The sequence below is a fragment of the Stenotrophomonas sp. STEN083 genome (genome assembly GCF_056759195.1).
Map to the genome: position 1 here is coordinate 1 of NZ_JBRRCU010000019.1, position 57,671 is coordinate 57,671.

Here is a 57,671-nt window from a genome sequence, read left to right on the forward strand (position 1 = left end):
CCCCCGGCGCCCTCCCCAACCGCCCGCCCGTTCGTGGGGGGGCTGGTCTACCGCCGTGCACAGCCCCGTGGGTGGGCCGCCGCGCCCCTGGGGGTACGCTCCCCTCGCCCCGCGCCCCCCCACGTCACTGCATCACTTGAAATCGAGCGTCTGTTCGAACGACTTCAGCTCGTGACGTGCCAGCGCCAGGTTGGCGCGTGAACGGTCCAGCACCACGTACAGGAACAGGTCCGCATTGCTTTCCAGCGGACGGATCAGGTGGTATTGCTTGGTCAGGGTGATCAGGATGTCTTCGATCGCGTCGGTGATGCCGAGCGAGGCGGCAACGCGGCGCTTGGCGCGCACTACTTCGGTGTTGCCTGCGGCGGCAACTTCCAGATTGATCGGACCACCACCCAGCATGCCCAAGGCCATGCCGCTGTCGCTGTCGACCAGTGCAGCACCGACGAAACCAGCGATTTCATTCAGCTTGTCCAGCTTGACGTTTCCAGCCATGTGATTCTCCATTCCTGATCGATTGTTGTCTAAGTGTTGAATGCGACCAGGCCGCTGTGCAGCACCGGCATCGCATCAGTTTTCGTACTCAAACCCGTTCACCCGCGCCGCCTCCCTGGCATGCCAGGCAAGCTGCAGCACCGATGATTTACAACAAGAGAGTTACAGCAACACCTTGATCCGCGCCGCAGCATCGCGAGCGGCGTACAGCAGGATGGCAAGGGAGGTATCGGCATGGCCGAGCGCGGCCAGCGTATAGGGCCGGTCCGCAGCAACGCGTACCAGCACCATGCTGCCCTGTGAGGTGGACATGGTCACGTAGTCGGCCGCTGTCAGGCCGAGCTCGCGCGACAAGGTTTCCCCAAGCGTCAAGAAGGAATTGCTCATCGCCGACAAGCGCCGTGGATCGAGCTTGTTCAACGAACGGTGAGCGATCGCACGGCCATCGGCCGTGGAGACCAGCAGCATGGAAATGCCAACGTTGCGTTCAATGACGGTATCGAGTGCTGTTTCCAAGGCACGGCTGTCCACCGTGACCGAGGGCGTGCCTACATCACTCATCTTCGCCCTCACTTTTTCCAACGTTGCTGTTTCCACCGCCACTTCCCCCTGTTTGCCGTCGCCGGATGCAGACTCTCGATTGCATCAAACCGCGACTTCCATCACGAACGAGATGGTAAATATGAATACGTGGACGCCGCGTGAACACAGAAATCAGTCTTACTGATTACGGGGCTCCCCTATTCCCCGATGCCTGAAAAGTGGTTGTAGCCCTGCCTTGATGCCACCAGCACAGCACCCTCCTGGTTGATCACCTGTACCCCTGTCCCGGCTCGAATATAGCCAATACGGGTAAGCGGAACTGCTACGGATGCCATGGTTTCGCGCAACGCCTGCCGCTGCCCCGGCGGCGCGGTGAAGCACAACTCATAGTCGTCCCCGGCACTGGCACGCAACGCCATGAACGCCTCGGACAAGCCCGCCAGCGCAGCCGCCGACGAGGCCGGCAATGCGTGTTCAAGCACATCGGCGGCAACCCCGCTGCGTGCGCAGATGTGGCCCAGATCCGCGAGCAGACCATCGGATATATCAACCGCAGCACTCGCTACACCCCGCAAAGCACGGCCCAGTTCAACCCGTGGCGTTGGCCGCGCCAGGCGCTGGCGTAGGTGCTCCAGCGCTGCATCGCCCGCAATCCGGCCTACATCCAAAGTCTGCTGCTGCCACAACGCCAAGGCAAGGCCAGCCTCACCCGGCACACCACTGACCCATATGTCATCGCCGGGCTGGGCACCATCGCGGCGCAACGCCTGCCCCGCTGCTGCCTGGCCCATCGCGGTGATCGAGATCGACAGCGGGCCACGTGTGGTATCGCCACCGATCAGGGCGATGCCGTGCAGATCGGCCAGCTGGAAGAAGCCTTCAGCGAATTGATCGACCCAGTCCGGATCGGCATCGGGCAGTGACAGCGACAGGCTGCACCAGGCTGGCTGCGCGCCCATTGCGGCCAGATCGGACAGATTCACCGCCAGTGCTTTCCAGCCGATATCGGCAGGCGGGGTTTCCGCCGGAAAGTGCACGCCTACGTTGAGCGTATCGGTGGTCACCACCAGTTGCTGGCCGGGCGCCGGCTGCAGCAAGGCCGCATCGTCACCAATGCCGAGCACGATGTCAGCGCGCGCGGCAGTACGACTACGGATCCGCTCGATCAGTCCAAACTCGTCAAGGCTCATGATCGCGCTCCCTTAAAAACAACAACGCCGGTGCCGATGATGCCGGCCCGGCGCTGTAGCAAACCCCATCGGTGGCGAAACCGCCGCCGTCGGTTATTGGTTGGATTCAGTCTTGCGCCACTCTAGCGCGGCACGGTCGAGCACGCCATTGACGTAGGTATGGCCGTGCTCGGAACCAAAACGCTTGGCGGTTTCGATGGCCTCATTGATCACCACGCGGTACGGCACGTCCTGGCGGTAACGCAGCTCATAGGCGGCCACGCGCAGCACGGCACGTTCGATGGCGTCCACTTCTTCAACCGCGCGGTCGACGAACGGCGCCAGCGCCTCGTCCAGGTCGCGGCGGTTGTCCAGCACGCCGCGCAGCAGGCTTTCGAAATACACCAGGTCGGCAATTTCGTGGGCCTGTTCGTGGGCGAACTGGGCCAGCAGCGACTCGGCGTTGCCGCCGGAGATCTGCCAGGCGTAGATGGCCTGTAGGGCACGGCGGCGCGCGCGCGAGCGCAGCACCGGATCGATGCCGTCACGACGGACCGGCTTTCCGGCAGGCTTGCCGTTGTTCTTGTTGTTCATGGCAGCTGTTCCAGAAGATTGACCATTTCCAATGCCGACAATGCGGCTTCCTCACCCTTGTTGCCGTGGCTGCCGCCTGCGCGGGCCTCGGCATCTTCCACCCGCTCCACCGCCAGCACACCATTGAGCACCGGCACGCCGAAATCGAGCTGGGCGCGCATCAGGCCTTCGGCACAACGGTCGGCAACGTGCTCGTAATGGCGGGTATCGCCACGGATCACGCAGCCGAGGGTGATGATTGCAGCGTGGTGCCCGGCCGCAGCCAAGCGCGCTGCAACCAGCGGAATTTCCCAAGCCCCGGGTACACGCACCACGTCGATGGCGTCTTCGCCAACGCCATTACCGGCCAGGCTCTGCCGCGCACCGGTCACCAAGGCGTCGGTGATGCGGGCATTCCAGCGGCTGGCGATGATGGCAAAACGGGCCGAACCGGCCGGGCGGAGGTCGCCTTCGTAGTGGCTCATGGGGGCGTGGGGTTCCAAAAGGTGGGTAAGTCTAACGTGCGGGGGCTTAACCCGCGACGCGGAAAGCGGCTGCAAGCCCGGTCCAGCCGGGCTTCCAGGTCAGGCCGATGGCTCAGGGCTGCACGGTTTCGACGATTTCCAGCCCGTAACCGGCCAGCCCGATCTGCCGGCGCGGGGTACCGAGCACACGCAGCTTGCCCAGGCCCAGGTCCGACAGGATCTGTGCGCCGGCACCGTTGCGGCGCCATTGGCCCACATCCTTGTCCTTGCCCGGGATGACCGGCGCCGGCTGCTGACGCAGGCGGGCCAACAGCGAATTGGTGTCACGCGGTGCCGACAGCACCACCATCACGCCGGTACCGGCGGCGTCGATGGCGCGCAGCGCATCGGTATTGGCCACGCCGAAGTCATCCCGGCGCCAATGCAGCAGGTCGGCCAGTGGGTTCTCCACCTGCACCCGCACCAGGGTCGGCGTGCCCTTGTCCGGGTTACCGCGGACCAGGGCGAAATGCAGGTCATTGGCGATGCGGTCGCGGTAGGTGACCAGCTTGAAGGCACCGAACTCGGTATCGATCTCGCGCTCATCCACGCGCTCGACGGTGTGCTCGGTAGCCAGGCGATAGGCGATCAGGTCAGCAATGGAGCCCATCTTCAAACCGTGCTCGCGAGCGAACACCTCAAGCTCCGGGCGGCGCGCCATGCTGCCATCGGGGTTGAGGATCTCCACCAGCACGCCAGCCGGTTCCAGCCCGGCCAACATGGCCAAGTCGACACCGGCTTCGGTGTGGCCGGCACGGGTCAGCACGCCACCCGGCTGGGCGATCAGCGGGAAGATATGGCCCGGCTGGTGCAGGTCGGACGGCTTGGCATTGGCCTTCACCGCGGTGCGGATGGTGTGGGCCCGGTCATGCGCGGAGATGCCGGTGGTCACACCTTCGGCGGCTTCGATGCTGACCGTGAAGTTGGTCTGGAACTGGGCGGTATTGGCCTGCACCATCGGCGCCAGGCCGAGGTCGGCCGCGCGGGTACGGGTCAGCGGCAGGCAGACCAGGCCGCGGCCGTGGGTGACCATGAAGTTGATGTCCGACGCCTTGACCAGCTCGGCAGCCATGATCAGGTCGCCTTCGTTCTCGCGGTCCTCGTCATCGACGATGACCACCATGCGACCGGCGCGGATCTCTTCCAGCAGTTCGGGAACGGGGGCGAAATTCATTGTGCGGCTCCTTGGCCCAGCAGGCGCTCGACATAGCGGGCGACCAGATCGATTTCCAGATTCACCGCGCTGCCCACGCCAGTGGCGGAGAAAGCGGTGTTGGCGACGGTGTGCGGGATCAGCGCGACTTCAAAGCCTTCGTCGTCGGCTTCGTTGACGGTGAGGCTGACGCCGTCCACGCAGATCGAGCCCTTCTTGGCGATGTACTTGAGCAGCGGCTTGGGCGCGGCGAAGCGCCAGCGCAAGGCCCGTGCATCCTCGTGGATGGACAGCACCTTGCCGAGGCCATCGACATGGCCGCTGACCAGATGGCCGCCGAGGCGGTCGGTCGGGCGCATCGCGCGCTCAAGATTGATCACGGCACCTTCGGCCAGGCCACCAAGCGTGGTCAGGTCCAGGGTTTCGGTTGAGGCATCGGCCTTGAAGCTGCTGCCGTCGAAGTCGATGACGGTCAGGCAGACGCCGTTGACGGCGATGCTTTCTCCCATCTGCACCTGCTCGAACGGCAGGCTGCCGACGGCGAAGGTAAAGCGGACATCGCCGCCGATGGGTTCGCGTGCGGCCAGACGGCCGACGCCTTCGATGATTCCAGTGAACACTAACGTTCTCCGCAAATAATAGATGAGCGAAAAACGCCGCAAGGCAAACAGGCGCACGGACCCCGCAAGGGGCCCGAAACACCGTCTTCTTTCATCCGGACTATGACCGTCGGCTCCGGCATCTGACCGGATCTGCTGACCTCCAACCGGGCGAGCGCACTGCTGTGCGGGCCTTGCCGGAGCGCTCGCGGGCTTGTGCAGCGCCCTTTTTGGGGCATTGCACCTACCGCCGGTGGGGAATTGCACCCCGCCCTGAAGACGTTTGTGAGTGCCGGCGAACCGGCCCGGGGATTGTACCAGCGCCACTCCGGGGAAGGCCTTGGCCGGGCTGAACAAGTGCTTCCCATCGGTGGAACAGGTATCTGGAGCCGCTGCCCCCATGGAAAGCCGCGTGCAGCTACTGCCGCTTACGCCCGAAGAAAGTGCCAACGTTGACCAGGGCAAACAGGCAGCTCAGCCCGTTGATCAGCTGATCGCGCCATTGCGCCATTGCCGCTGCTGCAAACCAGAGAACCGCCACACAGAGGAACAAACAGCTTTCAAGCTTCAAGATGATTACTACCTCTGAGTGCCATTGCTCATCGCGGAGCGCGCACAAATTAGGTGGTAATCGGCTTCGCGATAATAGGATTGTTCTGGAAATCGAGCCCTGCGAGAGCGCTCCCGGACCGCGGCCGTGGGGGCATACAAGGGCCCATCGTCTCCCAATGCCAGCAAATCAGCACCCATCTTCGCCATAAACCGGATCAACGCTCGCCCTTCGCGACTGCAACTTCGGCCACCAGCCCGGCTGTTTGAGTGTAAATATTTCGTTAGACTCCGCCCGCCGCTACATGACGTACGGTCCCGGCCCGCGACGGGCCGGTCGACACGGATATCGCACCGAAGAGGATTTCATGCGCAAGACCCTGATTCTGGCCGCCGCCGCCATGCTGGCCGCCGCACCTGTTGCCGCCTCTGCCGACGAGCTGAGCTACACCTACGCCGAAGCTGGCTGGACCCAGGTCCAGATCAACGACAACTTCCTGAACGACCCGAATCTGGACGGCGCCTACCTGCGCGGCTCGTTCGACATCGCCGACAAGGTCAACCTGTTCGCCGGTTACTCGCGCATCTCCAAGACCTACAAAGTGGGCGGCGTGCGCCTCAAGCACGAACTGGGCCTGCCGGAACTTGGCGCCGGTTACCACATGAACATGAGCGATCGCGTCGACTTCACCGCCGACATCGCGTGGCTGCGCCTGAACAACGAAGTAGAGGTCCGCGACGATGGCCAGTACAGCGATACCTACAAGGACCACACCAACGCAGGTCGTGTGACCTTGGGCCTGCGCGGCAAGCCGTCGGCACGCACTGAAGCCTGGATCAAGGGTGGCGCCATCGATGGCAGCGACATGGACACCGAGTTCGTCGGCGTACTGGGCGGCCAGATCAAGTTCAACAAGACCTGGGGCGTGGTTGCGGAAGCCCAGTGGCTGGGCGACTTCGCCCAGTACTCGGCAGGCTTGCGCGCCAGCTTCTGATTTGGCAATACCGGGTTTAATGCAGCGGGGGCCGAAAGGCCCCCGTTTTTATTGTCTCGATTACGCCGACCAGCGCAACCGGGCTGCGGCAGCTGTGGGAGCCACAGCTGTTTGTAGGAGCGGCATCAGCCGCGAAGCTGGCATTGATGAGATACCAGCTGCCCATGCATCTGATGATGTACGTGCTTCGCGGCTTACGCCGCTCCTACAAGATCAGTGCGGCCGAGGTTTGTGGGAGCGGCATCAGCCGCGAAGCTGGCATTGATGAGATACCAGCTACCCATGCCATCTGATGATGTACATGCTTCGCGGCTGACGCCGCTCCCACATGATGACGGTCAGGCAGGCCGCAGCAGCAGCCGCAGATCCTGGCCCAACATCCGCGTTTCCAGCAGCTGCAGGTTCTGCACCTGCGCCATGGCCTCTATGCCCAGGCCCGCCAACAACGGGCGCGCACTGTCGCCCATCAGCAGCGGCGCCATGTACAGCAGCAGTTCGTCAACCAGTTCCGCCTTGAACAAAGCGCCGCACAAGGTGGGCCCGGCTTCCACGTGCACTTCGTTGATACCGCGTGCAGCCAGCACCGCCATCACTTCAGCCAGATCAAGCCCACCGTCCTCCTGCGTCTGAATACCGGCAAATTCAGCACCGTCCAATTCCGGCGCCGGCACCGCCGGATCATGTAGATACAAGGTAGGCGCATCGCCGTGGCGCACACGCTTGCACGCCAGGCTGCGCAGCCGTGCATCCAGCACCACCCGCAACGGCGGCAGAAACTCGCCCGCGTCCGGCCGTGCAGTCAACAAGGGATCATCCGCCACTACCGTGGCCGCGCCGGTCAGGATCGCACCAGCGCGCGCGCGCCATTGCTGCACATCGGCGCGCGCCGCTTCACCGGTGATCCACTTGGATTCGCCGTTTGCCATTGCCGTGCGCCCGTCCAGACTGCCGGCCAGCTTCACCCGCACGAACGGGCGGCCGCGTTCGATCCGCGACAGAAACCCACGATTGAGCTCACGCGCCTGTGCGGCCATCAGGCCCACCTCGACGGTGATACCGGCCTGCCGCAACAGCGCGAAGCCGCCGCCATCCACGTCCGGAAAAGGATCGGCCATCGCTGCCACCACCCGGCTCACACCGGCATCGATCAAGGCCAGCGCGCACGGCGGCGTGCGCCCATAATGCGCGCAGGGCTCCAATGTCACATAGGCGGTAGCACCACGCGCCTGCTCGCCAGCTTGGCGCAGTGCGAACACCTCGGCATGCGGGCCGCCAGCACGTTGATGCCAACCCTCGCCCACCACTTCATCGCCGTGGGCAATGACGCAGCCGACCATCGGATTAGGGCGGGTGGTCCAGGCGGCACGCTCGGCCAGGCGCAGCGCGCGGGCCATCAGCAGGTGATCGGTGGCGGTGAACTGACTCATCGTTGGAACCTCATTGCGAATGCGGCGCACTGCTCAGTGCGGCAGCGTCCGTACGCAAGTGTATGCGCAGCGATGCCTGCATTGGCGCCTCAGTGCATCTCAGGCATGTCCGGTATCCACCGCCATCACCGTGATCGCCAACGGCCCCAGTTGCAGCTCGGCATGCACGCGCCAGCCCAGACTGCGGTACCACGCCACCATCGGTGCTTCGCAGTACAGATACAGCAGGGCCACGCCCAATGCCCGGGCCTGCACCACGCAGTGCGCCACCAACGCCGCGCCGACGCCTTTACCGCGCGCGGCCTGGTCTACATACAGCGATGCCAACCAGGGTGACCAGCCACGGATCTGCTCGTGATCGTCATGCAACAGGCTGACCGAGCCCAGCCAGCCGCTGCCATCTTCGGCCAGCCACGTACAGGGAATGTCATCGCGCTGCTGCGCGTGCAGTTCGGCTTCGGCCTGGGCCAGCGTCCAGTCCGGCAACAGCGTGCCGAAGGCCTGCACATGGGCAAGCGCGACTACCGGCAACAGTTCGCGCCGGTCCTGCAGGTTGATGATCTTCATCGGATTCAACTCAAACGGCCACACTCGCTGGCCCGTACATTCAAAGAACTAGTCGTTCACACGCTGGAACACGCCAATGCCCAAGCCATCGAAGCGCACGCCGCCATCGCCGCGCTCCAGCAGCAACCCCATCGTTGCCGATTCGCACATGCCCACCGCGCAGGCATCGAACAGCACCTGGTAGCTGGGCCGCAGCGGTGTTTGCAGGGGCAAACGCAGCGACGCCCCAATGCCAGCGAAGTGCAAACGCAGGCCAGTCACTACCTGCCCTGGCGCCGGTGACGGAAAACGATAGGTATTTTCCCCCGGTAGCTTGCCTTCAGCGGCCAGTTCACCCTGGGCCAGCTCCAACACCACCTGCACGCCGTCGCTGGCCACACCGCTCATTGGGTCGTGCAGATTCACGTACAGCGGCCTGCCTGCCACGTGCGTGTCTGCCAGTTGCGCCTGCAGCTCATCGAGCTCGACATGGCCTCTGCGATCCGCTGGGTCCGGGTGCGCCTGTTGCAGGTCGGCAAGCACCTGCTGCATCTGCGCACGCTCTGCCGACCCGGCTTCATACGACACCAACTGCACGCTGTCGGCGAGCTCATCGCGCGGATGCAGCAACAGCATGCCGTCCTCCAGCGACCATTGCCCCTTCGAGCTGCGCGGCATGGGAGGCATCGCCAACTGCAATGCATAGTTCCCGTCATCGCCCAGCTCCAGAACCGAGCCAACAAATCCCGCGTCGACGATGCGATAACGCCCCGCCAACGCCTGCGGCGTGCAAGCCTGGCCCGCACAGGAAGACGGCCCGCGCCGAGCTTGATCCGGCGTGGAAGCGCCGTCGAAGGCCTCCTGCGCAGCCTGCTGGGCGCGCTCAGCCACATCCAACAGCTTGGACAACTCCTGCCCTTGGTCCTGTGCCCGCGCAGTCAATGCCACACACAACACAGCCACAACCAGTCCACTGCGTGAAAGCTGCTGACCAATTGATCGCATCACCGCATCGGCCTCCATACCGAGTCAACACACCGCTCAGCGCTTGCTGCCCTTGCCTGCCCGTGCCGCTTCCGCCCGCGCCTGCGCCAACAACGGCAACTGATCCTCGTCACTGGAATGATCGCGCTCGAGCTTTTCGATCTCGTCGCGGAAATCGGCCACATCCTCGAAGCTGCGGTAGACCGAGGCGAAGCGCACATAGCCGACATGATCGAGCTTGCGCAGTTCGTCCATCACAAAGCCGCCAACCTTGATCGACGGCACCTCGCGCTCGCCACACATGCGCAGCTGGTGCACCACCGCACGGACCGCGGTCTCGATACGCTCTTCCGATACCGGCCGCTTCTGCAGCGCGCGGTCGAAGCCTACCCGCAGCTTGCGCGCATCGAAGGCCTCGCGGCCGCCATCACTCTTGACGATGACCGGCAGCTTGAGCTCGATGGTTTCCAGCGTGCTGAAACGTTCGCCACAGGCTTCGCAGCCACGGCGGCGGCGGATGGTGGCGCCATCTTCGGAAACGCGTGAATCGATCACGCGGGTGTCGGTGTGCTGGCAGAACGGGCAATGCATGTTTCAAGCCTTGGACATCAGGCGCCGCGCATGCGACGTGGAAAACCTGTAACGCAGATACAACAAACCCCGGGCCGGGGCAAGCGCCCAACCCGGGGTAATGCGGTCAGCTCAGGGCGGAACGGGCGTCAAATACCGCTGACACCTGGCGCCGATCAGCCATAAACCGGGTACTTGCGGCACTGCTCGCTGACCGCATCACGCACGCGGGCGATGACGGCTTCATCGGCCGGTGCGTCCAGTACGTCGGCGATCCAGTTGGCCAGCGCAACGCAGTCGGCTTCCACGTAACCGCGGGTGGTGATGGCCGGGGTGCCCAGGCGCAGGCCCGAGGTCACGAACGGCGAACGCGGGTCATTCGGCACCGAGTTCTTGTTGACGGTGATGTGCGCCTTGCCAAGTGCCGCTTCCGCATCCTTGCCGGACACGTCCTTGCCGATCATGTCGACCAGCATCAGGTGGTTCTGGGTGCCGCCGGAAACGATCTTGTAGCCGCGCGCGATCAGCGTGGTGGCCATCGCCTGGGCGTTCTTCACCACCTGCTGCTGGTAAGCCTTGAATTCCGGCTCCAGCGCTTCCTTGAAGGCCACGGCCTTGGCGGCGATGACGTGCATCAGCGGACCGCCCTGGATACCCGGGAACACGATCGACTGCAGCTTCTTCTCGATCTCTTCGCCAGCGCCCTTGGCGATGATGATGCCGCCACGCGGGCCGCGCAGGGTCTTGTGGGTGGTCGAGGTGACCACGTGCGCGTGATCGATCGGGCTCGGGTACACGCCAGCAGCGACCAGACCGGCGACGTGCGCCATGTCCACGAACAGGTAGGCACCGACCTTGTCGGCGATGGCGCGGAAGCGCGCCCAGTCGATGACCTGCGAATAGGCGGAGAAACCAGCCACCACCATCTTCGGCTTGTGCTCCAGCGCCAAGCGCTCGACTTCGTCATAGTCGATCAGGCCGGCTTCGTTCACGCCGTACTGGATCGCATTGAAGATCTTGCCCGAGGCATTGACTTTGGCGCCGTGGGTCAAGTGACCACCGTGGGCCAGGCTCATGCCGAGGATGGTGTCGCCCGGCTGCAGCAGCGCGAAGTACACGGCCTGATTAGCCTGCGAGCCGCTGTGCGGCTGCACGTTGGCGTAATCGGCGCCGAACAGCTGCTTGAGGCGGTCCAGCGCCAGCTTCTCGGCGATGTCCACGTACTCGCAGCCACCGTAGTAGCGCTTGCCCGGGTAACCCTCGGCGTACTTGTTGGTCAGCTGGCTGCCCTGCGCTTCCATCACCATCGGGCTGGCGTAGTTCTCGCTGGCAATCAGCTCGACATGGTCTTCCTGACGCTGGCACTCATCGGCAATGGCCTTGGCCAACTCGGGATCGTAGGACTCGATACGGGCTTCACGCGGGAACATCACAGCTCCTGGTACGGGGGCGAGGGAGCTGTCGATTGTAGCGCTTCCTTGGCCCCCCGGCCCGGCAGCGGTCGGTGCCATCTGCAACCAACATCACCGCCCGCAGACGAAGAAGGCGCCCCACAGGGCGCCTTCCAGGGAGCCGGCTGCAGCTTGGCTCAATGATTGAACACGATGTCGGCGATGATGCCGGTGGCAATGGCCACCATCAGCATGTTGCCGCGGTCATCGCGGATCCAGCGGTGGCCGTAGGGCGGGCGGCGCACGTGGTAACGGTTGTAGTCGTTGACCACATAGACCGGGCCGCCGTAGTAGTTGCTGTAGCGGTGGCCACGCTCAAATCCATAGGGGCGGTAGGCCACGCGCGGCGGCGCGTAGTAGCGTCGGTCATTGTACCGACGGTCGTTGTAGCGGGCGTCGCGGTAACCCTCACGGTAGCCATTGGCGTAGTGGCGACGGTCGTCCCGCCGCTCATGGCGATCATGGCCACGGCCGCGATCATGGCCCCTGCCGCGGTCATCCCAGCCGTGGCGGCCACGGTCGTGGTCATCACGGTCACCCGCCGCAAAGGCCGGGGCGGTGGCACCTAACGCCAATACGGTGGTCATCGCAGCGACAACAAAGCGGTTCATTTTCATGGGTGGCCCTCACTGGGTTGGTTGACGGTTTCCATAATGCTCACTTCATCTGAACAGTTTCCGGCTGGAAACGGTTACGGACTTTCCCATTCATAAATCAGCAAGCGCCCTCACCCGCTCCGGCCGCCATGCAGGGGTTCCGGTTATAATGGGGGATTCCCTTTTGCCTTGGGCCTTGTCCTTATCTGGACCGGGCGCAGGCGTGCGCTACGGAGACGTCATGTCCTCGCAATACATCTACACCATGAACCGCGTCAGCAAGGTGGTCCCGCCCAAGCGGCAGATCATCAAGGACATCTCGCTGTCGTTCTTCCCCGGTGCCAAGATCGGCCTGCTGGGCCTGAACGGCGCCGGCAAGTCCACCGTGCTGAAGATCATGGCCGGCGTGGACACCGATTTCGACGGCGAGGCCCGCCCGCAGGCTGGCATCAAGGTCGGCTACCTGGAGCAGGAACCGCGCCTGGACCCGGCCCAGACCGTGCGTGAAGCGGTCGAGGAAGGCGTGGGCGAAGTGCTGCAGGCCCAGGCCGCGCTGGACAAGATCTACGACGCCTATGCCGAGGAAGGCGCCGACTTCGATGCACTGGCAAAGGAACAGGAACGGTTGGAAGCCATCCTGGCCGCTGGCGATGCCCACACCCTGGAGAACCAGCTGGACGTGGCCGCCGACGCACTGCGCCTGCCGCCGTGGGACGCCGTGATCGGCAACCTGTCCGGCGGTGAAAAGCGCCGCGTGGCACTGTGCCGCCTGCTGCTGCAGAAGCCGGACATGCTGCTGCTCGACGAACCGACCAACCACCTGGACGCCGAGTCGGTTGAATGGCTGGAGCAGTTCCTTGCACGCTACACCGGCACCGTGGTGGCCGTCACCCATGATCGCTACTTCCTGGACAACGCCGCCGAGTGGATCCTGGAACTGGACCGCGGTCGCGGCATTCCGTGGAAGGGCAACTACACCGAATGGTTGATGCAGAAGGACGAGCGCCTGAAGCAGGAAGACAATCAGGAAAAGGCCCGCCAGAAGGCGATCCAGAAGGAACTGGAGTGGTCGCGCCAGAACGCCAAGGGTGGCCGCACCAAGGGCAAGGCCCGTCTGGCCCGCCTGGAAGAACTGCAGAGCGTTGACTACCAGAAGCGCAACGAGACCAATGAAATCTTCATCCCGCCGGGCGAGCGCCTGGGCAACTCGGTGATGGAGTTCAAGAACGTCTCCAAGAAGTTCGGCGAGCGCCTGCTGTTCGACAACCTGTCGATGATCATCCCGCCGGGTGCCATCGTCGGCATCATCGGCCCGAACGGTGCTGGTAAGTCGACCCTGTTCAAGATGATCACCGGTCAGGAAAAGCCGGATTCGGGCGAGATCGTGGTCGGCCCGACCGTCAAGCTGTCCTACGTTGACCAGAGCCGCGACGCGCTGACCGGCAACCACAACGTGTTCCAGGAAATTGCTGGCGGCCTGGACATCCTCAACATCAACGGTGTCGAGATCCAGTCGCGTGCCTACATCGGCCGCTTCAACTTCAAGGGCCAGGACCAGCAGAAGATGGTCGGCTCGCTGTCCGGTGGTGAGCGTGGCCGCCTGCACATGGCCAAGACCCTGCTGCAGGGTGGCAACGTGCTGCTGCTCGACGAACCGTCCAACGACCTGGACATCGAAACCCTGCGTGCACTGGAAGATGCGTTGCTGGAGTTCCCGGGCAACACCTTCGTCATTTCGCATGACCGTTGGTTCCTGGATCGTATCGCCACGCACATCATTGCCTTCGAAGGCGATTCGCACGTCGAATTCTTCCAGGGCAACTACCGCGAATACGAGGACGACAAGAAGCGTCGCCTCGGCGACGATGCCGGTCCCAAGCGCCTGCGTTTCAAGGCGCTGAAGTAATACCCGACAGACGGCCGCCCAGTGCGGCCGTCTGCTTTTTGACGGTGCCCGCAGATCGCGCAACCGCCGTTTGAGCTCCTCTCCCGCCTGCGGGAGAGGGGTTGGGGTGAGGGCAAGCTCTATGCAGGAAATTAGCATCGCTTGCTTTAGTCAAAAAAAGCTTGAAGAGCTGGAAAACGGATGAAGCTCCCCCTCATCCGCCCCTTCGGGGCACCTTCTCCCGCATGCGGGAGAAGGAACAGCCAGCTCCTCCTGTTCGTCGGAATTCCCCCATGTCCCTGCTCGACCGAATCTTCAAACTGCAACAGCACGGCACCAGCGTCCGTACCGAGGTACTGGCCGGTATCACCACCTTCCTGACGATGTCCTACATCGTCTTCGTCAATCCAGAAATCCTCGGCACCACCGGCATGGATCCGGGCGCTGTGTTCGTGGCCACCTGTCTGGCAGCGGCTATCGGCTCGGCAGTGATGGCGCTGGCCGCCAACTACCCGGTCGGCATGGCCCCGGGCATGGGCTTGAATGCGTTCTTCGCCTTCACCGTGGTCGGTGCAGCTGGCCTGCCTTGGCAGCAGGCGCTGGCGGCGGTATTCATTTCCGGCATCGTGTTCTGGGTGTTGTCGCTCACTGGCATCCGCGCCTGGCTGGTGGCCGGTATTCCCGCCTCGTTGCGTTCGGCGATCGTCGCCGGCATTGGTCTGTTCCTGGCCATCATCGCGTTGCAGAAGTCGAACGTGATCGTTGCCAATGAAGACACCATGCTCACGCTCGGGCCCCTCAATACCGCTCCTCCGCTGCTGGCCCTGGCCGGCTTCCTGCTGATCGCCATTCTCGAAGCACGCAAGGTGCGCGGCGCCATCCTGATCGGCATCCTCGCCGTCACCGGCATTGGCTGGGCAATCGGCTCGGTGCAGTACCAAGGCATCGTGTCGTTGCCGCCGAGTCTGGCCCCGACCTTCCTGCAGCTGGACCTGCCCGGTCTGCTGCACCATGACGGCGGCGCGCCGCTGGCGGTGCTGCTGCAGGTGGTGCTGGTGTTCGTGCTGGTGGAAGTATTCGATGCCACCGGCACGCTGTACGGCGTGCTCGGCCGCGCTGGTCTGCTGAAGCTGGAAGACGGCAAGAAGCGCTTCAGCCGCGCATTGCTGGCCGACAGCAGCGCAATTGTCGCCGGCTCGCTGCTGGGCACCAGCTCCACCACCGCCTTTGCCGAAAGCGCCTCCGGCGTGCAGGTTGGCGGCCGCACCGGCCTGACCGCGTTGGTGGTTGCCGCGCTGTTCCTGGCTGCGCTGCTGTTCTCGCCGCTGGCGGCGATGGTGCCCTCCTATGCCACCGCACCGGCACTGCTGTTCGTCGCCGGGCTGATGCTGCGCGAGCTGGTCGAAGTTAAGTGGGACGACCTGACCGAATCGGTGCCCGCCGCGTTGTGCGCGCTGGCGATGCCGTTCACCTACTCCATCGCCAATGGCCTGGCGTTCGGCTTCATTGCCTATGCGGCGCTCAAGGCTGGTACCGGTCGCTGGCGCGAAGTGCACCCGGCGGTGTGGCTGGTGGCGGGGCTGTTTGTGCTGAGGTATGCGCTGGAGTGATTGCGTCCCCTGCTCAACGCTGGCGTGAGCGGGTCATCCAACCCGCATCACGACCAACGCAGCAGCCATGACCGCAGCCGAACTGATCAACGAGAACGCCGCCAACGACACAGCGGTTCTCCATAGCGTCGACCACACCGGTCGATTCCGGAAGAACTGCACCAACGAAACGGCGTTGTAAGCCATACCCAGCAGCGCTGCCATGACCTGTGAGTGCGGCAACCACCGATGCAGCAACACAAGAACCGACCAGATCACGAACACCTGTACGGTCAGCAGGGTGATCATCACCAGCCATTCGGGATAGTTCAACTGGCTGTAGCGACGGAACACCTGCCAGAACACCAGCGCTTCAATTGGCAACAACATCAATGTGAACGCGGCAAAATGGGAATCGACCCAAGTCGCCACTGAGTGCGATGCCGCCATCAACCGCAGCACCTCCGCCGGCACAGCCTGCCCGGCAGCCAACGCCTCAGAAACGCCAGTGTCCATCATAGTGCCGCCGGCAATCAGGCGATTCAACAACACCACGGCCGCCGCCATCATCGTGATCAGCAACAGCGGCTTGACCTGGTTCCCACGCCGCCCTTCGATGTAGTCACGCAGCAGCTTGCCCGGCTGCAGCATCAACTGCTTGAGCGAATACAGGATGCCCCGGTCCATATGCAGCACGCTGTGCTCCAGTTCATGGCCCAGGAAATGCCAGTCAATACGATGCACCGGCGTTGGCTGCCCACAGTTCGGGCAATACTTCTGCTCAGGACCGCCGGCTACGCGATCGCAATTGATACAGCTGGTGTCGACGTGCATCCCCATGCATCGCCCCCTTGATGGCAAGCCAGCATTCTAGAACGAGGCGGAGAATCTTCGCCATCGCCACTGGAAGCCCCCAACGCACAAAACACACCAACAGCGGCTTCGCCGCCCGCAAAGGCCCGCCAACGAGCATTCGCACCAAAGGCTGCGGGCGGAAATCCGCGGCAGCCGGCGCCAGCGCGATGTCGTCCTAGTTGTATTGAATGGTGAACGTCGCCGTGCCGTTGGCCTTACCGGGCGTCACCCTGCCCGCCCGGGTCTGGATGTAGCGCGCGCGCAACGGCAGGCTCATGGTGCTGGCACCGGCCACGCTGGCGCCAAGATCAATGTTCTCGGCAAACCGCACCGCTTTCTCGGCACTGCCATTGCGCTGCACCAGCTCGATCGCGATGCCACCAGCCGCACCTGCAGCAACAGTCAGCGGCAATACGCCCGGCAGGTTGGAACTGTCCTGGAGCGCGTCCAGCCGGATCCCAATCCGGCTTTGATACTGCGCGACATTGCTGCCCTGGCAATCCAGGCGGATATCAAAGTCGCGGTTGATCGCGCGCGTACCCACGCCGGTAAAGGTGCTGGCAGGTACCGATCCGAACTCGACCACGATATTGCGGCTGCCTGCCTGCACCGAACAGGTTGGGTTGACTACGGTAGTTCCAGAACCTTTGAAGGTCGAAATCAACACAGGGTTGCTGGCGCCGTCACCGTCATAGTAATAGGTGGTGAATCTGCCGCTGGGTGCGATCAAGCCTGACCCGGTGATCGCCGCGGTCTTGATCAACTCCACGCGGAATCGCCCTCCTGCCAGATCCACGGTACTGCTGCCGTTGAGCACCAGCGTATGCGGATAGTACGTCTGGATCTGCCCAGAGTCGCGATAGACGCGAATACCTATGCCGGCAACATCCGTCGCGTAGACATCCTTGAAGCCGGGCACCGGCATCTGCTGCCTTGCATTGTTGTAAATCCCAATGGCACTGCCACCATTCGTACACCGGGCCACACTGTTGCGCTGATCAATGCCGACCACCAACTCCTTGATAAGCCCACCTATCGGCAGACTAGGCAGGATCACCACCTGCCCCATGTCCATCTGCACATCCTGGGGCAGGAAAGCTGGCGAGGTAAGCGCACACCTGGCGTACGCGGGTGGCGCCATCCATGAACCCACGATCGCGCAGGCAGCAAAAAGGGGCTTGCGCCACAAGAAACCGATCAACGACATGTTGCCTCCATCTTGATGAACCCCACCGACGACGCATCGGTCACTGCAGGCAACTGATAGTCGATACCACATTGCTGATCTTCCGCCTCACCCCAGGCAAGCTGCAGATGGCCGTGCTCCAGCTCGCTGCGCATATACAGACGACCGGCCTGTCCAACCATGCCAACCAGCTGGCCGCCTGCATCCTTGGCTTGCGCGCCGAACGGCAGCACCGAGCCATCTGCGCCACGCACCTGGATCAACACCGCCCAGCCTTTGCGGGTATCAAAGCGGAGGAAGCTGATCGCACCAGCATACGGCGCCACCGATTGACTGCTGCTCTCCAGCTCCACCTCACGCGACATGTCCTGCGGGTCCAGCGTTACCGTGGTGAGCCGGTAAGGCGCTGCATACGGCACAACCGCGAAACCACGACCATCGATGCGTACGCCACTGGTGTTGGTCAAGCGCGCATCACGCGCACCATCGGCCTGCACCACCACCAAGGTGTCGCCGCGCTGAGGAGTCAGCGTCACCCCTCCAGCGTGGGCAACCAGGCTGCCGGTCGCGCCGGCGGAGAACTGACGGAAGTCGTTGGAGTGACCGTAGGAGGCATTCAACGCTGCATAGCGCCCCTGATAGCTGGCATTGGCCGCGGCACTACTACCGCCATCGCGGCTGTCCGATAACGTCACGCCGTAGCTGAAGCTGTTGTCCACGCCCGCACTGCCAGTGATGCCAAGGCGACTGCTGTCATAGCCACCTTGATCCCGCATGCCCAGGTCGGCGCTGACGGACAACGGCCCCGCCTTGCGCCCCAGCGGCATGCTGACGCTCAACAGATATTGCGTGTCCTTGTTGCCGAACAGCCCATCCTCGGTACGCAACGCCGAGAAACCGAAATTGAGTGACCGCCAGGCGTTGTTGTACCCCAACTGGTACTGCGTGCTGGCACCTGGAAGATCATAGAAATCACGCACCGCGCCAGTCAGATACAACGCTCCCCAGCGCTGCCCCAGTGGCTGGTTCAATGTCAGCTGGAACTGACTGCGCTGGCGTCCAGTTGGCAACGTTGCATAGCCCCGATCGATGGCGTCGCGTGCATACAAGGCGTCCTGCAACCCGTAGAAACCGCGCGTCGAGTACCGATAAGCAGCCAAGGTCAGATTGGTGCCGGTATCGCCGAACAAGGTGCTATAGCTCAACCGCAGGCTTGTGCCTTGGCGATTGCCGGCCCTTTGCAGCTGGGTACGTGCATGGGTGACATCGGCTGCGAACGCTCCCAGCGCCGTTGCCACACCCGCGCCGTACAACACCGACGTATAGCCTTCGCTCAGTGCGCTACCGGCATATAGCGTCAGCTGATTGCCCACACCCCGCTGATACGTCGCCTGCAACAACCACGGCTCGTCGAGCAGACGCTCGTTACGTACCTGCCCTGCAGTCAGCGCATAGCGCGACACACCTGGACGCAGCATCTGCGGCACCGAGCCGAATGGCACCTTGAACGCCCGCTGCCGTCCATCGGCCTCGATCACCGTGACCTCCAGATCACCGCCATAGCCAGTCGGGTAGAGATCCTCGATGACGAAATTGCCAGGCGATACGGTGGCCGAGTAGATCAACTGCTGGTTCTGGCGGATCTCCACCCGCGCATTGGTCTCAGCAATGCCACGTACCACCGGCGCGTAGCCGCGTAGCGAATCTGGCAGCATGCGGTCATCGCTGGCCAGACTGACACCGCGATAGCCGATCGAGTCGAACAACTCGCCGTTGCTGAAAGCCTCGCCGATGGTCAGCAGCCCGCGCACCTGCGGGAAGCCGCGTTGAGCGTAGGTTGCGATGCGCTGCCAATGGCTGCCATCGCCATCCGCCTCACTCCAGGTCAGATTTGCATCCTGCCGCAGCTGCCAACCTGCAACATTCAACCCCATGTTCAAACCAAGATAGGCATTGCGATTGCGGCTGCCACCAGGCAGGCGGATATCGCTATCCATCGCGTTGAAACTGTAGCCGATGAAAGCTGCATTGATGCCACGGTCCCATAACGATGGACTGACGTAGCCACGCGCCTCCCGACGCATGAAGGCCTGCGGGATACTCAAGTCGTAGCGCAGAGCGGCGCTGTCATAGCTGCCAAATGCGTTGACAATGCGCCGCTGTACCTGCACGCAATCAGCCGCATCGGCACCAGCGATCGCCTGCGGCCCGGCCTGCAGCAGCCCGATATCCACACCTAGTTCCTCCAACAGGGCGATGCCAAGACAGGCACCAACCACGCCTTCCGAATCGGCCTTGAACTGCAGATCGCGGCGCCCCTGCCAACTGCCGTTTACATAGATATCCACCCGGTAGGCGCCGGCCACCATCGGATTGCCACTGGTAAATGCCGATAGATCAATTCTCTGGCCTTGCCCGGACAGGAAATCGGAGTCGAACTGGGCCTGCGCGGGCGCGGCCGCCTTGCCAGCTGCACTTTGTGCCAGCAACACCTGCTCGCCGAGATTCGCCGTTGCAGCTGGCGTCGCAATCACCGTAAGTGGGCATAGCGTGCCGACCAACAGGCACAAACACGGCACAAGCGTCATCGGCCTGCGCACAGGAATAGTTTGGACTGGTGTTCCCCCTCTGCTCTCAATCACACTGATATTCCTTCAGGACGATTGCGCACGACTGCTTGTCAACGGCCACCTTGGCACCCGTGCCTCTGGTTCAACCGCCCGCGTCGACGCTGGCGGTATGTTCGGCCCGCCCGCCGTAATCATTGATGCTGACGAAGCGCACGCGTTCGACCTTGCCGCTGACGTCGAACTGCAGATCCTGCTGTGGGCCGATCATTTTCCCTTGCCGTTCCAGCACACGTTCCGCAGTGGTATCCAACGCATACACTTCTGCCAGGGTCACGTGATAAGGCGTCAGGTTGCTTACCCGCAGCTGCCCTTCCTGGTAGCGCCAGTGCAACGCCTGCGGCGCGTCGTTGGCGCTGCCCTTCAAGCCGCGCGGCCTGTAGAACAGCTTTATCCGCGAGCGAAATGCCACCTGCAGGTAGTTCTGTTCTTCTCCACCAGCCTGCGGCGAGGGCGGTACATCCAGCACATTGAGCCAGAACACCGATTCGCGGTCAGCAGGCAGCTCTGCCCCGGTAAACACCAGACGCAGCGCCTGGCTACGGCCTGGCTCGACACGGCTGATCGGTGGCGTCAGCATGAACGGAGCATCGCTGCTCTCGGCGGTCTGCGTCTGATCGCCACCATCCACCCAAGCCTGCACCAGTGATGGCGCGTCGCCAACGTTGTCCACCTGCACAGTCACCTCACGCGCCTGCGCCGGATAGATGACCCGTGTGCCGTTGACCACTACACCGGCCAGCAACGGCGTGGAAAACAGCAAACCGACGTAGAGCAGCGTTCTCGAAAGAATCCTGGTCACAGAGTGAACACCCGTAGGAAACACCGGCGGCCGACTCGGCAGCCAGCCGGTGATGCAAGCGTCGAGAGTCAGTTGTAGATGATCGTGTACTTCACGCTGCTGGTCACTTCACCCGGCGTCGAAGCACCGGTAGCGTAGTACTCAACGAAGTAGTTCAGATCCGCAGTACCGCCTGCGTTGACCGTCACCCACTGCGAGTTGGCCTGGGTGCTGCCGGCACCGGCAGTTACCACCGGTAGAAACAGATTATTGCTACCCAGCAGCTGCAGCTGCACCTGCGTGGCGGGGCTGGCAGCAGCAACATTGTTCAAGCGCCCGCTACCAAGATCGACAGTGGCGCCTGGCTCGAAGTAAGTAGCAACATTGCCGGGATTGCATTGCGAAAGATTGATTGAAAACGGCGTGCGGCCCGCCACCTGACCCGCTGCGGCGAGCGTACTGCTCGATACGGTTGGCAGGGTTACGGTGAAATCTTTGCCTTGCGGAGTGACGATGGTGCAGGTCTTGTCGGTCACCTCGCCATTGAAGGTGATTGTTCCATCGACGGCATTGGCAGCGAACGACGCAGCCGCCAACGCGAGAACTGAAAGAATTTTGATAGTACGCATTGCTTGTACCCAGCCCTGTAAAATTGAGATGCGGCGGAGGAAGCAAGGAAAATTGCGGACTCAAGCCCATCCTTGCGTTGCATCCGTGTAAAAGTCAGTCGCATTCGCACTGACCTTGATGCGCAAGTTAGCGACACAAAGCGTGACTTGCTCCACAAAATTTGTGATTTGGAACGCCCGCACTGAAGAGACAGTGACATCGTTCAGTCAGCGCATGTGTCGATGACAAATCGGGGTACAGATAACGCTGCGCAAAAGTAGCTTCTCAATCCACGCTGGATAAGCACTTTTATCCAGGTCGATAAGCATTGAATGCGAATGCAATATCAAGATTGATGCGGGTCACTATCAACGCGTGATGCGTCCGGGCAGAACGGTTATTTGCCCCTTATCGTCGACCGATGATTGGTGCTTACTGAAGTCCCTCAACGCGGAGAACCGCCATGACCCGATATTTCCTGCTGGGTGTGGCATTGCTTTCGCTCACCACACTGGCACACGCCAGTACCGGAACCGTCCGCTTCAGTGGTCGCATCGTTGATCCCGGCTGCAACACCATCCTTGCCGTAGCCCAGCAACAACTGCGTTTGGAACGCTGCCCGTTGGCAGCGCAGGGTGCAGAGGTAAGTGTGTCCGCCATGGAAATGGACAGTTCGGCTCACGGCAACAGTGTTCTAGCCACACATGCACTGACCAAGTCTGCAGCACATCCCGACGCACGGGTGTTCTCGCAGCAGTACCAAGTGGAAACACAGCGCCAGCCAACAACGGCGAGCAGCTACCTGATCGTCATCAACTACCCGTAATTCAATGAAGATCGCGGCTCGTCCCTGATTCAAACCAGGTCGCAGCGGCCGACAGTGATGCTCTCAACCAAGGGCATCACTGCTCCAGTTCAAACACCTGGCGCAGATACGAGAGATAGCCCGGATCGTCACACATGCTTTTGCCCGGCGAGTCACTGAGTTTGGCCACCGGCTGACCATTGCAGCGCACCATCTTGATGACGATGTTCAGCGGCGTCGGGCCCAGATCATTGGTCAGATGGGTGCCAACACCGAAGGCAACCTGGCAGCGGCCACGGAAGTGGTCATAGAGCTGCATCACTTTTTCGATGTTCAAGCCATCGCTGAAAACCAGCACCTTGCTGGTTGGGTCGACACGATTAGCCTTGAAGTGGGCGAGCATGCGGTCGCCCCACGCAACCGGGTCGCCGGAGTCGTGGCGCACACCATCGAACAGCTTGCAGAAATACATGTCGAAGTCGCGCAGGAAAGCCTCCAGCCCGACCACATCGGACAAGGCGATGCCAAGGTCGCCGCGGTACTCGCGCGCCCAGGACTCCAACGCCGCCACCTGCGAATCGCGCAGACGCGGCCCCAGCGCCTGGAAGGCCTGCAGATATTCATGGGCCATGGTGCCATGCGGGGTCATGCCGTACATGCGCGCGAAGTACACGTTACTGGTACCAACAAACTGCGGGCCCAGCGCATCACGCAGCATCGGCAACATGGTGCCGTGCCACTGCCGCGAATAGCGACGACGGCTGCCGTAATCGGCGATGCGGCAGTTCTCGAACCCGGCAGTGTCACGCAGCAACGCGGTCTTGGCCTGCAGGCGGCGCTCGCCCTCGGCGAAGTCAGCGATGGTGGTATTACGGAACCAGACCTCGTTGATGATCGCCAGCAGCGGCACTTCGAACATGATGGTGTGCAGCCACGGGCCGGTGATATCCAGCTCGATTTCGCCTGGCACTGTTTCCGATGCACGCAGGCTGATGTACTTGCGGTCCAGATGGAACAGGCCGAGGAAGTCGGCGAAGTCCGGTTTCACGAAGCGCAGCCCACGCATGTATTCCAGCTCGTCGGCGGTGAAGCGCAGGCTGCACAGATGATCGATCTCTGTGCTGATCTCGTCCATGTACGCAGCCAGATCAATCCCCGGCGTGCGGCATTTGAACCGGTACTGGACGATGGCGCCCGGGTACTGGTGCAGTACCGCCTGCATCATCGTGAATTTGTAGAGGTCGGTGTCGAGCAGGGATTGGATGATCATGCCCCGCATTATGCGCTGGCCGGCGGCTCGGATTCAGGCTGGCGCGGAGGCTTGTTCATGGTCTGTGGCGGGCGCAGGGATTGGGGCATGGCGTTTGCTCGAAGAGCACACCCCTGCCCAGCCCTCCCCTTGGCTGCACCAAAGGGAGGGTTGGTGAGGGGTGCTTTGAATGCCCCAACACCCCAAGATCCAAACTTATTTCAGTAACAACCGCGGCACCTGCAACGCGGCATGCGCCCAGATCGCACACCACACCCCTGCCCGCACCGGCAAGCTGCGCTGGCTGGCTTCGAACTTGCGAAAGTAACGCCAGAGCCCGCGATGCTTATGCCATTCCACGAAGAACGGCCGTGCGCGGCTGGACACGCCACGCACATGCAGTACCTTCAAGTCATTGGCAATCGCCACCACAGCACCGGCCTGGCGCGCGCGGCGGCACAAATCCAGATCCTCTGCATGCAGGCGGTAGCCCGCATCCCAGCCCTGCAGCCGGTCGAACAAACCACGCGGCATCAGCAACAGCGCGCCCGACAAGGCCTGCACCTGCTGCAACGCTGCGGAATGGTCCACCTGCACCGCCAGCCGCGAGCCCGCACCGGGGTTACGCAGCATCGCGGCGAAATCCGGGTCGCGGCGGCGTACCGCTGGATCGGCGACGCCGTGCTCGTCCACCTGCTCCACGCCGAGTAGGCAATCACCCAGTGGCCGGCCAAGGTCGCGCAACTGGGCCAGGGTCTGCGGTTCGACCATCAGATCCGGATTGACGAAGGCCAGCCACGGCGAATGGCACGCGTGCGCGCCCTGGTTATTGGCAGTTGCGAAGCCGGTATTGTCCGGGTTCGCAATGAAACGCACCCGCGCATCAGCCAGTGCATGGCGTTGTGCGATGGCCACCGAGCCGTCACGTGAGTCGTTGTCCACCACCCGGATCTCGGCCACATCCTCGGCCGCACGCAGCCGCTGCAGGCACTCGTCCAAGGTGCTCGCACTCTCGTAACTGACCACCACTACTGCAATTGAATCGCTCACACCGGCTCCGCGCCTGGAAGGAAACCACAGGCATCGAACAGATCGGGCTGGGCTTGCGTCATTATCGCCTGCTCGCAGAGCTGCTGCAGTTGCTGGCGATGCGCATGAAGCGGGTCGTTCATCAGGAACGCGGCCAGCCGCGCGGTCCACACCGGCCAGCGATTGGCCAGCACTTCCATGTCGCCTTCAGCCGGCCAGCCCTCGCTCTGGCGGCCGACGAAGGCGTTGTCGCACAGCACGTTGCGCCAGCCCAGCCCGCTCATGCGCAGGCTCAGGTCTACCAGCGCGGCATACCACGAGCCGTAGCTGTGGATATCCAGACCGCCAGCACGGCGGCGCGCACTGCCGCGTATCAGCACCGCGTGGGTAACCGCCGAGGGCAGCTCCGGCTGCAGCAGGGGCATTGCCGCCAAGGCCTGCGCCAATCGCGCCGGATCGGCCGGCACGGGATTGAGTTCACCGGCACGCGGCCACGACACCGCTTCGCCGGCATTGCTCCACGGCGTGGCGGTGGCGATGGAGGCATCGCGTGCCAGGCAGTCGCTGAGCTGCTGCAACCAACCCGCCATTGGCAAGGCATCGGGCGCCAGCACGGCCACGTCAGCATCGCCGCAGGCCTTCAGCATCTCATCCAGATGCGCTGCCTCGCCAATCGGGCGCGGACGGCGTGTGTATTCGGCTTGCAGATGGGTGCTGGCAAGCCAATGTTCGATCACCACCTGTCCGCGCGGACCACTCTGGCCATCATCGGCCAGCCACACCGGCGTTCCTGCCGGTGTGTGTTTTTCCAATGCAGCCAGACAGGCATCAAGCGCTGCGTCATCCACGCCAACCGGTAGCAGAATGACCGGCAGCGGCATGCTCAGCGCCCCTTAGGTGCGTTGATCGGATCCAGCGCACGGAACTTGCTGCCGTACTCGTCAGTGAGATTGCGCGCTTCCTGCGGGTTGCGGACGATGGTCGGGGTCAGCAGCACGATCACTTCGCTGCGGCGGCTGCTTTGCGTCTTGCGGCCGAACAGGCCACCGATCACCGGCAGTCGGCTCAACCCGGGCAGACCGGATGAGCCCTTGGTGGCGCTGTCTTCAATCAAGCCGGCCAGCATCACCGTGTCACCGGCATTGACCGCCGCCTCGGTCTTCATGCGGCGGGTATTGATGCGTACGTTGCCGTTGTCATCGGGCTCACCTTCCGGTGAACTGACCTCCTGCACGATGTCGAGGAACACCATGCCGTCACGGGTGACGCGCGGGCGCACCTTGAGAATGGTGCCGGTTTCCAGGTACTGCACCTGCGCGTACTGGTTGTCGCTGATGCCCGACACCGACACCGAGTACACAGGAATCTTGCTACCCACGTTCAAGGTGGCCACGGCGTTGTTGCGCACGAACAACGACGGTGTCTGCAGCAGGCGCACATCGGTGACCTGGTCCAGCGCGGTGATCACCGCAGCAGCATTTTTACCGAGGAAGGTCCAGCTCAGGCCACCGCCACCTTTACCGTCACCGGGAATCAGCGAGCCGGCGATATCGCCCCAGATGCCACGCCCCAATGCCGATGGCAGCCCGGCGCCGCCCTTGTCGACGGCGGCGTTGACCGCCTGCTCGAAGTACCAGTTGACGCCATAGCTCAGGTCACCGCTCAAGGCGACCTCGGCAACCTGCGCCTCGATATGCACCTGCATCGGCATCACGTCGAGCTTTTCCACCACCTCGCGGATCGACCGCCATGCCTGCGGTGTACTGCGCACCAGCAAGGTATTGGTTTCCTCCACGGCGGAAACTCCAACGCGGTCGCCTTCAACTTCCAAAGTAACGCTGCCATTGCCGGAGCTGCGCTGCGGCAAGGCCATGCCCTCGCCCATGCCGTTGTTGCTGCCGCTACCGCCGCCCATGCCATCGCTTTTGCCGAACGAACCGCCCCCATCGCCGAGGTTGTCGTCGGCGTTGGCCGAAGGATCGACGGTGCCCCCGCCTTGCAGGTTGATCGCACTGGCACCTGGCGCCAGCGAAGTTGCACCACCCTGCCCGCCGCGCGAGCCACTACCAGCGCCAAACACCTCGGCCAGACGTTCAGCCAGGTCCTTGGCCTTGATGTACTTCAACTCATGCGAAAACAGCCGCGAACCGCCACCGGCACTGTCGATGCGGTCCAGCCATTGCTGGATCTGGTCCAGATAACGCGCCTGCGGAGTGATCACCAGCACTGCGTTGGCGTTGTCCAGCGGCATGAAACGGAACATGCCGGCGCTGGGTGTCTTGCTGGCTTCGCCAAACACCTTCTCAAGATCATTGGCGACCTGCGAGGCACGCCCGGACTGGATAGGGAACACGCCTACCGACATGCCCGACAGCCAATCCACGTCGAAGATCTCGACCGTGCGCAGATAGTTTTCCAACTCGGTGCGGGTGCCACCCAAGGTGATCACATTGCGCGAGCCATCGACGCCGACGATGGCGTTGGGGCGCGCATAAGGTTCCAGCACCTTCTTCATCTCGCTTGCAGAGATGTATTGCAGCGGCACCACCCGCACTTCGTAACCGCGCGCTGCCGAGGCCGGTGCAGTACTCGGCGCGACCGTGCCTGCCAGCGTCTGGTCAGCCGGCACCACGTTGTAGCGGCCACCGCTGTAGATCAGGCGTGCGTTGTTCCAGCCCAGCACCATCTCCAGCAGGTTCAGCGCCTGCGCCGGTGATACCGGCTTGGGCGTGGCCAGGGTTACCGTGCCCTGCACGGTCGGGGCGATGACGTAGTTCTGGCCGAGCATGTCACCAAGGATGGCCTTGGTGACCGCCTGCACCGACTCGCCTTCAAAGTTGAACACTGCAGTGCCATTGCCAGCAGCGCTCAAGGCAGGCGCTGGTGCCGAAGCAGCCGCGCGGTTGATCACCGTGCCATTGCCGCGGCGGATCACCGCCCGACCCTGGTTGTCGTCGGGCTTGGGCGCTTCTTCGATACTCAACGGATTGGTACTGGCCGCCTCGCCGGGGGCCGGCGTGCGTGTGTCCGGCGCAGCATTGCGACGGATATCCGGCGACGGCGTGGTGACGCAGCCGCTCAAGGCACCGATCAGCAGACTGGCTGCAACTATGCGTGATGTCATACGCTCACTCTACGGGTTCTGGCTGCCGGGGCTGCCGTTCTGATTCTGTTGTGCCTGCCTGCGGCGGGCCTGGATGCGTTCACGGATCGCCTTGATCTGGTCCGCCGACGGCGTAACCGCTTCGGCTGAGGGCGGCACTGAGGGCGCGGTAGTGGGCACGGCAGTCGGCTGCGAACTGCCAGGTACAGGCGCTACGCCGCCTTCCCCCTGCGGTTTTGGCCCGCCACTGAATACCTGCAGCTCCAGATTCAGCGTACCCGCTGGCCCGCTGACCACAGCGCTACGTGGCTGCAGCGACAGCAGCTGCCAACCGTCCTGCACCTCACCGCCCAGACGCAGGCGCAGCGACTTGCCTTGCTCGGTGGTCAAGGTGGCCATGTCCAGACCTGGCGTCATCAACACGCCGGTCAAGCGCACACTGGCTGCTGCCGGTTCGCCAGCTTCGCCGATGAAAAACGGGTGCGGGCGACGATCGCTGGCAAACAGCGGCCGGTTCAATGCCTCGCCATTGTCGGCAACTGCCAGCTGCGCAGCCTGCGGCACTGCTGGCAAGACCGGCACTTCCAACGCGGCATTGCTGGCGCCAATCCGGCTGCCCAGGCCAAACAGGCACGCGGCCCAGACCAATAGTGCCCAGCCCGCGAATGCGCCCAGCAACCAGGTGCGCAGGCCCGCTACGTCATTGCGCATTGGCAACCTCCGTGGCCGCCGCGACCACGCCTGGCCGCAGGTAACCGCTGAGCTCGAAACTCACATCAAGGCCACCACCGCCTTCGCCCATGCCTGCGGACAGGATGTCGAGCCGGTCCACGCGCAATTGCGGTGTTCCGGTCTCCAATGTCTGCAACACGCTCATCCATTCGTTCATGCCGCAACGCAGCCGCGCCTGCACCGCCACCCGCGGGAAGCGGCCAGTGCTGTCGGCCGGCAATGGCGAGCGATCACTGATCGCACAGCTACGCTGGTCCGGGCTGGCCAGGCGTGCGGCCTCCTCCAGTCGTTGTACCAGCTTGGAGGTAGCCAGCTCGGCCGAGTTTTCGGCCATGAAGCCCGGTTGATCGGCCAGCGTCTGCTGCGCCTGCTGCAGCCGCTGCGCGACCTGCGGGGCCTGCCGCAACTGCATGCCGATGCGCTGCTGGCGCTCCTGCAAAGCCGCTATTTCTGCTTCCACCGCCAGCATCGGCCGGGTCCACAAGGGCTGCACCAGCAGCAGGTAGATCACGCCCAATATGGCCAGCAACAGTGCGAGGGCCAACCAGCGGTCACGGCGCGCGGGGTGCGGTGCCATCGGCAGCCTCCTGGTTGGGGCCGCGCAGTTCTGCGGTCAAGGTGAAACGTTCACGCGCGGCACCTTGGCCAGCCTGCAGCACGCCGGTCAATGACGGCGTCTTCCACAGCTTGGAACCCTCCAGCTTGGAGACCAGCGAGGAGGCACTGCTGCTCATGCCGATCAACTGCATGCGCCCGCCTTCGATCGACAGTTTTTCCAACGAGGTGTCATCGCCCAGCCGCTGACTGAGCTCGTTGATGATTTCGGTGGCAGAAGCCTGCTGGGCACGCTGTGCAGTAAAGAACTGCTGACCATCGACCAGATCCTGCAATTGCTGGCGCTGCGCGGCCACCGCACGTGCGCGCACTGCGGCGGCCTCCACCTGCGTCGACAGTTGCGCGGCAGCGGTACGGCGGTTGTCCAGCAACTGCCAGGCAGCCAGCACCAGCATCACCAGGCCTGCGATCAACAGCAGGCGGTTGAGTCGGCGCATCGGATCATGTCGTTGCCGACGCATCGCCAGCGGCAACAGGTTCACACCCAAGGGCAGACCTTCAGCGTCGACCGCATCCACACCGTCAAGCTGCTGCTGCCATGCCTCGCCCGGGCCCAGCAAGGCGTCCACCAGAGGCCGCGGCGCGACCACCAGTTCGGTATCCAATTGACCGTCATCGCGGCGCTGCAACACGCGCACGTCGTAATACACCTGCGCAGTGCTGAAGGGGGTTTGCCGGTCAATCTCGAAACCCAGTACTTCGCGCAGGCGCGCCTCGGCTGCGGCCGGCATGCGCAGGGGCTTGCGCAGTACTGCGCTGGCCGACAACAGCCCGAAACGCGGCAGACCCGTAACGCGCGGAGGCAAGGCCGTGTCCACAGCATTGGGCGTCGAGCCGCCAGGCAGCGTCTGCAGCAACTGCCGCTGGCCGCTCTGCAACAGCGACACGGTCAGCTGCCCGTCGACAACCTCCAGCAGCAAGCGTGCATCGGACACGCCGAGCAGGGCCCGCCAACGTGACGGCAGCCACGACAGCAACGCCTGTGTCCACCACGCCCAGAAGCCACTGGCACCCGGCAAGATGCGAGCACTTGCCTGCCCCAGTCGTTCACGCAACCCCGTCATCTAGACATTGCTCCCTGCTCCCACTGCAGCACCGTATACGGCGCACCGGCCATAGCACCGGGATTAAGACGGATCACGGCGCGGGTCACCGCTTGCCGCTCGGCTACCAGCTGCGCCCTGCTTTCCACACTATAAGTGCCGCTGTCGCCTCCCATGGGTGAAGTTTCGCCCATCCCCGCACCGCCGTCTGCTCGCTCACGCTGGGCGATGATCAGCGCCGCATCCATCCCCATCGCAGTCAGCACCGGCGCCGCCGCGAAGCGTGGACTGGGCCGGCCACTACCGTACACCGTCACCAGCGGTGCCAGCTGTGCATAAAGTGCTGGCTCCATGCCGAGCACACGCTGCAGCTCGCTGATGCTGTCGAACGGCGCATTTTTGGCGCCGTAAGGCAGGCCAGCAGCCTGATAGTCCGCGGTTTCCGCGCCGCCGGAGACCTGCAGCAGCGAATCGCCGTCACGCCAATCGACGATAGCGCCGGCCAGCCGCGCGGCTTTGTCCGGCGCCACTCCGAGCGCACGCAGCAGGCCTTGCAGCAGGTTCAGATCGGCCTTGTTCAGATCGACCTTACCGGTCTCATCAACGATACGCAGCTCTACCGCATGGCCATCAAATTGCCAACGGTAAAGGCGCCCATCGGCGTGCCAGCTGGGCTGGGTGGGTGTAGCGCGCATCCGCGACAACGCGTAATCGATCCCGGCATGGGCGACCTGCTCGCCTCCGGCAAGGTCGCCGGTCACCCGCCCCTGCAGGTGTTCGACCCGCGCAGTCAGCGCAAACGCCGCAATGACGGTGGTCAACAACGCCACCACCCACAGCACCAACACCAAGGCCGCACCGCGCATCTTCATCGCCAGCTCCCGGCGACGCCGTGCTGCGGCAATGCGACAACCAGTGGCGGCCACGCTGGGCTGCCTGCAGGGGTGATCTCGATGGAGACCAAGGCCGGCATGCGTCCAGGCAAGTCCCAGCTGTCTTGCCAGCGGCCCATTGCGCCGGTATTCGGATCGGTGCCGCGATAGCGCAGCTTCACCTGCTTGAGATCGCCAGCCAGCAGCTCGCTGCCACGTGGCGGATTTTCCTCCAGCAGCTCACCGTTCTGCAGCAGGGTCAGGCTGATCCTCAGCTCCTGCTTGCCACCGTTGCCGCTGACCTCAAGCGTGTGCAGATAGGGGCCACCGCGGCCTAGATAATTTGGCACATTGGCGACAAACCGCAGTTGCTGCGGCGTACCGGTAAACACTTTGGCATTGCCGCTCAGCGCATCGCGCTGCATTGGCAACGGCATCGCCGAGACCAGCCGCCTGCGCAGAAACCCCTCGACCCCGCGCATGCGTTCATTGCCACTGGCAATCGCCTCACCACGGCTGCTGATGGCCAGCGTCGAACGCACCGCAGCGAATGCCAACGCCATGCCGGCAGCGAGCAGTACGGTAGCCAGCAGCACCTCGATCAAGGTGAAGCCGCGCACACCGCCTGGACGTGATCGACCCAGTGAACGCTTCATGGCGGCGCCTCCAGCGGCGCATTGCCACGCAGCCGCAACGTGCGCCAACGCAGTTGTTCCTGCGCACTGTCGCCCCACCGTACCTGCAGGTCCAGCAACCATAGCCTCGCCTGTTGCTGGCGTGGCTCCACATACGGTGAGACCTGCAGACTCCAGTGATAGCGGCCCTGCTCCCATTCGCCCTGCTGGCTGCCTGCGCTCAATGGCGCCTCTACGCCTGCCAGTGCAAGCAAGGACTGCGCATGCAGCGCGGCACGGCCATAGCCGTCAGCCATGCTGACCTGACGCGCCGCACCAGACAGACTGCCCAACAACAGCGTCATCGCCAAGGCCAGCAAGGCGAAGGCGACGATCACTTCAATCAGCGAATAACCGCGTTGGCGCTTCATCCAGCGCCCTCTCTCAGCGGACCGGCTTTGACCTCGCCCGTAATCCACGCCACATCAATACGCCATACCGCATCGCCCGCACGCAGTTCGATGCGGCCGCCGCTGGAGGCGCCATCCTCAAAGAAACGTACGACGCCTTCGTCCCGGCGTGCCTGCAATTGGCCGGCGCCGGTGAAGCTCACCGTCAGTGCCTTCGGCAGCTCGCCATGATGGCCATCCGCGCCCTGCCAGCGCCGGGTGCCCGGGTTGATCTGCAATTGCTGGACGACGCCGGTGCTGATCGCGCGGGTGCGGGTGTAACGCAATTCGGCTGCCAAGGCCTTGCCGGCCGAGCGTAGGCGCATGCCATCCATGCCGCCGCTCATCGCCATTGCCGCCATCAAGGCCAGCGCAGCCACCAGCGCCAGCACCAGCACCATCTCCAGCAGCGACATGCCGCGCATTGCGCCGCGCCGCGCGGGTACGGCACGCACGGCGGCAAACGGAAGCGGAATACGCGGCGCGACCATCACAGCTTATTCGTAGCGGATATCGGCGTTATAGCTTTCGCCGCCGGGCTGACCGTCGGCGCCCAGGCTGATCAGATCAAACGGACGTCCCTCGCCCGGCACCCGGTACTGCACGGGATTACCCCATGGGTCATTGAACTCGGCCGGTTTGGAATACGGGCCCAGCCAGCCAGCCACACCGGCGGGCTGAGTCGACAGATCCTCCAGTTTGCTTGGCAAACGGCCGGTGTCGAGTTTGTAGTTCTCCACCTTGCTCGCCAGAGTCTGGATCTGGGTCTTGCCGAGATTGGCCTTGCCACGATCGGCGCCGCCCAGCACGCGACTGCCGACCAGGGTCAGCACCGCACCAATCAGCACGATGACGATGATGATTTCCAACAGGCTCATGCCGGCCTGGCGTGCGCGTGACATCGGTTGTTTCAGGGCTCGCCTCATTTCTTCATCCTTTCGCGAAAAACAGGGGTTAGCCGATGGCGTTGGTCAGGTCATACAGCGGCACCAGCACCGCGATGATGACCATGCCCACCACCGACGCCAACAACAAGGTGATCACCGGCACCAGCGCCGCCAACATGCGGTCGATGGCGCGGGCAGTCTCCTGCTCAAACGTATCGGCAGTCTTGAGCAGCATGCTTTCCAGCGTGCCGGACTCTTCGCCGACCTGGATCATCTGCAGGGCCAGGCGCGGAAAGCGCCCGTTGCGCCCCAGCGACGAAGCCAGCCCAGCACCGTTCTTCACTGCCTCGGCGGCTTCACTCACATCAGCGACCAGGGCGCGGTTGCCGAGCACGTTGCGGGCAATGCCCAGCCCAGCCAACAGCGGCACGCCGTTGCGCAGCAAGGTGCCAAGCGTGCGCGCAAGCCGTGCGCTCTCCAGTTTGGCAACCAGTCCGCCAATCATCTGCCGCTTCAACAACCAGGTATCAAAGCCCAGACGGAATACCGGGTCACGCCGCTTGCGTTCCACCCACAGCAGCAACAGCGCCGGCACCACGATGAAAACCAGCCAGCCTTTACGCACCAGCAGGCCGACTTCCAGCACAACTTGGGTGAACCACGGCAGGGTCACATCGAGGCTTTGGTACATCAGCGAAAACTGCGGCACCACATAGCCAAGCAGGAACAACAGGGCCAGACCTACCACCACCAGCAGGATCGCCGGATAGATCAGGGCGTTGATGACACGCCCCTTCAATTCCTGGCTGCGCTCCAGATAATCGGCCAGGCGCTGCAGGGTTTCGTGCAGGCTGCCGCCAGCCTCGCCCGCGCGCACCATGTTCACGTATAGCCGCGAGAACAGGCCGTGCTGCCGCTCCAGTGCTTGCGACAGTGGTGCGCCGCCGCGCACGCTGTCGCGGATGTCGGCAATCACCCGTTGCGAGCGCTGGTCTTCCGGTGTTTCCATCAGGATCGACAAGGCCCGGTCCAAGGGCTGCCCGGCGCTCAACAGCGTTGCCAGCTGCTGGGTGAACTGCACCAGCGTGGCGCCAGCAAACGGACGTTGCCGCCATTGTTTCCAACCGCCGCCCTCGAATGCAGAGCCGGTTGCCGGCTTGGCTTCCACCGGCAGATGGCCCTGCTCCTGCAGGCGCGCGATCACCTCGCCTTCGCTGGCCGCATCCATCTGCCCTTCGAGCAGGTCGCCACGGGCATCCAGTGCCTTGTAACGGTAACGCGGCATCAGTAGCGCAGCTCCTGGTAAACGCTATGGCTCATGCGTCCTCCGTCACCCGCAGCACTTCTTCCAGCGTGGTCTCACCGCGCAGGGCCTTGCCGATGCCGTCTTCGTACATGGTACGCATGCCAGCCTTGCGCGCGAGCTGCTCGATCTCGCCCATGCCGGCCTTGCGCATCACTGCGTTGCGCAAGGCATCGTCCATCACCAGGAACTCGACGATGGTGGTGCGGCCCAGGTAACCGGTCGGTGCCAGTGCCGATGGCTGTGCGCGGTATAGATGGATATCGCCCTGCAACTGGAAGCGGCGCAGGCCGAAGCGCTCCACTTCCTCGTCAGATGCACGGTAGCGCTGCGCATGGGTCGGCTCCAACCTGCGCACCAGACGCTGGGCGAGGATGCCGTTGATGGTGGAAGTGAGCAGGTAGTCCTCCACGCCCATGTCCAGCAGACGGGTGATGCCGCCGGCGGCGTTGTTGGTATGCAGGGTGGACAGCACCAGATGGCCGGTCAGTGCGGACTGGATGGCGATGCGTGCGGTTTCCAGATCGCGCATTTCGCCGATCATGATGATGTCCGGGTCCTGGCGCACGATGCTACGCAGGGCGTTGGCAAAATCCAGCCCGATCTGCGGCTTGGCCTGGATCTGATTGATGCCTTCCAGCTGATACTCCACCGGGTCTTCGACGGTGATGATCTTGACCTTGTCGGTATTGAGCTGGTTCAACGCGGTGTACAGCGTGGTGGTCTTGCCCGAGCCGGTTGGGCCGGTGACCAGCAGGATGCCGTGCGGTTGCTCCAACACCTTGCGGAACTGCGGGAGGAAGTCCTCGCTGAAGCCCAGTCGCTGGAAATCAAACACCACCGCTTCGCGGTCGAGCAGACGCATCACCACGCTTTCGCCGTGCGCGGTTGGCATGGTGCTCACGCGCAGGTCCAGCTCCTTGCCCTGTACGCGCAGCATGATGCGACCATCCTGCGGCAGGCGGCGCTCGGCGATATTCAGCTTGGCCATGATCTTGATACGGCTGATCACTGCCGCGGTGAGATTGACTGGTGGGCTTTCGCCATCGACCAGTACGCCATCAACCCGATAACGCACCTTCAAGCGGTTCTCGAACGGCTCGACGTGGATGTCCGATGCGCGCAGTTCCACCGCACGCTGGATCAACAGATTGACCAAGCGGATGACCGGCGCTTCGGAGGCCAGGTCGCGCAGGTGCTCGATGTCGTCCAGCGGCGCAAGCTCGCCATCGGTGGTTTCCAGAATGGTGCCCATCGCGGTACGTCCCTGTCCGTACCAGCGCTCGATCAACTCATCCACTTCACTGCGCACGCCGACTACGGGTGCAACTTCGCAACCGGTAGCCAAGCCGATCGCATCGATTGCGTAGCGGTCCTGTGGATCGGCCATCCACAACAGGATACGGCCACGCTGCTCGCCCAGCGGCAGCACCAGGAACTGTTTGAGGAAACGCAGCGGCACCGGCTCGGCATCTTCCACCAATTCCGGGGGGTGTTCTGGCAGCTCGCGGGCGGCCAGCAGTCGCAGCCCCAATACCTTGGCACAGACTTCAGCATGGTCGCGCTCGGACACCAGCCCCAGCCGCGCCAGCAATACCAGCAGGTCGCCGCCGGATTCACGCTGCAGCTGGCGGGCACGCTGCAGGTCAGCCTCTTTCAACCGGCCTTGCGCCAGCAATTCGGTGACGATGCGGTCGGCAGGCGATGGCGCAAGTTGGGCGTCGTGGGCTACCGCGTTCACGCAATCCTCCTGGGTTGGCCGAACTTTAGCAGTTCATACCCGCAGGTCGTGCACATGAATCCGCATTCCACGCAAAAAGAACCCCGGCAATGCCGGGGTTCCAAGCTGACGCAAACGTCAGAATTACTGGCGGGCAACCAGACTCACGCCACTGTAGGAGCTCGCCCCCACCAGGGTGACGTAATAGGTCCCGGCCTGCGGCGCGTTGAAGCGCACCGTTTCGCTGTTACCAGCACGGGTCGATTTGGCGTCGAATGCGGTGCTGCTCGCCACCGCGTCGTAGCGGACATACACCGACACATCGCCGCTGCCGCCGTAGGTCATGAAGCTCAGCACCTTGCCGGCCTCGGCCTGGAAGCTGTAAACCGCCTCACTGCCGCTGCTGCCGGCAAGACCTGTCACGGCGACCTTGTTGACCAAAGGTGTCGCGTCCGGACCGCATTGCTCCACGTTGGGATCACATGGCGGCGTGGTCGCCTTTACCAATGCGGCGTTGATGTTGAGGATGCCGGCGCCGATCGGGGTACTGGCTGGGATCGCCACTGGGAACGGCGTGGCGGTCGTCTTCAGCAGGTCACGCATCTGGTTCAGGGTCAACGGCGTGTCCACCACGCTCTGCACCATCGCCACAGCAGCGGCCACATGCGGCGATGCCATCGAGGTGCCGCCCATGCCGCCAAGAATCCAGTTGCTCGGCTCCGGCCCTTTCTCTCCGCCGTTCATCACCTGCCAGATATAGCCGTTCGGGTTGCCGTCGACCGAGCCGCCGCCGCCCGGCGCCGACAGATCCACGCGTGCACCGTAGTTGGAGTAGTAGGCACGAGCACCAGTAATACCGGTGGCGCCGACGCTGATCACGTTGTTGCAGGAAGACATGGTGTAGCTGGCAGCGTTGGCATTGTCGTTGCCCGCCGCAACCACCACGATGGCACCCTTGCTGTTGGCAAGATCGATGGCTTCCTGGTACTCGGTCGGGCATGTAGCGGGCGATACACTGCCCAGGCTCATGTTGATGACTTCGGCAGGATTGGTGTTGAGCGGCAGCCCCGGCACCTCGCCGCCTGCGGCCCAGACAATGCCGTCGGCGATATCACTGCCGAAGCCGCCGCAGGAACCCAGCACGCGTATCGGCATCACTTTGGCTTTGTAGGCGAGGCCGGCCAGACCACGGCCGTTGTTGGTCTCCTGGGCGACGGTACCGGAGACGTGACTGCCGTGCCAGGAACTGACATCGGCCGCATGTGAGCCGCCGGTCGCCCAGCCGGTGCAGTAGTTGGCTTCCACCCAGTCGCCGATATCCCAACCACCCGCTACACGCCCGTCGCTGTCGCGGCGCGAGACACGCTTGTCGCTGATCATGTCGTAGCCGGGAATGACGTTGTTCTGCAGGTCCGGATTGCCCTGGGTGATGCCGGTATCGATCACCGCCACCACCACGCCTTCGCCCTGCGACAGATCCCAGGCCTGCGGCGCTCGCACACCGGTGCTGGGATTGAAGAAATTCCACTGGTACTGGGCGTAGTTGGGGTCAGTCGGAACCATTGCCGGCGCGACATCCACCATGCGCTGGTACATGCGATCGATGTCGGCACGTTCAACGGCTGGATTGGCCTTGAGCTCACGGACGAAGTTCGCCGCTTCCTGTGCATTGAGGGCGCGCGAGGTCTTGACCACGCTCCACCCCGGCGCACCCATGCGGCGCAGCAGCGCGGCTTGGACCGCGGGCTGGGCCGCAGCACGCGAGGTCTTGGCCACGGCACGATCCAGGCCGGCGCGCGATGCCGCTGCGCCAAGGCCACGGTTGAGCGTCGCCGCATCACGCAATTCGCTGCTGCCGGCGCGGTACTTCACCACGAACCGATAGCCACCGCTGCTGTCCACCGTGGACGAACTCAAGCCTATTGTCTTCGCAGGTCCAATTCCGGCAGCAGATGCGGCAGGCACGCCGATCGAAGCCATCAGTACGGCACCGGCAATCGCCAAACCAAGCTGGGTCTTCTTCTTCATGTCGGATCTCTCGTCTTGATAGAACAGGGATGGAACTCAACGCTGCATCGCTTTGCCGTCCTGGCCCGCAACAGCCGCACTGCGGGGGCAGCACCGCTCCTGGCGATGAACCTGGAAGCCCCCGCCGCAGCAGGCGGGGGCAAGACCAAACCGCTTACCAGCCGAAGCCGGCACCAACACCCACCGAGCTGTCGTCACTGGTGAAGGCACCACCAAAGGTGACGGTGGCGCGATCACTGATGGCACGCTGGTAGCCCACGGACAGTGCCGATTCGCCGCCCTGGTAGCCGACACCGACACCGACCCGGTTCTGCGTGCGCACGCCCGCAGCACTGGTAGCCATGTTCAACATGGCCGCGCTCATCGCGCCTTGACGATCCAGACGACGGTCGACGTGGCGCAAGCGCTTGTCGATATCGCCACGGAAGATGTCGAAGCTGTCGGCCATGCTGCTGAACTTGGTGTCGGTATAGGTATTGGCGGCGGTGATGCCGCTATCCAGCTGCGCCTTGTTGACCGCATCGGTCGCCTGCGTGCCAGCGGCAACGTTGGTGACCTGTCGCTCATGGCCGCCGCTACCGACCGACACCGTGTTGGCACGATCAGCAATCGACCCTTGCCCCAAGGCAACGGCACCGGTTGCAGTGACGCTGGAGCCCTGGCCAATCGCCGTACCCGAGGCAACACTTACGGTAGCTCCTTCGCCCATCGCCACCGCGTTGGTGGCCGCCGCAGCGATGTTGGTATTGGCACCTACCGCGGTGCTGCCGTCGGCATTGACCCGTGAGTTGCTGCCTATCGCGGTGTCGTTCGGGCCATGTGCATAGCTGTTATTGCCGATGGCACTACCCGCGACGTTGTTGGCCTTGGCCTGTTCGCCCAACGCTACGCCACTGCTACCAGCCGGTGTAGCGGTCTCTCCGCGCGGACCATTGCCATTGCCATTGCCATTGCCATTGCCGTTGCCATTTCCATGGCCGTTTCCGTTTCCGTTTCCATTGCCGTGCCCGTTCCCATTGCTGGCGATACGGTTATTGAGGGAAGTAACCTGGCCATCAAGCGCCGACAACGCTGCACCCACGTTGTTGTAGCTGGCCCCCTGGATGACATAGGTCGGGGCTACAAACATGCCCTGCATACCCACTCCGGCACCGCCACCTAAGAAGCTGGCCATATTGCCCAGCGACTGGAACAGCTGCCCGCCGTTAATGGCCTGCATGCTGCCAGCGGCGATGGCACCGGCTGCCACGTTATCCAGCGTGGTTCCCTGGACTCCTGCAAGGGTCAGCTTGTCGCGGCTGGCATCGTCGTAGGTCACCGCATTGGCAGTTACGCCTTCGATGGTGCCGATGCGCCCATCAATGTCGGTAACGCGGGTTTCCACCGCACCGACGCGCTGGTTGGTGACATGCAGTTGGCCGCCGGTCACCGCATCGCTGCTGCCTTCGGCGATACGCCCAGCACCGACATTGACGATGCGACGGGTTGCCGGTCCATTGGTCCCGTTGCCACCGCCCACCGACACCACATTGGCTTCCACCGCACGCGAGCCTGCGCCCAATGCCACCGAGTTGGCACCAGAGACGCCGGCACCTGCACCGATAGCAACGCTGTTGACACCGTTGCTGGCAAACGCGCCGTAACCGATGGCGACGCCGTTGACTGCGGTGATCGAGGTCTGCCGGCCGAGTGCGGTGCTGTTGCTGGCCTTCGCTGCGGCATCCGCACCCACCGCCGTTGCCCCATTCGCACTGGCGGTGCTGGAAGCGCCCAGCGCGGTACTGCGCTCGGCACTGGCAAGTGCAGCCGAGCCCGAAGCGACCGCATTGGTACCACTGGCGGTAGCTACGCCATCGCCGGTCGCGCGGAAGTACTTGTTGGTTTCCCCGGCAACGCCTGCCACGGCATCCAGCTGCGACTTGTTGACCGCGTCGGTTGCCTCGGTACCAGCAGCGACGTTGGTGATCTGACGCTCTGCGCCTACATCGCCAATCGACACCGCGTTATCACGACTGGCCACCGAACCGGCACCCAAGGCCACCGCGTTCTCACCACTGGCCTCACTGCCCATGCCAATTGCGGTGGTGCGTTGGCCAACTGCCCAGGCATTGGCACCGACTGCAGTTGCGTCGTCGCCAAACGCCCAGCTGCCGCTGCCAATGGCTACCGCATTGGTCGCGCCGATGCCGAAGAAGCCAAAGCCGGTCTCGGCACCATCACCAATCGCCAGACTACCCTCGCCAAGAGCTGAGGCATTGCGACCGACCGCAACGTTGCCGTCTTCATACGCGGCTGCGTTGTAGCCGACCGCGGTGGTGCCCGCACCTTCGGCATAACTCTGCGAGCCGGTAGCGGTGCTGTAGTTGCCCAGTGCATTGGCCACCGCACCGCTGGCGGTGGACTGATCGCCCTTGGCATAGGCACCAACACCGGTTGCCGTTGCCGCAAAGCCTTCGGCATTGGCACTGGCGCCGAGTGCGGTACCGCCAACACCCGCGCTGGTGGCACCGGTCTGCACCGGCTCACCACCCACGTTGATCAACGGATCACCATTCGCATCCACCGCATTGCCGCCCACGGCTACCGCACCAGGCCCCATTGCCTGCGCGTTCTGGCCGAACGCGGCCGCGTTCTGGCCGCTGGCCAAGGCATTCATGCCGACTGCGGTAGCACCATCAGCCAGCGCATTGGCACCACTACCGAAGGCCGATGCGCCATTCCCGATGGCATTGGTCGCTTCACCGGATGCAGTTGCGTTGTCACCTTCCGCGTAGGCACCTGCATCGCTGTCGGCGCTACCGGTAGCCTTGAAATACTTGGCTGTGGTCTGTCCTTCCGCGGCTACCGCAGCCACTTCATCAAGCTGGTCCTTGTTGACCGCATCGGTACCTTCAGTGCCCGCTGCCACGTTGGTGATCTGCCGTTCGGCACCCACATCACCTACCGACACCGTGTTGTCGCGGCTGGCAATCGAACCTGCACCCAGCGCCACCGAGTTGGTGGCACCGGCTTCCGCTCCCGTGCCAATCGCCGTGCTCTGCTGACCGAAGGCCCAGGCATTGGCACCAACCGCGGTTGCATCGTCACCGAAGGCCCAGCTGCCGCTGCCAATGGCGACGGCATTGGTTGCACCTATACCGAACAAGCCGAAACCCGTTTCAGCACCATCACCAATCGCCAGGCTGCCCTCACCCAATGCAGAAGCGTTGCGGCCGACGGCAACATTGCCATCCTCATAAGCGGCCGCGTTGTAGCCGACGGCGGTGGTGCCTGCACCTTCCGCATACGATTGCGAACCAGTGGCGGTACTGAAGTCGCCAACCGCATTGGCAACCGCACCACTGGCGGTGGACTGATCACCTTGCGCCCATGCGCCGACACCGGTTGCGGTGGCGGCGAAGCCTGCGGCATTGGCACTGGCACCTAGTGCGGTGCCACCGACACCGGCACTGGTGGCACCGGTCTGTACCGGCTGGCCATTGGAGGTGATCAACGGATCGCCGTTTTCGTCTACAGCGTTACCACCCACTGCCACCGCGCCCGGGCCGGTGGCCTGTGCGTTCTGGCCGAAGGCCGCTGCGTTCTGACCGCTGGCTACTGCATTCATGCCGATTGCTGCCGCACCGCTGGCCAAGGCATAGGCGCCGTTGCCGACCACGATGGCGCTTTCACCGCTGGCCACGCTGTTGCTACCCAATGCAATCGCATTATCGCCATCAACCAGATTGGCGAAGCCGAACGCGCTGCTGTTGGCGCCGTCCACCTGGTTGAAGTTACCGAACGCCGAGCTGTTGCTGCCGTTGGCAGTATTCACATAGCCGACGGCGCTGGAGTAATCACCGGCGGCGACGTTGTAGCTGCCCACTGCGGTGCTCTGTGCACCGGAAGCCTCCGATCCAACACCAGCGGCGGTTGCGCCGTTACCGCTGGCGACCGCATCGTCACTGCCGTCGGCTGCGCCGTTTGCCTTGAAGTAACGCCCGGCCAGCAGTGCTCCTTCGGCTGCGGTATTGAGCTGATCCAGATTGACCGCATCGGTGCCTTCGGTACCAGCAGCCACATTGGTGATCTGCCGTTCGGCACCCACATCACCTACCGAAACCGTGTTGTCGCGGCCGGCAATCGAACCTGCACCCAGCGCCACCGAGTTGGTGGCACCGGCTTCCGCTCCCGTGCCAATCGCCGTGCTCTGCTGACCGAAAGCCCAGGCATTGGCACCGACAGCAGTTGCATCATCACCGAAGGCCCAGCTGCCGCTGCCGATCGCTACCGAATTGGTCGCGCCGATACCGAACAAACCAAAGCCGGTTTCGGCACCATCACCGATCGCCAGACTGCCTTCGCCCAGGGCCGACGCATTGCGACCGACGGCGACGTTGCCGTCTTCATACGCAGCTGCGTTGTAACCAACTGCCGTGGTGCCAACGCCTTCGGCATAGCTCTGCGAGCCGGTCGCGGTGCTGTAATTGCCGAGCGCGTTGGCCACCGCACCACTTGCGGCGGACTGATCGCCCTTGGCGTAGGCACCGACGCCGGTTGCGGTGGCGGCGAAACCTTCGGCATTGGCACTGGCACCCAGCGCGGTTCCGCCGACACCTGCACTGGTGGCACCGGTCTGCACCGGCGCACCGCCCACATTGATCAGCGGATCACCATTCGCGTCCACCGCATTGCCACCCACGGCCACCGCACCCGGACCCATCGCCTGCGCGTTCTGGCCGAACGCGGCGGCGTTCTGGCCGCTGGCCAAAGCATTCATGCCGACCGCGGTTGCGCCATCAGCCACAGCATTGGCGCCGCTGCCGAAGGCCGATGCGCCATTGCCGATCGCATTGGTGGCTTCACCGGCGGCCGTGGCGTTGTCGCCCTCTGCATAGGCGCCGGCATCGCTGTCGGCGCTGCCGGTGGCAGTGAAGTACTTGCTGGTGTTTCCAGCCACGGCAGCCACTTCATCCAGCTGGTTCTTGTTGACCGCATCGGTGCCTTCGGTACCCGCGGCGACATTGGTGATCTGACGTTCGCTGCCTACATCACCCACCGACACACTGTTCTCACGATCGGCCCAGGAGTTGGCGCCGATGGCGACACTGTTGACCGCCTCGGCCACCGCGCTCTGGCCCAGTGCGGTGGAATTGTCCGCATCGGCCCAGCTGTTGAAACCAATTGCAGTTGCATATTCACCCAAGGCCCAGGCGCCATTGCCGAATGCCGCAGCGCCGGTGCCGGAGGCCTCGGTGCTGATCAAGCCGCCGTAGGTGGTACCGCCAACTGCGGTCGACTCCTCGCCCGATGCAATCGCCGATTCACCCACTGCGGTGGTACTGGCGCCGGATGCCTCTGCAGCCAGACCCATCGCAACGCCGTAATCACCAGTGGCCTGCGCGCCATACCCCACCGCCGAGGCGAGGTCACCGGAGGCGGCGGCATAGCTGCCAACCGCCGTGGTGCCGCGGCCACTGGCCTCGGCACGGAAGCCGTTGGCCAGTGCCTGCTGACCGGACGCGACCGCCTGCGCACCCTGCGCCGTAGCAAATGCGCCCGAGGCCTCTGCACCCGCACCCACGGCGCTGCTGCTATCGCCACTGGCGACACTTCCGGAGCCAATCGCAACTGCATCGTCTGCATCAGCCAAGGCGCCATCGCCGATCACCACGCTGCCGTCACCGCTGGCGACACTATTGCTGCCCAAGGCGATTGCATTGGCACCATCGACCAGATTGGCCATGCCGAACGCACTGCTGTTCTCGCCATCCACCTGGTTGAAGTTACCTACCGCCGAGCTGTTCATGCCATTGGCGGTGTTCACGTAACCGACCGCGCTGGAATAGTCCCCAGCAGCGACGTTGTAGCTGCCGACCGCAGTGCTCTGCACACCGCTGGCCAGCGAACCCACACCGGCGGCGGTTGCACCATCGCCGCTTGCCACCGCGTCGTCACTGCCATCGGCTGCGCCGTTGGCCTTGAAGTAGCGCGCAGTCAACTCCGCGCCATCAGCGACGGCAGCGAGCTGGTCGACATTGACCGCATCGCTGCCTTCGGTACCTGCAGCAACATTGGTGATCTGCCGCTCGGCGCCTGCGGCACCAACCGACACGCTGTTGGCACGATCTGCCAGCGAGTTCGCACCCAAGGCAACACTATTGGTGGCGGTCGCGATGGCGGTGGCGTTTGCGCCCAGCGCGGTGCTGTCTGCGCCAAGGCTGGTGCTGTAAAAGCCTACGGCCGTGCTGTTGACGCCGCTGGCCCAACTCTCGGCCCCCAGCGCACTGGCGTTGTCGCCAGCCGCATACGCAAAGTAGCCGACAGCGGTGCTCTCAGCTCCTGCAGCTTCGCTCAATGCGCCTGATGCCAGCGCGTAATCGCCTGAGGCAATCGCGCCAGCGCCCAGCGCCGTGGACGCTTCACCACTGGCCTGTGTATCAACGAAGAAGCCCAGCCCCGGAATGAGATCGATCGGGCCACCGACCGCGACGCTGCTGGTGCCCGAAGCCGCACTCTGGCTACCTACCGACGTGCTGTAGTCGCCGGTTGCATTGGCTACCGCACCAAATGCGGAGGACTGCGCGCCCTGCGCGAAGGCGCCAAGACCGGCGGCGGTGGCGGCGAAGCCCTCCGCGCTGGCGCTGGCACCAAGAGCGGTACCGCCGAGACCAGCGCTGGTTGCCCCCGTCGTTACCGGCTGTCCGCCAAAGGTGATCAAGGGATTGCCATCGGCGTCCACTGCATTGCCGCCCACGGCGACAGCTGCCGGACCGGTGGCCTCGGCGTTCTGGCCGAACGCGGCACTGTTCTGGCCAGTGGCCAAGGCGTTCATGCCAACAGCGGTTGCACCGTTGGCAACAGCGTTGGCGCCGTTGCCGTAGGCCGATGCGCCATTGCCGATCGCATTGCTGGCTTCACCCGCCGCCGTCGCTGCGTCGCCTTCCGCATAGGCACCGGCATCACTGTCGACGCTGCCCGTTGCGGTGAAGTATTTGCTGGTGTTTTCTGCAACCGCTGCGACTTCATCCAACTGCGATTTGTTTACCGCGTCGGTGTCTTCGGTGCCGGCAGCGACATTGGTGATCTGCCGTTCGCTGCCGACATCACCCACCGACACGCTGTTCTCGCGATCGGCCCAGGAATTGGCACCGATGGCCACGCTGTTGACCGCTGCCGCGGTGGCGCTCTGGCCAAGCGCGGTGGAGTTGTCAGCATCGGCCCAGCTGTTGAAGCCGATCGCGGTCGCGTACTCACCTACTGCCCACGCGCCATTGCCGAATGCCGACGCGCCAGTGCCCGACGCCTCGGTGCTGATGAAGCCACCAAAGGTAGTGCCGCCGACCGCAGTGGATTCTTCACCTGAAGCGATAGCCGATTCGCCTACGGCGGTGGTGCTGGTCGCCGACGCAGAAGCGCCCAGGCCCATCGCAACACCGTAGTCGCCACTGGCATCTGCGCCGTAACCCACGGCCGAAGCGAGGTCGCCGGAGGCTGAGCTATAGGCACCAAACGCGGTGGTGCCGCGACCACTGGCATCGGCACGGAAACCGTTGGCCGTTGCCTGCTGCCCGGAGGCGAGCGCTTGGCTACCCTGCGCGGTTGCGTAAGCACCCGTGGCTTCGGCCGCGCTACCAACCGCAGTGCTGCCCAGCTCACTGGCAACACTGCCGGAGCCGACCGCACTGGAATCATCGGCTGCCGCGTAGGCACCATCACCGATCACCACACTGCCGTCTCCACTGGCGATGCTGTTGCTACCCAGCGCAATCGCGTTGGCACCATCGACAAGATTTCCGGAGCCGAAGGCACTGCTGTTGGCGCCATCAACCTGGTTGAAATTGCCGACTGCCGAACTGTTCTCGCCGTTGGCGGTGTTTACGTAACCAACTGCGCTGGAATAGTCGCCTGCAGCCACGTTGTAGCTACCTACCGCGGTACTTTCCACGCCACTTGCCAACGAGCCGACGCCGGCAGCCATCGCACCTTCGCCGCTGGCCACTGCATCATCGCTGCCATCGGCCGCACCGTTGGCCTTGAAGTAGCGTCCGGCCAACAGCGCGCCATCTGCAGCCGCGTTGAGTTGATCGAGGTTCACCGCATCGGTGCCGGCGGTACCGGCAGCGACGTTGCTGATCTGACGCTCGTTTCCAGCCGAACCTACCGATACGGTGTTGGCGCGATCAGCAATGGAGCCAGCCCCCAGTGCCACGCTGCCTGCGGCCGAAGCCACCGTTCCAGCACCAATGGCGACTGCATTCGTACCCGAGGCATCGGCGCTGCTGGCGATGGCGCAATCCACCAGGGTCGCACTGCCGAGCACGATGCACTGCGCGTTGCCGCCCACTGCCACCGACTGTGCCTGTGCCGCCGTTACCCAGACACCCGCTCCTAGACCCAACGCAACGGCAACCGACAAGGCTTGCAGGCGCAACCCGGCGCTATGCCGCTCATCCATGACCACACCGGCCGAGTTGGACGATGCCAACTCCGACGCCACCACCAACTGCCCCAATGCCTTGTTCCATACCTTGCGGTAGATCCGGTTCATCGCTGCTGCTCCTCAAGTGGACGGGTTTTTTCGCTTGCAGAAAACCCCATCGCTGGACTGGTGTGCCCAACGATCCCCCTGTGGTGTTGTGGTCCCGGTCCCGATACAGCTGGGCACGTGAGGCTCACGCCTGTCGCGGTCTACCCCCCTTGCTCCATACCTGTCGGGTGACTACGGGATGGATGGAGTCTTAATCGACGATTCATGATTCGTCAAATATTTGGCTTTGAAAAAGATTTTGTGAGGAAATCCACAAATCTCTCAATTTGGTGAGATCTTCAGAAAAATTACTTCTGAAACAGTTGCCTAGTCGCAACTGCCCGCCGAGACACCAACTTCAGCCACCCGGAAGATGAAGGCGTTAATCTTTCTGCAGGCCTTGGGCTGCGGGCTTCTAGCTGATTTCAACGCGTCCGTTAAACAAATGGATTCATCTTCCTTAAAAGTGGGAAACAGTTGCATTGCAACAAGGCAAGTTGCGCCGCTAGCTGCCAGCAACAGAGCAAATGGATCGGCCAAAGACGTCAGGTTGCTGGCGGACTTCTCTTACAGAAGGTTGAGCTGCTAATCGAGGACTTAGCGGATGGAGCGCTGCGGACACAGATGCGATGGCCTCCTCAATGCGCGGAGTGCCAGCCCTTGCGGCACTTCCAATCCATCCGCTCGCGAAACGCTCCGCGATTCTGCTTTCAGGGGAAAGCCGAGCAGCTGGACACGAATCCGAGCCCCCACAACGCAGAAGCCCGCAGGCGTCGGCCTGCGGGCTTGTTCAAACGTCAATGGACTGCACAGCTCTGCCTGTTCAGCCGCACCACACTCGTGCGTTGCGGAACATCCGCAGCCATGGCGAATCCTCGCCCCAACTGCTCGGCGCCCAGCTCAGGTTGACCGTACGCGGGGTGCGTTCCGGGTGCGGCATCAGGATGGTGACGCGGCCATCGGTGGTGGTCAGACCGGTGATACCGTCAGGCGAGCCGTTCGGATTCAGCGGGTACTGGGTGGCCACGCGGCCATCACCGTCGACGTAACGCAGCGCGATGCTGGCTGCTGCCTGGTCCACTGCGCTGTCGAACTCGGCGCGGCCTTCGCCGTGTGCTACTGCAACCGGCAGGCGTGAGCCGGCCATGCCGCGCAGCAGGATCGACGGCGACTCGACGACTTCCAGCAAGGCGGTACGTGCTTCGAACTGCTCGCCAGCATTGCGCAGGAACTTGGGCCAATGCTCGGCACCGGGGATGATGTCCTTGAGCTGGCTCATCATCTGGCAACCGTTGCACACGCCCAGCGCGAAGGTATCCGGGCGGGCGAAGAAGGCCGCGAAGGCTTCACGCAGTGCCGGACGCTCGAGGATGGAGGTTGCCCAGCCGCGGCCTGCACCCAGCACGTCACCGTAGCTGAAACCACCGCAGGCAGCGATGCCGCGGAAGTCGCCCAGCTGCACGCGGCCTTCGATCAGGTCGCTCATGTGCACGTCATAGGCGTCAAAGCCAACGCGCTCGAAGATGTTGGCCATTTCGATCTGGCCGTTGACGCCCTGCTCGCGCAGGATCGCCACCTTCGGTCGTGCGCCACTGGCAATGAACGGTGCGGCGACGTCGTCGGCCGGATCAAACGCCAGCTTAGGTTTCAGGCCCGGTGCGTTGAAGTTGCGCGCAATCGCGCGCTCCTGATCGGCCGCATCCGGGTTGTCGCGCAGCTTCTGCATGGCGTGGGTCACCGACCACCAGGCATCGAACAATTCTTCCCAGCGCCATTCCACCACGCTGTCGCCGGCCAGCTGCACGCGCACTACCGGTGCGGTGGTCGGACGGGCGATGCGCTGTGCACATTCGGTCAGCGCATGGCGTTCGACCAGGTCTGCAAACGCAGCGCGGTCTTCCTTGGCAATCTGCACCACGGCGCCCAGTTCTTCGTTGAACAGGCTGCGGAACGGATCATCGCCCCAGGCATCGAGCACGATGTCCAGGCCCATGCGCGAGGCGAATGCCATTTCGCACAGTGCGGCAAAGGCGCCGCCGTCGCTGCGGTCGTGGTAGGCCAGCAACAGGCCGGACTCACGTGCATCGCAGATCAATTCAAAGAACGCACGCAGACGCTGCGGGTCGTCCAGATCCGGTACGTCACCGGCAAATGCCGGGAGCGCGCTGTGATCGGCCTGGGTCTGCGCCAGGATCGAACCGCCCAGACGCTGCTTGCCAGCGCCCAGGCCAATCAACCACAACTCGCTTTCGGTTTCGCGGTCGAGCAGCGGGGTGAGCTGCTGGCGGGCATCGCTGACCGGGGCGAACGCGGTGATCACCAGCGATACCGGCGACACCGACTTCTCGGCCTGGCCATCGGCCTGCCACTGCGCCTGCATCGACAGCGAGTCCTTGCCCACCGGGATGCTGATATCCAGCTGCGGGCACAGCTCCATGCCGACGGCCTTGACCGCGTCGTACAGCAGCGCGTCTTCGCCGTTGTGGCCGCAGGCGGCCATCCAGTTCGCCGACAGCTTGACCGTATCCAGCGCGGTCACCGGTGCGGCGCACAGGTTGGTGATGGCTTCACCCACCGCCATGCGTGCCGATGCAGCGGCGTTCAACAATGCCAGCGGCGTACGCTCGCCCAGCGACATCGCTTCACCGGCGTAGGTGTCAAACCCAGCCAGGGTGATCGCAACGTCCGACATCGGCAGCTGCCACGGGCCGATCATCTGCTCGCGCGCAGTCAGGCCACCCACGCTGCGGTCGCCGATGGTGACCAGGAAGCTCTTCGAGGCCACGGTCGGGTGTGCAAGCACACGCAGGCCGGCATCGTGCAGATCAATGCCAGCGGTCTTCAGCGACGGCCAGCGCGGTGCCGGCGGATGCACGGCATCGCGGTGCATCTTCGGTGCCTTGCCGAACAGCACGTCCATCGGCAGATCGATGGGGGCATCGGCCGGGGTATTGCCCGGGGTCGCGCCATAGGCCACGACAAGGTGTTCTTCGCTGGTGGCAACGCCGACCGCGGCAAACGGGCAGCGCTCGCGCGCGCAGATGGCGGCGAACTCGGCCAGACGCTCCTGCGCCACGCCGAGTACATAACGTTCCTGCGACTCGTTGCACCACAGTTCCAGCGGCGACAGCGAGGGATCGTCGGTGGGCACCTTGCCCAGGTCGATCACGCCACCAACGTTGGAGTCGTGCAGCAGTTCGGGAATGGCGTTGGACAGGCCACCGGCGCCGACGTCATGGAAGAACTTGATCGGGTTGTTCGTGCCCATGGCCACGCAACGGTCGATCACTTCCTGGCAGCGGCGTTCCATTTCCGGGTTGTCGCGCTGCACGCTGGCGAAGTCGAGGTCTTCGGCGCTTTCGCCCGAAGCCACCGACGAGGCCGCGCCGCCACCCAGGCCGATCAACATGGCCGGGCCGCCGAGCACGATCACCGCGTCGCCAGCCTGCAGCTGCAGCTTGTCAACCTGCACGCGGTCAATCGCGCCCAGGCCACCGGCCAACATGATCGGCTTGTCGTAGGCGCGGGTGATGCCATCTTCCGGCAGCTCGAAGCTGCGGAAATAACCGAGCAGGTTCGGGCGGCCGAACTCGTTGTTGAACGCGGCGCCGCCCAGCGGGCCATCGAGCATGATGTCCAGCGCCGGTGCCATGCGCGGGTTCAGCGCGCGCGGCGCCTCCCACGGCTGCGGCAAGGTCGGGATGCGCAGGTGCGAGACCGAGAAGCCGGTCAGGCCAGCCTTGGGCTTGCCGCCGCGGCCAGTCGCACCTTCGTCGCGGATTTCGCCACCGGCGCCTGTCGCAGCGCCCGGGAACGGCGCGATCGCGGTCGGGTGGTTATGCGTTTCCACCTTGATCTGGAAGGCGCTCGGCACCACGGCTTCGCTGCGGTACTTGCCGGTGGCCGGGTCCGGGCGATAACGCGCGGCCGGTTCGCCTTCGATCACCGCGGCATTGTCGCTGTACGCGCTGAGCGTGTGCTGCGGGGTCTGTTGGTGGGTGTTCTTGATCATCTTGAACAGCGAGCGTTCCTGCTCGTTGCCATCGATGGTCCAGCTGGCATTGAAGATCTTGTGCCGGCAATGCTCGGAATTGGCCTGCGCGAACATCATCAGTTCGACGTCGGACGGATCACGGCCGAGTTCGCTGTAACGCTGGCGCAGGTAATCGATTTCGTCGTCGGCCAAGGCCAGACCGAGGCGCTTGTTGGCACCTTCCAGGTCGTTCAGGGCGATGCGCTCCAGGCTGCCGCGGCCGACGTTGTTGAACAGCGCCTGCGCCTGGCCGATGTCTTCCAGCAGCGACTGGGTCATCGGATCGTGCAGCAGCTTGGCCAGTGCGGCCTGTTGCGCCGGATCGGACGGCCAGCCGCTCAGGTCGATGCGGGTACCGCGCTCGACGCGCTGGATCGGCAGACCAGCACCGCGCACCAGCTCAGTGGCCTTGCTCGACCACGGTGACAGCGTGCCCAGGCGCGGCACCACATAGCGCGAGATCGCACCATCGGCGCGCTCGGCGGCCTGTGGCTGGCCCTGCAGGATGCGGCCCAGCGTGGTCTGGTCGACCGCGCCGGCATCGGCAGCCTGGGTGAAATAGACGTGCCAGGCACCGGTGATGCGCAGATCGGCGGCAATGGACTGCAGGCGGGATTCAAGACGTTCGCGGCGGAACGGCGAAAGGGCAGCTGCGCCCTCGAGGACGATCATGTCCGGGAGACCATGGTGGGAATCGGCCCGCGATTGTACCGGACTCGGCCGCCCCAAGCCTCAGCGCCTGGGCTACAGGAAGTCCTCAGGCTTGACGCGGTTCACACCGACAGTCTGCCGCGCGGGGTAAACCGCGCCGCTGATTCTGACAACGTTATCCTCAATCTGCCGGCACCAGCATGTCGGTTCAGCGGCCCAGATCCGGGCCCAGCAAGCATTTCCCGCCGCCGCAAGGTCGGGCGCAACCGCGTCCGCCTCGCCGAAGGCGTGCCCCAGAACATCGCTCGACCACAGCACAGCCCCCGCCAATCGCAGAAGGAGACCCTCCATGAAGGACCATCCCGCAGGCCCTTTCCGGCCCCGACACACCCACCAGCCCGGCCGCAGCGCGCGGCTGGGCTGGGTACTGACCCTGGTATTCGCTTCAACCAGCGTCCTACCGACGGCTCAGGCGGCCAACTGCGCGGGGGTAAAACCCTGGCTGGGAACGACGATCTACCAGCCCGGCGACACCTTGCAAAAGGACGGAGTGCTGTACCAAGCACGCCAGGCCATCTGGAACGCACCACCGGACCATCCCGCTGGCCGCCGCTACTACGACAACCTGGGCCGCTGCGATGACGGCGCGCCGGTAGCCAACCAGCCGCCGCAGGTCCGCCTGACATCACCCAGCGCAGGCAGCACGTTCAGCGCCGGCAGCACCATCACCTTCAATGCTGCTGCGACCGACAGCGACGGCAGCATCCGCAAGGTCGAGTTCTTCCGCAACGGCCATTCCGTGGGCAGCGTCAGCAGCGCGCCCTACAGCCTTGCCTGGCACAACACCGCAGCCGGCAACTATCTGCTCAGCGCTGTCGCCACCGATGACCGCAATGCCAGCACCACCTCGGCCACAGTCAGCGTTACGGTTACCGCCCCGGACAAGGACAGCACTGCCCCATCGATCCCGGCTGGACTCAGCGTGCAGGCGCGCACCCCGACCAGCATCGCGTTGCGCTGGAATGCTGCCAGCGACAACACCGGCGGCAGCGGCATCGCCGGCTATGACCTGTACCGCGACGGCACGCAGATCGCCGCCATTGCTGGCACCGGGCATACCGACACCGCGCTGACCCCAGCTACCAGCTATCGCTATGCCGTACGCGCCCGCGACAAGGCAGGCAACGCTTCGGCACTCAGCCCAATCCTCAGCGCCAGCACCTTGGCCGAAGACAGCGGCGGCGGCCCTGAAGAACCAGGCACCCCGAGCAACGGCAGCAAGCGGGTGATCGGCTACTTCACCCAATGGGGCATCTATGACCGCAATTACCGGGTCAAGAACATCGACAGCAGCGGCTCGGCGGCGCGCCTGACCCATATCAACTATGCCTTCGGCAACGTCCGCAACAACCGCTGCGAAGTCGGCATCACCCAGGCCGCTGATCCGGCCAGCGGTGCTGGCGGCGATGCCTATGCCGATTACACCCGCAGCTTTGGCGCCAGCGAAAGCGTCAGCGGTGTCGCCGACCAGTGGAACCAACCGCTGCGCGGCAACTGGAACCAGCTCAAGCAGCTCAAGGCCAAGCACCCGCAACTGAAAACGCTGATTTCGCTGGGCGGCTGGACCTGGTCACGAGGCTTCTCCAGTGCCGCGCGCGCGGAGAACCGCCAGGCTTTTGTTGCCTCCTGCATTGACGCCTATATCAAGGGCAACCTGCCGTTCACCGACCACGCCGGCGGCAAAGGTGTGGCTGCAGGCGTGTTCGATGGCATCGACATCGACTGGGAATACCCGGCTGCCTGCGGCCTGGGCTGCGGCACAGCGGCCGATCGCGACAACTTCACCGCCCTGCTGGCCGAGTTCCGCAGCCAGCTGGATGCCGTGCGCCCTGGGCTGCTGCTGACCGTTGCAGTCGGTGCCGGCATCGACAAGATCCGACCGACCGACCCGGCCACTTACCACCGCCATCTGGATTTCATCAACGTGATGACTTACGACTTCCATGGTGCTTGGGCCGGCACCACCAATCACCACACCGCCCTGTTCCACTCCGCGGCGGATCCTTCAACCGGCGACGCCGCGCTGTACAACAGCAACGACGCCATCGAGGCCTATCTGCAGCGCGGCGTGCCTGCCGCCAAGTTGAACCTAGGCGTCGGCTTCTACGGCCGTGGCTGGACCAAGGTGGCGCGTACCAACAATGGCCTGTACCAGAACGGGCGACCAGCGCCTGGCAAGTACGAGGCCGGCATCGAGGACTGGAAGGTGCTCAAGAACCTCGGCTGGCCCGTGTATACCGATCCGCTTGCACAGGCCACCTGGCTGTATGACGGCAATACCTTCTGGAGCGTGGATACGCCGGAGATGCTCGGCCTCAAGATGGCTTACGTCAAAGCCCAAGGGCTGGGCGGCGCGTTCTTCTGGGAGTTCAGCGGTGACGATGCCGATGGCACCCTGGTCAACAGCGTCAGCAGCGGCCTGAAGTAAACCGTCGTTAAAACCACAACGCCCCTCGCGTTAGCGGAGGGGCGTTGTCTATTCAAGCCTTGGCGGGCAATGCTATCAGCGGCTGCCGCCGGCTTCGATACGGTCCAACGCTGCCTTGAGCTGTGCCGGCGGCAAATAGCCACCGAGCTGACTGCCATCGGCGGCAAAGATCGCCGGGGTACCATTGATGCCCAGCTGCTGGCCGAGGTTGTACTGCATGGCCACGGGATTGGTGCAGTTCTTGGCCGGAACCGGCTGGCCGGTCTTGGCTGCAGTCAACGCGGCCTTGCGGTCGCTGGCACACCAGACCGAAACCATGTCGGTAGCGTCCTTGCTGGCAAGGCCCATGCGCGGGAACGCAAGATATTCGACGGCGATGCCGTTGCGGTTCAGCTCGGCGATGTCCTGGTGCAGCTTGCGGCAGTAGCCGCACTCGATATCCGTGAACACACTGATGGTGTGCTTGGCATTCGGCGGCGCAAATACGATGCGGTCCGCATGCGGGAGCGATGACAGCAGGTTGCGGCGATAGGCCAGCAGACCGGCGCTGGTGGCCTGGGCCTTTTTCTCGATGTCGTAGGGCGTGCCCTGCAGCAGATAGCGACCGTCATCGGTCACATACAGCACCTGCCCGGACACCAGCACCTCACGGAAACCGGCAAACGGCGCCGCGCCTATGTATTCCGGCTTCAGGTTGGGATCCAGCTCCTTGAGGGCATCGCGCACCTGCTTTTCGACTGCGGCATCGGCCGGCGAGGCGGCGGCACTGGCAGCGGCTTTGGGTGTTGCGGGCTGTTGCGCGCAGGCGGTGAGGCTGAGCGCGCCAAACAGCGCGGCAATGGCAAATCGGAACATGGCGACCCATCGAAAGAGAACAGCCGGATTCTCGCACACCGCCCGAATCAGTGTGGGAGCGGCGCTGTTTTGCAGGAGCGGCGGAAGCCGCGAAGCCAGCAATGCCTGAACACAGACACCAACTGCAATCTCCTGATCCACCTGCTTCGCGGCTGACGCCGCTCCCACAGGCCTTTGGCATTCCATGTCAGCTGTCTATCTGACGATTTACCGACTTCGCGGCTGACGCCGCTCCTACAAAAGGCGCAGCTTCCACAGACCGTGCGGATTCACCCGCGCGGGTGATGCTTGCGATGCAGCTTTTGCAGGTGTTCACGGGCAACCAGGGTGTATATCTGGGTGGTGGACAGCGAACTGTGGCCCAGCAGCATCTGCAGCGCGCGCAGGTCGGCTCCGTGATTGAGCAGATGAGTGGCAAAGCTGTGGCGCAAGCCGTGCGGGCTGATCTTGCCAGGATCAATGCCGGCCACTGCCGCGCTGGCTTTCACCAAGGCCCAGAACTGCTGGCGACTCAACGGGGTACGGTCGACATCGACGAACAGCGGCACCTGCCCCGCCAGCGTCGCTGCAACCGGCTTGCCTCCGGTCAGCGCCGGCCGCGCCGTGGCCAGATAGCGCTCCAGCCAGTACTGCGATTCCTCGCCCAAGGGCACCAGCCGCTCCTTGCTGCCCTTGCCGGTCACCCGCAACACACCCTGCCGCAGGTTGATCGCATTGGCCGGCAGATTGACCAGTTCGCTGACACGCAGGCCCGCAGCGTACATCAGCTCCAGCATCGCGCGGTCGCGCAGGCCGACCGGGCTTTCAACGTCCGGTGCTGCCAACAAGGCCTCGATCTGGCTTTCGGCCAAAGCCTTGGGCAGCGAACGCGGCAGCTTGGGCGATTCCAGCAGCGCCGCAGGGTCTTCGCTGCGTTCTCCACGCTTGAGCGCTTGCCCGAAAAAGGCGCGCAGTACTGACAGCAAACGTGCATTGCTGCGTGCGGTCCAGCCGTGGCGGGTACGCCAAGCCAAGTAATCGAACAGGCCGGCGCGATCCATTCCGCCCAGGCCATCGTGGGCGCCGTCGCGCCAACGCGACAGGCCTTCCAGATCACGCCTATAGCTGTCCAACGACGCGCGTGCCAAACCGTGTTCGGCCCAGATTGCATCCAGAAACCGTTGGATCAAGCGGTCATCGGCATCGCGCAACGGCGGCAATTGCTGCACCAATTGGCGGCGTTCGGCGGGGGTCAGGGACGCGGGCATCGGCGCAAGAATAAGCCCTGCTTCCACGACTGCCCATGCACGGGTGCCGTCACAAACCGTATGCTCGGCCCATGAACGCACCCATTGTTGCCGAATCGCCCCGCCCCTCCGCGTTGCTGCTGCGCCGCCTGGCCGCGCTGTTCTACGACCTGTGGCCAGTGCTGGCGCTGTGGATGCTGGTCTCGGCGTTGTTCACCGTCGGCTACACGCTGGCCGGGCACGCCAGCCGCGACAACATCCATCCGTTCAGTGCCCTGCAATGGCTGCTATGGCTGAGCTGCTGGCTGATTGCCGGGCTCTACGCCACCGAGAGCTGGAAGCGCGGCGGGCAGACCCTGGGCATGCGTCCGTGGCGGCTGCGGCTGCAGACCGCTGATGGGCAAGCACCCAGCCGGGCCCTGCTGTGGAAGCGCTATGCACTGGCCACGCTGTCGCTGCTGCTGGGCGGACTTGGATTCATCTGGGCGCTGTTCGACCGCGAACGCCTGACCCTGCACGACCGCCTGAGCGGCACCCACCTACAGAAACTGTAGTGCCGAGCCATGCTCGGTAAGGGCTTTATCATCATTGCCGGCCTGTAATGCCGAGCCATGCTCGGCACTACACAAATCAACCCACCCGTCGTCGGGACAACCAGCCGGAAATGGCCAACATCAACAACGGCGGCAAGGCGTAGGCGATACGGTAATCAAACTTCAGCGCACCAGCCATGCGCCCGAAGAACATCTGCAGCAGCAGGAAGCCCAGCGCGAACAGCATGCCCAGGAACAGGCGCTTGCCCATGCCACCGCTGCGCAGCGAACCAAACGCAAACGGCACCGCGGCCAGGCACAGCGCCAACACGTTCAAGGGGTAGAACCAGCGGCCCCAATAGGTGTCTTCGTACTCACGCGCGTCCAGGCCATTGCGCTTGCGGTAGTCGATGCTGGTCTTGAGCTCACCGACGCCGAGGTTGCGCGGCTTGGCCAAGCCAGAAGCCAGGGCAGACGCATCCAGCTGGGAGGCCCACTTTTCGCTGGGCAGCTCCTGACGGGCGACCGAGCGCTCGCCGAAGGTATCGCGGCGCACGCTTTCCAACACCCAACCCTGACTGTCGTGGCGCGCGGTCTTGGCATAGGTAAGGCTCAGCAAACGCCCATCTTCGTCCAGCTGATACAGGCGCACGTCATGCAGCAGCAAGGTCGACTGACCATCGGCGCTGAGCTGCTCTTCGCCGGTCAACGCATTGAGGAAGGTGTCGCCTTCACGCGCCCACAGACCCGAATAGCGTGCGGTGGCCATATCGGTATTGAAACGGGCACTGGCCTTCAAGGCATCGGCGCGGCTCTGTGCCCAGGGTGAGAGGGTTTCGCCATTGACCACCATCAGCACGGTCAGCAAGGACAGCGCGATCGCGACAGACAGCGCGATCCGCCGCCGCGACACACCGATTGCACGCAGCGCGGTCAGCTCGGAAGTCGCCGCCAGCTGGCCCAGGCCCATCAGCGCGCCAATCACCGCAGCCATTGGAAAGAGCGTATAGGCACGGCGCGGCAGGGTGTATGCCACCCACGCCAAGGCATGTCCGAAGCTGTAATGGCCCTGACCGATTTTTCCGGCCTCGCCGGACAAGGCCATGATCGCGTCCAGGCCCAGCAGCACCATCCACACCACCAGCACCGTAAGCAGCACGGTACGGCCTACGTAAACGTCATGAATCCGTGGCAGCAACCTCATGCCTTTGCCCCCACACG

The 57,671-nt window shown here is 63.7% G+C and carries 46 protein-coding genes and 1 riboswitch (1 of these 47 running past the window's edge); of the genes, 7 read left to right on the forward strand and 39 right to left on the reverse strand.

The annotated features are described in order from the left end of the window. Positions 1-132: 132 nt before the first annotated feature. The 7 genes from ACVOK8_RS07975 to ACVOK8_RS08005 all read right to left on the reverse strand — a co-directional run bounded on the left by ACVOK8_RS07975 (position 133) and on the right by ACVOK8_RS08005 (position 5,077). The gene (locus ACVOK8_RS07975; RefSeq protein WP_057627433.1) at positions 133-495 is read right to left on the reverse strand and encodes a roadblock/LC7 domain-containing protein; all 363 of its coding nucleotides are present in this window, start codon (positions 493-495) and stop codon (positions 133-135) included. A gap of 162 nt (positions 496-657) precedes the next feature. Beyond that, a complete protein-coding gene (locus ACVOK8_RS07980; RefSeq protein WP_282266335.1) occupies positions 658-1,056 on the reverse strand; it encodes a roadblock/LC7 domain-containing protein in 399 nt (132 codons plus the stop codon). Positions 1,057-1,235: 179 nt separating this feature from the next. Continuing rightward, on the reverse strand, positions 1,236-2,228 hold the full coding sequence (gene thiL / locus ACVOK8_RS07985) for a thiamine-phosphate kinase (RefSeq protein WP_481566368.1): 993 nt from the start codon (positions 2,226-2,228) through the stop codon (positions 1,236-1,238). 93 nt (positions 2,229-2,321) lie between these two features. Further along, a complete protein-coding gene (gene nusB, locus ACVOK8_RS07990) occupies positions 2,322-2,801 on the reverse strand; it encodes a transcription antitermination factor NusB (RefSeq protein ID WP_481517173.1) in 480 nt (159 codons plus the stop codon). After that, positions 2,798-3,265, reverse strand: a complete 468-nt coding sequence (ribH, locus tag ACVOK8_RS07995) for a 6,7-dimethyl-8-ribityllumazine synthase (RefSeq protein ID WP_481566369.1) — start codon at positions 3,263-3,265, stop codon at positions 2,798-2,800. Before ribH ends, nusB begins: the two co-directional genes overlap by 4 nt. A gap of 112 nt (positions 3,266-3,377) precedes the next feature. Then, entirely contained in the window at positions 3,378-4,478 is a 1,101-nt protein-coding gene (ribB, locus tag ACVOK8_RS08000; protein WP_481566370.1) for a 3,4-dihydroxy-2-butanone-4-phosphate synthase, read from the reverse strand. Then, positions 4,475-5,077: a riboflavin synthase gene (locus ACVOK8_RS08005; protein ID WP_481517170.1), complete on the reverse strand. Its 603-nt coding sequence runs from the start codon at positions 5,075-5,077 to the stop codon at positions 4,475-4,477. The genes ribB and ACVOK8_RS08005 overlap by 4 nt, the downstream gene beginning before the upstream one ends. Before the next feature lie 79 nt (positions 5,078-5,156). After that, a riboswitch (FMN riboswitch) is annotated at positions 5,157-5,341 on the reverse strand. A 115-nt stretch (positions 5,342-5,456) separates the two neighbouring features. Between ACVOK8_RS08005 and ACVOK8_RS08010 the strand changes: the two genes are divergently transcribed. Next, the gene (locus tag ACVOK8_RS08010; protein ID WP_481566371.1) at positions 5,457-5,645 is read left to right on the forward strand and encodes a hypothetical protein; all 189 of its coding nucleotides are present in this window, start codon (positions 5,457-5,459) and stop codon (positions 5,643-5,645) included. 328 nt (positions 5,646-5,973) lie between these two features. Continuing rightward, on the forward strand, positions 5,974-6,600 hold the full coding sequence (locus ACVOK8_RS08015; protein ID WP_481566372.1) for an outer membrane beta-barrel protein: 627 nt from the start codon (positions 5,974-5,976) through the stop codon (positions 6,598-6,600). A gap of 338 nt (positions 6,601-6,938) precedes the next feature. Here ACVOK8_RS08015 and ribD read toward each other — a convergent pair whose 3' ends face one another. The 6 genes from ribD to ACVOK8_RS08045 form a co-directional block, all read right to left on the reverse strand. Then, complete coding sequence (gene ribD / locus ACVOK8_RS08020; protein WP_481566373.1) at positions 6,939-8,027, reverse strand: bifunctional diaminohydroxyphosphoribosylaminopyrimidine deaminase/5-amino-6-(5-phosphoribosylamino)uracil reductase RibD; 1,089 nt, start codon at positions 8,025-8,027, stop codon at positions 6,939-6,941. Positions 8,028-8,126: 99 nt separating this feature from the next. Continuing rightward, on the reverse strand, positions 8,127-8,594 hold the full coding sequence (locus ACVOK8_RS08025) for a GNAT family N-acetyltransferase (RefSeq protein ID WP_481566374.1): 468 nt from the start codon (positions 8,592-8,594) through the stop codon (positions 8,127-8,129). A 48-nt stretch (positions 8,595-8,642) separates the two neighbouring features. Continuing rightward, positions 8,643-9,581 carry a hypothetical protein gene (locus ACVOK8_RS08030; RefSeq protein WP_481566375.1) on the reverse strand — a complete coding sequence of 313 codons (939 nt, stop codon included), beginning with the start codon at positions 9,579-9,581 and terminating at the stop codon, positions 8,643-8,645. A 33-nt stretch (positions 9,582-9,614) separates the two neighbouring features. Further along, positions 9,615-10,148 carry a transcriptional regulator NrdR gene (gene nrdR, locus ACVOK8_RS08035; RefSeq protein WP_481566376.1) on the reverse strand — a complete coding sequence of 178 codons (534 nt, stop codon included), beginning with the start codon at positions 10,146-10,148 and terminating at the stop codon, positions 9,615-9,617. Between the two features lie 155 nt (positions 10,149-10,303). After that, the gene (gene glyA, locus ACVOK8_RS08040) at positions 10,304-11,557 is read right to left on the reverse strand and encodes a serine hydroxymethyltransferase (protein WP_481566377.1); all 1,254 of its coding nucleotides are present in this window, start codon (positions 11,555-11,557) and stop codon (positions 10,304-10,306) included. Between the two features lie 158 nt (positions 11,558-11,715). Further along, entirely contained in the window at positions 11,716-12,195 is a 480-nt protein-coding gene (locus ACVOK8_RS08045) for an RcnB family protein (RefSeq protein WP_481566378.1), read from the reverse strand. A gap of 220 nt (positions 12,196-12,415) precedes the next feature. On the opposite strand from ACVOK8_RS08045, the gene ettA reads away from it, so the two are divergent. Together ettA and ACVOK8_RS08055 are read left to right on the forward strand one after the other, a co-directional pair. After that, entirely contained in the window at positions 12,416-14,080 is a 1,665-nt protein-coding gene (gene ettA / locus ACVOK8_RS08050) for an energy-dependent translational throttle protein EttA (protein ID WP_481566379.1), read from the forward strand. Positions 14,081-14,352: 272 nt separating this feature from the next. Continuing rightward, positions 14,353-15,669, forward strand: coding sequence for an NCS2 family permease (locus ACVOK8_RS08055; protein ID WP_282266305.1), 1,317 nt, complete (start codon positions 14,353-14,355; stop codon positions 15,667-15,669). Between the two features lie 33 nt (positions 15,670-15,702). Here the strand turns inward: ACVOK8_RS08055 and ACVOK8_RS08060 are convergent, their stop codons facing one another. From ACVOK8_RS08060 to ACVOK8_RS08080, 5 genes are all read right to left on the reverse strand, one after another. Next, positions 15,703-16,392 (reverse strand): DUF3667 domain-containing protein, encoded by a 690-nt coding sequence (locus tag ACVOK8_RS08060; RefSeq protein WP_481566380.1) that lies wholly within the window; start codon positions 16,390-16,392, stop codon positions 15,703-15,705. Positions 16,393-16,678: 286 nt separating this feature from the next. Next, positions 16,679-17,710, reverse strand: coding sequence for a fimbrial protein (locus ACVOK8_RS08065; RefSeq protein ID WP_481566408.1), 1,032 nt, complete (start codon positions 17,708-17,710; stop codon positions 16,679-16,681). Next, positions 17,701-20,277, reverse strand: coding sequence for a fimbria/pilus outer membrane usher protein (locus tag ACVOK8_RS08070; RefSeq protein WP_481566381.1), 2,577 nt, complete (start codon positions 20,275-20,277; stop codon positions 17,701-17,703). Before ACVOK8_RS08070 ends, ACVOK8_RS08065 begins: the two co-directional genes overlap by 10 nt. Positions 20,278-20,401: 124 nt before the next feature. Further along, positions 20,402-21,118 (reverse strand): fimbrial biogenesis chaperone, encoded by a 717-nt coding sequence (locus ACVOK8_RS08075; RefSeq protein ID WP_481566382.1) that lies wholly within the window; start codon positions 21,116-21,118, stop codon positions 20,402-20,404. Positions 21,119-21,186: 68 nt separating this feature from the next. Continuing rightward, positions 21,187-21,726: a fimbrial protein gene (locus ACVOK8_RS08080; RefSeq protein ID WP_481566383.1), complete on the reverse strand. Its 540-nt coding sequence runs from the start codon at positions 21,724-21,726 to the stop codon at positions 21,187-21,189. 443 nt (positions 21,727-22,169) lie between these two features. On the opposite strand from ACVOK8_RS08080, the gene ACVOK8_RS08085 reads away from it, so the two are divergent. After that, complete coding sequence (locus tag ACVOK8_RS08085; protein WP_481566384.1) at positions 22,170-22,532, forward strand: hypothetical protein; 363 nt, start codon at positions 22,170-22,172, stop codon at positions 22,530-22,532. Between the two features lie 76 nt (positions 22,533-22,608). Here the strand turns inward: ACVOK8_RS08085 and pncB are convergent, their stop codons facing one another. From pncB to purL, 17 genes are all read right to left on the reverse strand, one after another. Further along, complete coding sequence (gene pncB, locus ACVOK8_RS08090; RefSeq protein WP_481566385.1) at positions 22,609-23,781, reverse strand: nicotinate phosphoribosyltransferase; 1,173 nt, start codon at positions 23,779-23,781, stop codon at positions 22,609-22,611. A 195-nt stretch (positions 23,782-23,976) separates the two neighbouring features. Continuing rightward, on the reverse strand, positions 23,977-24,810 hold the full coding sequence (locus tag ACVOK8_RS08095) for a glycosyltransferase family 2 protein (protein WP_481566386.1): 834 nt from the start codon (positions 24,808-24,810) through the stop codon (positions 23,977-23,979). Next, complete coding sequence (locus ACVOK8_RS08100; RefSeq protein ID WP_481566409.1) at positions 24,807-25,676, reverse strand: glycosyltransferase family 2 protein; 870 nt, start codon at positions 25,674-25,676, stop codon at positions 24,807-24,809. The genes ACVOK8_RS08095 and ACVOK8_RS08100 overlap by 4 nt, the downstream gene beginning before the upstream one ends. Further along, complete coding sequence (gene gspD, locus ACVOK8_RS08105; protein WP_481566387.1) at positions 25,673-27,913, reverse strand: type II secretion system secretin GspD; 2,241 nt, start codon at positions 27,911-27,913, stop codon at positions 25,673-25,675. Before gspD ends, ACVOK8_RS08100 begins: the two co-directional genes overlap by 4 nt. A gap of 9 nt (positions 27,914-27,922) precedes the next feature. Further along, positions 27,923-28,603: a type II secretion system protein XpsN gene (locus ACVOK8_RS08110; RefSeq protein ID WP_481566388.1), complete on the reverse strand. Its 681-nt coding sequence runs from the start codon at positions 28,601-28,603 to the stop codon at positions 27,923-27,925. After that, positions 28,593-29,201 (reverse strand): type II secretion system protein GspM, encoded by a 609-nt coding sequence (gene gspM, locus ACVOK8_RS08115; protein ID WP_481566389.1) that lies wholly within the window; start codon positions 29,199-29,201, stop codon positions 28,593-28,595. The genes ACVOK8_RS08110 and gspM overlap by 11 nt, the downstream gene beginning before the upstream one ends. Further along, positions 29,176-30,303, reverse strand: a complete 1,128-nt coding sequence (locus tag ACVOK8_RS08120; protein ID WP_481566390.1) for a PilN domain-containing protein — start codon at positions 30,301-30,303, stop codon at positions 29,176-29,178. The genes gspM and ACVOK8_RS08120 overlap by 26 nt, the downstream gene beginning before the upstream one ends. Continuing rightward, entirely contained in the window at positions 30,300-31,154 is an 855-nt protein-coding gene (locus ACVOK8_RS08125) for a type II secretion system minor pseudopilin (protein WP_481566391.1), read from the reverse strand. The genes ACVOK8_RS08120 and ACVOK8_RS08125 overlap by 4 nt, the downstream gene beginning before the upstream one ends. Further along, entirely contained in the window at positions 31,151-31,810 is a 660-nt protein-coding gene (locus tag ACVOK8_RS08130; RefSeq protein WP_481566392.1) for a prepilin-type N-terminal cleavage/methylation domain-containing protein, read from the reverse strand. The genes ACVOK8_RS08125 and ACVOK8_RS08130 overlap by 4 nt, the downstream gene beginning before the upstream one ends. Further along, positions 31,807-32,199 (reverse strand): type II secretion system protein XpsI, encoded by a 393-nt coding sequence (xpsI, locus tag ACVOK8_RS08135; protein WP_481566393.1) that lies wholly within the window; start codon positions 32,197-32,199, stop codon positions 31,807-31,809. The genes ACVOK8_RS08130 and xpsI overlap by 4 nt, the downstream gene beginning before the upstream one ends. Beyond that, on the reverse strand, positions 32,196-32,708 hold the full coding sequence (gene xpsH / locus ACVOK8_RS08140) for a type II secretion system protein XpsH (RefSeq protein ID WP_481566394.1): 513 nt from the start codon (positions 32,706-32,708) through the stop codon (positions 32,196-32,198). Before xpsH ends, xpsI begins: the two co-directional genes overlap by 4 nt. A 6-nt stretch (positions 32,709-32,714) precedes the next feature. Continuing rightward, positions 32,715-33,143, reverse strand: coding sequence for a type II secretion system major pseudopilin GspG (gspG, locus tag ACVOK8_RS08145; RefSeq protein ID WP_481566395.1), 429 nt, complete (start codon positions 33,141-33,143; stop codon positions 32,715-32,717). A 28-nt stretch (positions 33,144-33,171) separates the two neighbouring features. Continuing rightward, complete coding sequence (xpsF, locus tag ACVOK8_RS08150) at positions 33,172-34,389, reverse strand: type II secretion system protein XpsF (protein ID WP_481566396.1); 1,218 nt, start codon at positions 34,387-34,389, stop codon at positions 33,172-33,174. Positions 34,390-34,420: 31 nt separating this feature from the next. Beyond that, complete coding sequence (gspE, locus tag ACVOK8_RS08155; protein ID WP_481566397.1) at positions 34,421-36,148, reverse strand: type II secretion system ATPase GspE; 1,728 nt, start codon at positions 36,146-36,148, stop codon at positions 34,421-34,423. 123 nt (positions 36,149-36,271) lie between these two features. Continuing rightward, positions 36,272-38,155, reverse strand: coding sequence for a S8 family serine peptidase (locus tag ACVOK8_RS08160; protein WP_481566398.1), 1,884 nt, complete (start codon positions 38,153-38,155; stop codon positions 36,272-36,274). Positions 38,156-38,309: 154 nt separating this feature from the next. Then, positions 38,310-46,685, reverse strand: coding sequence for an ESPR-type extended signal peptide-containing protein (locus tag ACVOK8_RS08165; RefSeq protein ID WP_481566399.1), 8,376 nt, complete (start codon positions 46,683-46,685; stop codon positions 38,310-38,312). A gap of 802 nt (positions 46,686-47,487) precedes the next feature. Further along, positions 47,488-51,369, reverse strand: a complete 3,882-nt coding sequence (gene purL, locus ACVOK8_RS08170) for a phosphoribosylformylglycinamidine synthase (protein WP_481566400.1) — start codon at positions 51,367-51,369, stop codon at positions 47,488-47,490. Between the two features lie 328 nt (positions 51,370-51,697). Here purL and ACVOK8_RS08175 point away from each other — a divergent pair, with 328 nt between their 5' ends. Next, entirely contained in the window at positions 51,698-53,836 is a 2,139-nt protein-coding gene (locus ACVOK8_RS08175; RefSeq protein ID WP_481566401.1) for a glycosyl hydrolase family 18 protein, read from the forward strand. Positions 53,837-53,911: 75 nt separating this feature from the next. Here ACVOK8_RS08175 and ACVOK8_RS08180 read toward each other — a convergent pair whose 3' ends face one another. Beyond that, positions 53,912-54,691, reverse strand: coding sequence for a DsbC family protein (locus tag ACVOK8_RS08180; protein WP_481566402.1), 780 nt, complete (start codon positions 54,689-54,691; stop codon positions 53,912-53,914). Positions 54,692-54,960: 269 nt separating this feature from the next. Beyond that, positions 54,961-55,938, reverse strand: coding sequence for a site-specific tyrosine recombinase XerD (xerD, locus tag ACVOK8_RS08185; RefSeq protein WP_481566403.1), 978 nt, complete (start codon positions 55,936-55,938; stop codon positions 54,961-54,963). A 71-nt stretch (positions 55,939-56,009) separates the two neighbouring features. Here xerD and ACVOK8_RS08190 point away from each other — a divergent pair, with 71 nt between their 5' ends. Further along, positions 56,010-56,471, forward strand: coding sequence for an RDD family protein (locus tag ACVOK8_RS08190; RefSeq protein WP_481566404.1), 462 nt, complete (start codon positions 56,010-56,012; stop codon positions 56,469-56,471). 76 nt (positions 56,472-56,547) lie between these two features. Here ACVOK8_RS08190 and lptG read toward each other — a convergent pair whose 3' ends face one another. Both lptG and lptF read right to left on the reverse strand, forming a co-directional pair. Further along, a complete protein-coding gene (lptG, locus tag ACVOK8_RS08195; RefSeq protein WP_481566405.1) occupies positions 56,548-57,654 on the reverse strand; it encodes an LPS export ABC transporter permease LptG in 1,107 nt (368 codons plus the stop codon). Next, on the reverse strand, positions 57,651-57,671 hold the end of the coding sequence (gene lptF / locus ACVOK8_RS08200; RefSeq protein ID WP_481566406.1) for an LPS export ABC transporter permease LptF. 1,065 nt of this gene lie beyond the right edge of the window; only the last 21 of its 1,086 coding nucleotides appear in the window; the start codon falls outside the window, past its right edge; it ends in the stop codon at positions 57,651-57,653. The genes lptG and lptF overlap by 4 nt, the downstream gene beginning before the upstream one ends.

Coding starts and splice junctions, on each gene's coding strand:
- ribH (WP_481566369.1), bottom strand. CDS start 3,265: ATGAGCCACTACGAAGGCGACCTCCGCCCGGCCGGTTCGGCCCGTTTT.
- ACVOK8_RS08015 (WP_481566372.1), top strand. CDS start 5,974: ATGCGCAAGACCCTGATTCTGGCCGCCGCCGCCATGCTGGCCGCCGCA.
- ACVOK8_RS08080 (WP_481566383.1), bottom strand. CDS start 21,726: ATGCGTACTATCAAAATTCTTTCAGTTCTCGCGTTGGCGGCTGCGTCG.
- xpsI (WP_481566393.1), bottom strand. CDS start 32,199: ATGAAGCGCCAACGCGGTTATTCGCTGATTGAAGTGATCGTCGCCTTC.
- ACVOK8_RS08085 (WP_481566384.1), top strand. CDS start 22,170: ATGACCCGATATTTCCTGCTGGGTGTGGCATTGCTTTCGCTCACCACA.
- nusB (WP_481517173.1), bottom strand. CDS start 2,801: ATGAACAACAAGAACAACGGCAAGCCTGCCGGAAAGCCGGTCCGTCGT.
- ACVOK8_RS08165 (WP_481566399.1), bottom strand. CDS start 46,685: ATGAACCGGATCTACCGCAAGGTATGGAACAAGGCATTGGGGCAGTTG.
- ACVOK8_RS07980 (WP_282266335.1), bottom strand. CDS start 1,056: ATGAGTGATGTAGGCACGCCCTCGGTCACGGTGGACAGCCGTGCCTTG.
- ACVOK8_RS08160 (WP_481566398.1), bottom strand. CDS start 38,155: ATGAAGAAGAAGACCCAGCTTGGTTTGGCGATTGCCGGTGCCGTACTG.
- ACVOK8_RS08190 (WP_481566404.1), top strand. CDS start 56,010: ATGAACGCACCCATTGTTGCCGAATCGCCCCGCCCCTCCGCGTTGCTG.
- ACVOK8_RS08010 (WP_481566371.1), top strand. CDS start 5,457: ATGGAAAGCCGCGTGCAGCTACTGCCGCTTACGCCCGAAGAAAGTGCC.
- ACVOK8_RS08130 (WP_481566392.1), bottom strand. CDS start 31,810: ATGAAGCGTTCACTGGGTCGATCACGTCCAGGCGGTGTGCGCGGCTTC.
- ACVOK8_RS08180 (WP_481566402.1), bottom strand. CDS start 54,691: ATGTTCCGATTTGCCATTGCCGCGCTGTTTGGCGCGCTCAGCCTCACC.
- ACVOK8_RS08045 (WP_481566378.1), bottom strand. CDS start 12,195: ATGAAAATGAACCGCTTTGTTGTCGCTGCGATGACCACCGTATTGGCG.
- lptG (WP_481566405.1), bottom strand. CDS start 57,654: ATGAGGTTGCTGCCACGGATTCATGACGTTTACGTAGGCCGTACCGTG.
- ACVOK8_RS08120 (WP_481566390.1), bottom strand. CDS start 30,303: ATGACGGGGTTGCGTGAACGACTGGGGCAGGCAAGTGCTCGCATCTTG.
- ACVOK8_RS08065 (WP_481566408.1), bottom strand. CDS start 17,710: ATGTCGTTGATCGGTTTCTTGTGGCGCAAGCCCCTTTTTGCTGCCTGC.
- ACVOK8_RS08125 (WP_481566391.1), bottom strand. CDS start 31,154: ATGAAGATGCGCGGTGCGGCCTTGGTGTTGGTGCTGTGGGTGGTGGCG.
- ACVOK8_RS08175 (WP_481566401.1), top strand. CDS start 51,698: ATGAAGGACCATCCCGCAGGCCCTTTCCGGCCCCGACACACCCACCAG.
- thiL (WP_481566368.1), bottom strand. CDS start 2,228: ATGAGCCTTGACGAGTTTGGACTGATCGAGCGGATCCGTAGTCGTACT.
- ACVOK8_RS08025 (WP_481566374.1), bottom strand. CDS start 8,594: ATGAAGATCATCAACCTGCAGGACCGGCGCGAACTGTTGCCGGTAGTC.
- xpsF (WP_481566396.1), bottom strand. CDS start 34,389: ATGCCGCGTTACCGTTACAAGGCACTGGATGCCCGTGGCGACCTGCTC.
- ribB (WP_481566370.1), bottom strand. CDS start 4,478: ATGAATTTCGCCCCCGTTCCCGAACTGCTGGAAGAGATCCGCGCCGGT.
- ACVOK8_RS08110 (WP_481566388.1), bottom strand. CDS start 28,603: ATGCGCAATGACGTAGCGGGCCTGCGCACCTGGTTGCTGGGCGCATTC.
- xpsH (WP_481566394.1), bottom strand. CDS start 32,708: ATGGTCGCGCCGCGTATTCCGCTTCCGTTTGCCGCCGTGCGTGCCGTA.
- ACVOK8_RS07975 (WP_057627433.1), bottom strand. CDS start 495: ATGGCTGGAAACGTCAAGCTGGACAAGCTGAATGAAATCGCTGGTTTC.
- gspD (WP_481566387.1), bottom strand. CDS start 27,913: ATGACATCACGCATAGTTGCAGCCAGTCTGCTGATCGGTGCCTTGAGC.
- ACVOK8_RS08070 (WP_481566381.1), bottom strand. CDS start 20,277: ATGACGCTTGTGCCGTGTTTGTGCCTGTTGGTCGGCACGCTATGCCCA.
- pncB (WP_481566385.1), bottom strand. CDS start 23,781: ATGATCATCCAATCCCTGCTCGACACCGACCTCTACAAATTCACGATG.
- purL (WP_481566400.1), bottom strand. CDS start 51,369: ATGATCGTCCTCGAGGGCGCAGCTGCCCTTTCGCCGTTCCGCCGCGAA.
- xerD (WP_481566403.1), bottom strand. CDS start 55,938: ATGCCCGCGTCCCTGACCCCCGCCGAACGCCGCCAATTGGTGCAGCAA.
- ribD (WP_481566373.1), bottom strand. CDS start 8,027: ATGAGTCAGTTCACCGCCACCGATCACCTGCTGATGGCCCGCGCGCTG.
- nrdR (WP_481566376.1), bottom strand. CDS start 10,148: ATGCATTGCCCGTTCTGCCAGCACACCGACACCCGCGTGATCGATTCA.
- glyA (WP_481566377.1), bottom strand. CDS start 11,557: ATGTTCCCGCGTGAAGCCCGTATCGAGTCCTACGATCCCGAGTTGGCC.
- gspG (WP_481566395.1), bottom strand. CDS start 33,143: ATGAGGCGAGCCCTGAAACAACCGATGTCACGCGCACGCCAGGCCGGC.
- ettA (WP_481566379.1), top strand. CDS start 12,416: ATGTCCTCGCAATACATCTACACCATGAACCGCGTCAGCAAGGTGGTC.
- gspM (WP_481566389.1), bottom strand. CDS start 29,201: ATGGCACCGCACCCCGCGCGCCGTGACCGCTGGTTGGCCCTCGCACTG.
- ACVOK8_RS08055 (WP_282266305.1), top strand. CDS start 14,353: ATGTCCCTGCTCGACCGAATCTTCAAACTGCAACAGCACGGCACCAGC.